The organism is Hymenobacter rigui, assembly GCF_003944715.1.
GTDB classification, from domain to species: domain Bacteria; phylum Bacteroidota; class Bacteroidia; order Cytophagales; family Hymenobacteraceae; genus Hymenobacter; species Hymenobacter rigui.
Genome location: NZ_RWIT01000008.1, coordinates 1 through 57,671, shown reverse-complemented (window position 1 = coordinate 57,671; position 57,671 = coordinate 1). Strand labels below are relative to the sequence as shown.

Sequence of the window (57,671 nt, the reverse complement as noted above, 5' to 3'; positions counted from 1 at the left end):
CCCGAGCACCTGCTTGCGCAGCGCTTCAAACTCCACCTCCCACAGGCCCACATCGTCCCACGATTTAAGCAGCCAGTACAGCCGGTGGGCGTGGGCGGATTTGAGCGTGAGTAGCGACTCCAGTTCCACGTGCGTGTACTGCTCGGCGAGCTGGAGCAGAAACGGCTTGATTTCCGGGGCGAAATTGCCCGTCAGCAACCCCGTACCCTCGTTCAAATCCAGGTAGCTGATGATTGAATAAGCCGTAAAACGCTTCTTGTTGCCCGTCTGCGACTCAATGCTGACTACTTTGGACATGAGGCTTTTACACGCATCCCGAATGGTTTCGTACACGCTGCCGCCCTTCTTCTGGGTCATTACCCGGTTGATGGGAATCGAAATACCGGGCAGTTCCGTCTGGTCCTGATGAATGCAGCCCAGCGCCAGCGCAAAAATCCGCGCTTCCACGTGCGTAAGCTTTAGCGGGGCCCGCACCAGCGCGTTGGCCTGGTAGGCCCGGGGGTAAAGCACGGGAAGGGTGACAGCATGCATAGGCTAAGCGGATACGGCGGGCTAACCCACGAAGTTAAATTAATCAGCGTGAAATCCTACAGCTGTTCACGCAACAGCTACAGGGTGCCGTTTTTCACGCAGTTGCCGCCGCCGGCCGGCTGGTGCCATTTTTCACGCAGATACTTTCGGTGCTGCCCGGGAGTGCCGTTTTTCACGTAGTGGTGCCATTTCTCACGCAGCAGAGTGCCGTTTTTCACGCAGATGGTGCCATTTTTCACGTAGATGGGTGCCGTTTTTCACGCAGCAGAGTGCCATTTTTCACGCAGATATTCGACTTAAAATATTATATTTCAATCAGTTACAGCACCCTGAATATAGAATAGAAAGAATAGCTTAAGAATACAGAAGAGGCTCTGCTTTTTTTTGGTTGTTTTTCTAAAACCAAAAAAAAGCAAAAAAAGCCTGTTTCAAGGCAACCAAGCTAGTTTTTGGGCGAAAATGCAAACCATGTGCCTATTCCACGGGAGTAAAATCTCTCCGGGCACCTGCGTGAAAAATGGCACCCCTCTCCTACCCGGCCTTCGCACGGCATTGCTTTGGAATCAGCGACTTGCCATCTACGTGAAAAATGGCACCCGGAAGCTGTTGCCATCTGCTTAGCCAGCGTATTTTCCCTCCTGCGTTGGTGTGGCCGGCGGTTGAGTACACAGGCATAGACCCGGAGGTTTACCCGGCTGGCAAGGTCCTACGGTTCCGGTCCCCGCAATGGAAGTTCCGTATCCTCGTTCCGGAACGCTGGTTCAGGCAGTGCGGGCACCACGGCAGTTGCCTCCTGTTTTTCCAACACCGCAGTATTCACCATGAACAGCTTCCCAGATACGTTAAGCCTGACTTACTGCGAGTGATTAACCAGACCAGTTAGACTTGTTTTAAAAGCTATAAAAAGGTGTAAAAAAAGGTGTGGATTTACACTCGTTAAAGAGTGTAAATCCACACCTTTTTTTCTGTGACTGGCAAGCAATTTATCTGTATTTCTTCTGCTCCCGCTGAATTTTCTCTTCAATGGCTTCCAGCAGCCAGTCCTGGGTGGAGATACCCAATTTAGGGCTGGTAGGCTTGCGCGGGCGCTTTGCCCGCAGCTCATCAATGACTGCCAGTGTTGCGGCCGGCAGCTTGATGTTGAAGTTTTTGAGCCTGACGTCAGCGGCGGCCGGCACGGCGGCTATGGGTAGCGCGGCGGCTTCGGCAATTGGCGCAGCCGTGAGCGAAGAGCTACCCCGATTGATAACCTCCTCTACCTTCTTCTCGTCGAGGTCGGGTGTGGGTAGTGCTACCGGGGGAGCTTTACGAACGGGGGGTTTGGAGATGGCCATACTACTTGGTAACGTGGCTGAATAAAACATTGAGCTCGGCAACGGCTTTCTCGTCCACCGGCGTGTGCTCGAAAACGGACAAGCCTTTACTGGCGGCCGTCGCAAAGGCTTTGCGGCTGACGATGGGAAAGTCCACGAAGTTTAGCTCTTCGTTTTCCCGCAGCACTTCCATTGCTTCAGCGTTATCTACTCCCCGGGTATCGGCCTTGTTAAGAAAGGAGAATGTCTGCAGCGGGCTGGTGCGCACATCCTGCACCTCGGCCAGCAGCGACAGCACTTTGGAGAGCGTCCAGATTTCATACGAGCGAGGTGCGAAGGGTAGCAGATACCGGTCGGAGACAAACAAGGCTGCCCGTTGGCTGGAAGTATCCCGTCCGCCTGTATCGATGATGATGTGGCTGTATTTGGGCTTGAGTAGTTCCACCTGCCGGCGTACCAAGGCCCCGGTCAACTGTACCAGAGTATAGCCCAGCTCACCGTTACGCGTCTCACCCCGCCATGCCGTAAAATCCGAAGAGCTCTCCTGCTCATCCGCATCTACCAACAAGACATCATGACCCTGGCGTGAAAGCCATACTGCTAAATTGGTAGAAATGGTGGACTTGCCGGTTCCTCCTTTTATTCCGCCTACTGTGATTACCATAGAGTTACAAACTTAATTTAGGTGTTGAAAAAGGTGAGTTATCAGGTGTATAAATCAAAGAGAAATACACCTATTTACAGGTGCAAAAACCAACCTGTATTCGTACCTGCTTCGAAGTGCAAATATAGGTGTCATCCTGAACCTTTATCCGAGTGCAAAATATATTATTATTAAGGTGTGTAACAACTTGTATTTTTGGGTGCCTTTTAAGGTGCCTTTTAAGGTGCAAATTAAGGTTAAGATAAAGGTTGTTTTATAGGTTCTGTTATACACCTCGAATTATATTAAATAAAAGGTGTTGTTATAGGTGTTTTACAAGGTACAAATTATGGTTAAATAACAGGTGTGCTTTAAGGTGTTATTTTAGGTGCATATTGTGCTATTTTATTCATCTGAAGTCGGCAGTAAGGCAGTAGGTAAACACACGTAAATACGCACCCTTTTCATAATGTAAAAGAGAGTGCAGAAACAGGTGTGAAAATACACGTGTTTCTGCACTCTCTTTTAGGTGAGCAATACCGGGTCGCTGAACGTGAAAACATTCCGGGTTAGCCAGCCGGATTTATGGCGGAATCATGGTCGCGTGCACTTGAGAGAATAGGGGAGTAGCAGGAAGATGTATCAGACTGCGCTGCGGACCAGGCCGCCATCTACGCGCAGACTGGCCCCGTTGATGGCCGCCGCCAGCGGACTGGCCAGGAAGGAGGCGAAATCGGCAATTTCCTGGGGCTGAATAAGGCGGCCGATAAGGGAAGTAGGCCGGTTCTCGGCCATGAAGCGCCGCTCGGCAGTCGGGTAGTCCGCTTCATCCGGGAACACCTGGCGGATAAACTCCGCCACGCCCGGGGTGTGGGTGGAGCCGGGCAGCAGCGCATTCACCGTCACGTCTGTGCATTTCGTCAGCTCGGCCAGGCTGCGGGCAATGGAGAGCTGCATCATCTTAGTGGCACTGTAGTGCGCCATTTCCGGGGCCGGATTCAGAGCCGATTCGCTGCTGATGAACAGGATCCGGCCGGTACCGCGCCCGAGCATGCCGCGCAGGTAGTGGCGGCTCAGGCGCACTCCGCTCAGGATGTTTACTTCGAACAGCCGCTGCCAGGCCTCGTCGGTGGTATCGAAGAAGTCGGTGGCTTCATAGATGCCCAGATTGTTGATGAGCACGTCTACCTCGGGGTACTGGGCCCGGGTATGCGCGGTGCCTTCCAGCGTGCCGTTGTCGGCCACCAGGGGCAGCAGCCGGGCCGCCGGAAACTCCTGCTGCAGCTGCCCGATGGCCTGCTCTACGCTGGCTGCCGTGCGGCCGTTCACAATAACGCGGGCGCCTTCGCGGGCGAAGGTGCGGGCCATTTCCAGGCCGATGCCGCCGGTAGAGGCGGTAATGAGAACTGTGTGGGTGCTGAGCTGCAAGTCCATGGGTAAAGCGGTAAAAGAGGTGAGACCGGCCCGCCGGAGCAGGAATGGTTGAACGGCTTTACAACACGGAACGAGTGCCTGGCGGTTGAGCTTACTTTACGGAACTACCAGCACTTTTCACGGATTTTGAGGGCAGCTCGCCCACAATCGGCCCGCTGGCGCGCACGGCTGAGGGACTCTGGCCGGTGTGGCGGCGAAAAAAGCGGGCGAAGTAGGCCGCGCTGGCGAAGCCCAGCAGCCGGGCCACCTCGGCTACCGGCAGGGCCGTTCCGACCAGATAGGCGGTGGCCGTACGCAGCAGCAGCCCCTGCACCACGGCTCCGGCCGAGCGGCCCGTGTGGGCGCGCACCATGTCGTTGAGGTGGTTAGGACTTACGTGCAGGCGGTCGGCGAAGTGAGCCACGGAGGTCTGGCGCACCGGCAGCCGGGCCAGGTCCTCGTCAAGCAACGCCAGAAACGCGTTGGTGAGCGCCACGCCGGCTGAGTGGCGCTGCTCCGCCTGGGGGCTGACTTGCTGATACAGGGCATAGGCACGCTGGAGCAGCAGCTGCAGCTGGGCCCGCAGCAGGGCGGCGTGCGCGGCGGGCCCGGCCAGGTAATCGGCTTCCATGTGCTGCAGCAGATCCAGAAAATAACGGGTCTGCTCGGACGTGAGCGGTAGGGTACTGGCGCCGCCGCCCACGCGGAAAAATGGCAGGCTGCGCAGCAGGCCCTTATCGGCGCGGTCCACGTTGAAGAAGTCTTCCGAAAAAGCGCAGAAATAGCCCTGGTGGTCGGGTACGGTGGTCTGCCAGCTGGTGATGGTGTGGGGCCCGATGAAGCAGAGCATGTTTTCGCGCACGTAGTGGGTTTCGGCCCCGAAGGTGTGCACGCCCTCTCCACCCGTCACGATGAAGATCAGGTAGAAGTCCAGGCGGTTGGCTTCAATGGTATCCTTGCACTTGTAGCGAAAATCGTCGCGCCGGTGAATCTCGAAGTGCTCAATGGTGGTGCTGCCGCTGGGCACGGGGGCCAGGGAGCGGCCCTCGCCCTGGAAGAACAGCTGATGGTAGGCTCGGCCGGACAGCACCGGAACGGCAGGGCGTTTACCTGAGGGCGTTTTCATGGACGATAACAGGTAGGGTAGGGTAGGGTAGGGTAGGGTAGGGTAGGGTAGGGTAGGGTACCGGGCCGAGAGCGGATGTAGTGGATACGGCAAAGCTACCCAGTTTGGGCAGCCCGCACCAGTGCCGCCGGGCAGCACACGCTGTGGTCATTGGTGGAGCTGCGCTCGAAAAGGTCCAGCCGCTTGTATCCGTGCCGATAGTGATGCTACCCTGGCCTGAGTGGAGCAGCGCTATCTATTACAAAAACCACGACAACCTCTGCCGCCGGTTTGCTTTACTTCAGCCGGGGCTGCACGCTGCGAGACGTCTGTTGCTCCGGCTAGGTGGTAACCGAAAGCACGCAGCGGAGTTGTCGTGGTTTTGGTAATAGGTGCCCACCGGCTGCGGGCCGGTGAGGTAGTAGTGGCTGCGTGGTTTTGGTAATAGATAGCGGGCGTAAAACAGGAAGCCCGCTGCCAGAATATCCGGTCGGTAGCGCACTTGTGCAATGCTTATAAATATATTGTAATCAAATATTTACGAATAGTTGATTACAGCTGAAAAGTAAGTATGTGGGGAGCGGGTGTGGGTCGGCATCTATTACAAAAACCACGACGGCCGCGGCCCGCCCCCCGGTGCCTACCACCTTATCCCACGTGGGGGCCGGTTCCGGAGGTTTTTCATTATCCCTTTAAAAGCCTTTTTCAAAAAAACGACCTGTTTAAACCTGGTTGTTTCCTCTGTTTATAAGGTTTATAGGTTTATAGGTAGTGTAACTAACTGATAGTGAGGTTATGCGGAGGGTTATCTATTACAAAAACCACGAACATCTATTACAAAAACCACGTGGACCTATTACAAAAGCACGAAGGATCTATTACAAAAACCACGCAGAAACGGCCGGCATCTATTACAAAAACCACGCAAGCCTATTACAAAAGCACGACGACCTATTACAAAAACCACGCGGGGGGCAAAGTGTCCGCAGTAGCGGGTCGGCGGGAGCCCGCGCATCTATTACAACTCCTCAGGCTTGTAATAGAACCGGGGAAGCCCCATCTTTACTTTCCCCACCGCCGCTATTCACTATGCAAGCCACACTATTTGACCCGCCCCGGCCGGAAGAGCCGATTAGCAAGATTGTTGTGCAGCACAACGCGCTGGTAAATGCGCGGTTTGATTTATCGACGGTGGAGATGCGCCTATTCATGGCTATGCTTTCCCGCATCGGGCGCAATGACAGCGAGTTCCGGGAGATGCGCATTCCGCTCACGGAGATTGTGGCCTTGTCCGGGCGCCGGCCCAGCGGCAAGGACTACCAGCAGGTGGCCGGCATGTGCGACCAGCTGGTGAGCCGGATTCTGCACATTGAGCGGCCCGATACGGCCCGCAAAACCACCCGGCGCACCAACTCCCCGGACTTCGACAAAATACCCCTGATGGCCTACGCCAAGTACCGGGGAGAGGAAGGGGCACTGTACGTGCGCTTCAACGATGAGGTGATGCCCTATCTGCTGCAGCTGCAGCGGAACTTCACCAAAGCCCAGGTAGTGCAGCTGCTCAAGCTGAAAAGTCCGCATTCGTACCGGATTTACTGGCTGCTGAAGGAGTACGCCGCCTTTGGCAGCCGTGCAGTGGAAGTGGAGGAGCTCAAGCGCCTGCTCAGCCTGGAGGGGCAGTACAAGCAGTTTCCGCTGTTCCGGCTGCGCGTGCTGGACCGGGCCCGGCAGGAGCTGGGCGAAACGGACCTGCCGTTCACCTACGAGCTGGTGCGGGAAGGCAAGTCGGTGTCCGTTATCCGGTTTAACTTTCCGCCCGTGGCCGGCCAGCCCGATACGATGCTGCTGGAAGCTTCTGCCGAGGCGGCCGACTGGGAGGCCGCATTGCACCAGGCAGGGCTGGCGGCCAGCAGCCGCACGGCCATTGCCGAGCTGGTAGCGGCGGGGCAGGTGATGCCGGAGTACGTCCGGTTTGTGGTACGCACCCAGCGCGACAAGCACCGTCTGGGCAAGGTCAAGAGCCTGGCCGGATCCATCTTCTCGGCCGTTACGAAGGGACATCTGCTGGGAGAGTTTGAGGAGTTTACCCGCCGGGCTACCCCAGCCCGGCCGCCGGCTGCCAAAGCCAAAAACGCCGCGCAGGAGGCAGTGCGGTTCCGGCTGGAGGAAGTAGAATCCATGTACCGGACCCTGGTGGCTAAAAACCTGCACAAGGGCTGCTCCTTCGACGCGCACTTGCAGCAGGTGTACCTCAGCCAGGGCTTCAAGTTGGTAGAGGATGCCGGGCAGGGCCAGTGGCTGGTCAAAAACCCGGGCTAGCTGCAGTGTCTGCCCATGATGGCATGTTTACTGTCCGCGTCAGTGGGCCATTGGATGGGTAGCTGGTAACCCGGATGCCCGGTCCCCGGCTACGGATAGCGGCGAGGGACGTGCACGGTGCGTCATGGGCTGATCCGCGGCTGGCGGTGGAGAGGGTACACGTGCCGGATTTCTTGCGGAATCTATCGGAAGCGGGCTTGGCTGTGGGCATCGTCCGGCCGTGCACGAGCTGGCCCAGCGCCAGGCACCGAAGACGGAGCAAACCGTATCGGCCGCTACCAAGACAGTGGAGCCCACTCCGGCCAAAGCGCAAACCGCGCAGGCGAAACCGCGGGGTCCGCGCCGCTAGCGGGCTAGCTTCTTGCATACCAATCCTATCTGCCCCCGAGCCCGGAAGCTCGTTTCCTCGCTTCGTTTTTCCGGGCATTTTCCGGCCTAATCCATCCCTAAGCCATGGAACACGAGCTGACCTTTCAGAAAATTAAGGAGCAGGTGGAACTGCCCGAGCTGCTGAGCCACTGTGGCTACACCCTCAAAAAGGGAGAGGATCTGGGCCGGGATAAGATACTCGTATTCGAGGGTAACGATACCCTAGCCGCATACTCGGCCAGCCGGATCCTGTGGCTCCGCACCGGGTCAGATGGGCGACATCACCTACCTGCCGCGCCAGAGCGGCGGCTGGCTCTACTTGGCTGTGTGGCTGGCCCGTTGTTCGCGCAAAATCGCCGGTTTGGGTGCTGCCGCGGCAACTCGTTGGACGTGGGCGACACGATGCCGGCATACATGGTGAGCGAAGCGCTGCGCCGGGCCCTGGTGGTATGTAGGCCCCCGGCGGGTCTCATCGTGCATTCCGCCTTAAGTGACGCTGCGGCGTCATCTTGGGCAGCCCGTACATGACCACCCGATTCAAGGACTTGCTGGCCCGCTATAGGACCGTGCAAAGCATGAGCCGGTGCGGCAACTGCTACGACAACGCCCACGCCGAATTCTTTTGGAGCCGTTTCAAAGCCGGGTGGCCCAACGGCGGCATTTCTCGCGGCTTGGCCGGAAGCCAAGCTCGGAATCAGTCACTACAACGCCTGCTACAATGCCTAACGGTCCATTCATCAATCGGTTATCTGTCTAATAACCACTTATAAACCAGAATTCAAACAACGGTATAGCTCTGCTTAGTTTAGCTAGACCACCACATAACCTGTTGCTCTGTCGCCGGTCCGTCCAAGGCATCAAGCAGCCTGGCTGTTCTCTGCTACAGATCACGCCACACGCGCAGGCGCGGCCCGGTGGCGCGCGGGGCCTGGCCGGGTAGTACAGTTGTCACCACGTCGGCACGCAGGTGCAGGCTCAGCAGGTCGCGCTGCAGGCCGCCGCCTACTTCCAGGTAATGGCCCAGCGCGGCGGTGTGCAGGTAGTGGACCGAGCCGACTTCCTGCAGCTTAAGGGTGCGCAGCAGCGGCACCCGGTTCAGCAGTACGCCCCGGAAAAACTGCTGGTAGTGGCCTTCCAAAAACTGCCGGCGGGTGCTGAAAGCGTAGTAGTCGAGCAGCTGGAAGCGGCCGAAGTTGGTGGGCAGTATCGTCTGGTTGCCAGCAAAGTGGCGGTAGTCCATGAACTCCAGGCGGGGCGAGCCCAGAAAGCCGCCGCCCGTAACCGAAAGCTGCCCTACCCCCAATCGGCCCAGGGCCTGGGTGTGGTCGAGCCCGGCCAGGACCTGCGTGTAGCGCACATCTGCCCCTAGTATCCCGCCCAGGGCCTGCACCGCGCGCAGGCGCAGCAGCGGAAAGCGCGAGCCGAGCATGATGGTTTTGTCGGGCTGGCTGATGTACTGCTGGCCGGGTTTCCAGCTCAGCTCCAGGGCCAGCGTGAGGGCCTGGCTGCGGGAGGCGGCGGGGCCGGATTCCTGGCTCACGGGCTCGTTGGAAGTAAACTCCCGGCCGGGCACGTCGATGATGCGGGCCGCGCTATGGTTCTGCAGGCGCAGGCGGTCGGCCCAGGCCACCTGGGTGTACAGGCGCAGGCCCGCCGTCAGGTCGCGGCCGTACCCAAGGGATATATCCTGCAACTGGTAGAGCTTAGCCAGGTTGCGGCTGCGGTAGAGCGTGTAGTGGGTGTTGACGAGCGGGGTAAGCTGGGTCCGGTCGTTGAAATCGACGATGCGGCGGCCTCCGCCCACTTCCACCACGGCCCGCCGCTGGGGCTGGTACTCGTAGGAGACGGCCAGATAGGGGCTCAGCAGGCGGGCCGCCGCCCCGTAGCGCAGGGCCGGCCGCAGCTGCAGCACGCGCCCGCCACTGAGCTGCTGCTGGTAGGTGCCCAGGGCGTGGATTACGCCGCCTTCCACCGTGTTGTAGGCCAGGCACTCGCCCAGGGGGGCTACCTGCAAGCGGCGCTGCCGGAAGGAGTTGTTCCAGGTGTAACCGGTCAGCAGCAGCCGGCTTATATGAATCCGGTTCTGGCGGCGGTCCACCGAGTCCTGGTAGGCCCGGGAGCTGCGATGGGCTTCCAGACTGTCGCGCAGCCGGTAGTCGCGCTGCTCGTCCAGGGTCAGGGGCACGGGCCGGATCTGGTCCCAGTAGGCGGCGCTGCGGGTGTTGGCCCCGGCCTCCACGCGCTGCACTTCGCCGGGGCGCAGGTCCAGGCTATCGGCCGGCAGGGCCGCCCGCCGGACCTGCTGCCGGGCCCGGCGGGCCAGCCCGCGCAAGGCGGGCCCGGGCAGAGGGGCCTGTGGCTGGATGCTATTCGCGGCCGATTGGGTAGCGACCGGGGCCGTCATCTCATCAGCGGGCCGGCGGGCGAAGGTGGGCACGACCTGGCGGTAGTTCAGGTACACCAGCTGGCTGGTGCCACCCCCCTTTATGCCCAGAAAGGAGAAGCTGAACTGGAATTTCTGCGACTGTAGCACCCACACGTCGGGGCTGCCGGGGGCGGGCATATACTGCTGCTCTACGCGTAGGCTTTCAAACCCATCCTTGAGCAGCTGCGGACTGACCGTCAGCTGTACGCTGTGCAGGCGCCAGGTGCCGTCGACGAGGTAGATCATCCCGCTGTAGGCCGGGGTCTGGGGCCGGCGGGGCGCTACCCGGATCTGATGCAGCGTCAGGCCATCCTGGCGGGTGGTGCCTATCAGCTCGTAGGTATAGTAGTGCAGGGCCCCGTCGGCGATGGGCGACACCAGGGCCTGGGCGGCAATGTTGACGCGCTGCTGGTTCTGGTAGATGGAGAACTGGTTGCTGGCCCGGCCACGGCCAAACTCCTGGCTGCGGCCGCTCACGCGGGTTGACAGCACCCGCTCCTGCACCGGCCCGGGCTGGCGGAAGCCAAGCTCGGTAACGGTTTCCTCCAGGCGCAGCACTTTGGGGTCGGTGCCCGGCTCGGGGGCGGGCAGCCGCATACCCAGCAGCTTGCCGGGAATTTCGCGCAGGCCGAACACGCTTTTGAGGTAGGTGCGGGCCCGGTAGGCGGCCACCTCGCGCTGGTGGTAGGGGCGCCAGCGTATGGCCTGCTGCACTAGGGCGTAGGCCGGGTCACGGTCGGTGGAGCGCACCACCACTTCCCCAAGCTGCACGCTGAGCTGGATCAGGGCCACGTCGAGCACGGCCACTGAGTCGCCGGCTGGCACGCGCACCGAAGCAGTCTGCGTCTGGTATCCCACGTATTGGAATACCAGCTCGTGGCGGCCGGCGGGCAGGCGTAACTGATAAGCACCCTGCTCGTTGGTGGCGGTGCTCAGAGCCGTGCCGCGCACGGCGACGGCGGCAAAGCCCAGGCCGGCCCCGGCCTGGTCGCGCACGTGGCCCCGCGCCAGGCCGGCGCGGGCGGGCAGGCTGAAGACCCAGGCAAAAACGGTTATTAACAGAACAACGCGTACGATAGAGGACATAGGCAACAGGTTAGAGAGGCTCAAACCTATTGCGCCGACCGTGGCCCCGTCCGGTTTTTTCAACGAATACGGGCTGGATAATGGGCAACACACCGGTTGAGCTTACCACCCGGAAGGCGGCGGGGCGAAGCCGCATTGGTTGCCGATGCGGGCAGCTTGGTAGCCGGTTGAAGCCAATTGGTTGAAAAATCTGACCCTGGCCGCCGGGCTTGTTACTTTTAGCGCTTCACTGGCCGCCCGCTGCGGCCCCTTCTCCGCTTCCGGATGCCTTTTTTGCCTGATGTTCTGCCCATACCGCGTTTCCGGCCGCCCTCGTCGGAGCAGCCGCTGCTGCCCCGGGCCGAAGCAGCGCAACCTATTCCGGCATCAGTGCACCTGCTGCTGTGGGGATTGATGCTGCTGTGCAACACCCTGTTCTGGGGGGTGGCCATGCGCCGCCAGTCCTGGTCGTGGCCTTTGGCGGCCGCTGACGTGGCGCTGACCTGCGGGGCTTACGCGGCGCTGTTTTACGGCAACTGGTACGTCATCATTCCCCGGTACCTGTCCCGCACCTCGCTGACCCGGTTTCTGGGGGTACTGCTGCTGGCGCTGTCCCTCACGTTTGCGGTGCGGATTGCCAGCTGCACGGTGCTGAATGTCCGGACCCGCCCACTCAGTGAAAAAATTGTCCGTCAGGTGGCCACGATGACGCCCAGCGGGCGTGTGGGATTTATGCTGGGCGTTAACATGAATGACGCGGGCGGTGGGGTGGCCATTACCTCGCTGCTGGTGCTGCTGCTGAGCTTTTACCTGCGGCTGACGGCCGACTACCAGCACGAGCAAACCCGTCGCCAGCAGGAAAACCAGCGCCGCGAGGCATTGGAAAAGCAGCACCTGGCGGCCGAGCTGAGTTTGCTCAAGGCCCAGATCAACCCGCACTTTCTGTTCAACACGCTCAACAACATCTACTCGCTCACCAGCGAGGAGTCGGCGGAGGCGCCGGCGGCCGTGGCGGTGCTGCAGCTGGCTGAGCTGATGCGCTACCAGCTCTACGAATCGGCGGCCGACCACGTGCCGCTGGAAAAGGAGATTTCGCACATCCAGAGCTTTCTGAGCTTGCAGCGGCTGCGGCTGCCGTCGGCCGCAGCCGGGTGTCTGCGCTTCGACATCCAGGCGCCCGAGGCGGCCCGGTTTCCGGTGGCACCCATGCTGCTGCTGCCGCTGGTGGAAAATGCCTTTAAGCACGGCGACCTGCGCGCCCGCCCCCACGCCGTGGATCTGCGCCTGACGCTGGCCGCCGACCGGCTCACGTTTGCCGTGCGCAACGACGTGCGCCGCACCGCCGAGACTTCGCCCGGCAAGCCCGGCGGCGGGGTCGGCCTGGTCAACCTGCGCCGCCGCCTGCAGCTCCTGTACCCGGACCGGCACCACCTGCACGTGGCCGAAGCCAATGGGCACTACCACATCACCCTTACCCTGGAAGCGGCCAGCGCCTACGCTGCGCCCACTCAGTCCGGTCACACGGCCTCCCACCGGGCCTTTTTGCCCGGCTGAGGGCAGTGGCCTGACGCCGCCGGGCCTTAACCGGGAATGGGCGGCCTGTCGTTGTTTCCCGGTGTCGTCCTTTCCGCGCCTACTCACTACCTTCGGCCTTCTACCGTATACTTCCCACCGGATCCGCGCTATGGATAGCTCTCTGTCTGCCGCCTGCGGGCTCACCTGCCTTATCGTGGATGATGAGCCGCTGGCCACGGCCATGCTGCAGCGCTACTGCGCCCAGATGCCGGGCCTGCAGCTGGCGGGCGTGTTCCACGATGCGCTGGCCGCGCTGGCCTTTCTGCAGACCACGCTCGTTGACCTGGTGTTTCTCGATATTGAGATGCCCGGCCTCACCGGCCTGCAGCTGGCGCGGGTGCTGCCCCCCGGCCCCCGCCTGATCCTGACCACGGCCTACGACCAGTATGCTCTGCAGAGCTACGAGCTGGGCGTGATTGACTATTTGCTCAAGCCTATCGGGTTTCCGCGGTTTGTGCAGGCCGTCACGCGTGCGCAGAGCATGCTGGCCCCGGCTCCGGCCGCGTCAGCCGCCGCGCAGGCCGGAGAGCGGGCGGCGGAAGCCATGTTTGTGAAAAACGAGCAGCGCCTGCAGCGCGTGGCCTTCGACGACATCCTCTACATCGAGGGCATGAAGGAGTACCTGATGCTATACACGGCAGACGGGGGCAAAATTCTGACCCTGCAGTCGTTTAAACGGGTAGAGGAGGTGCTGCCGGCCCAGCGGTTTGTGCGCATCCATAAATCCTTTTTGGTGGCGCTGGACCGCGTCGAGCACCTGGAGCGCAACAAGGTGCAGATCGGGGGGCGCCTGTTGCCTATAGGCGAAACGTACCGGGACGCGCTCATGCAGCAGATCCGGGCCTGCAATCTGCTGTAGTCGATTGTCAATGATAGTTAGCGCAGCCCCGGGGCCAGGCGCCCGATAAAGTTGGGCTGCGGGGCCCTACTGCGCCGGACAGGTAAGGCATTGTGCTGCATTAGGCTCCAGCCAGCCGCTTGTCGCAGTCATTATAGCAGGTTGCTATGCTCAAGCAGTATCATCGTTAATAATCACTGCTGGCCCCAGCCCTGCTAGTACAATCTGGGGACCTCTCAGAAAACGAAATAAATAGCACGTTAAGGAATTTGACCTACGAATAGGCACAAAAATCATTCGGTTACCTTAGCTACTGCCGCTTTTCAGTGACTGTGGATGACGACGCCTTGGTGACGCAGGTATTTATGGAGCGTGACTTTGGCGTTGCGCAATTTCGTTGACGCCTACTTGCTGCTCCTTATATAGTCAGCGGTGGAAATGCGCCGGCTACTCAGCCCATGCTCATTACCCAGCCCCACGTCTACTCTATAATTTATCCTGAGGAGCCGGAGATCTTTCCCCCGAAACCCGTCAAATTCCTCCGGAACCGGCTGAGATGCGACGCACAGTGCTGGAAATGATTCCTGCCGCAAAAGCCAATGACGTGTATACTTCAAGCTCTTGTAAACGTGGGTATTGCCTTCTCAATACCCACGTTTCTCTGCTTTTTACTAGGCTGTGTCTGAAAAGTCATTTGCAACTCGCTGAACGTCATACTGAGCTTGCCAAAGTATCTCTACCGCTTTATCAGACGGTTCACCCGAAGCGGTAGAGATGCTTCGGTAAGCTCAGCATCACTGTTTTGGAGTTTTCAGACACAGCCTAGTGCATCCGAATAGAGAGTGCATGTGCGACGACCGAAGTAAGTTAATCTGCTGGATTTCCTTGTCACTTATGTCGTGCAACTACCGCTGCCAGGGGCCCTGAGGGCCGAACCAGCCGGCGCAGGTCGGCGTAGCTGAGTTCCACGGATTGCGGGCCCATCACGTACGGGGCTATAGTGTACTCGTTCCAGGTGAACTCCAGCCCGGCGGGAGTCAGCACAAACCCCTCTGCCGGCAACGGCACCAGCTGTTGCGGCCGCCCGGCCTCGTCCAGCCACCGCTGCTGGCCCTCCTCCTGCTCCCCCCGGTAAAAGTCGCCGTAGCTGGGATCGGCCAATAGCCGGTTCGTTAGTAGCTGCCGCAGCGGCTGCTCATAGCCGGGGCGCAGCAAATCGGCTAGGCGCAGCTGGCTACCCGTCCGCAGGTCAAAGGTCATCGAGGTGAAGTGGTGGGTGGGGTGTGGGGCGCCGAAGGCAAACACCACTTCCAGCGAAGTCACGGACAGCAGGTGGTCGGCATTGTAGCTTACCCAGGCCGATTTCTCGGTTTCGGTGCAGTCGCCCACGTTGTCGGCCACCTGCCGGGCCACGTAGGCCTCCAGCTGGGCGGGGGGCACCGGCAACAGCTGCTGCTGGATCCGTTGGAGGGCGGGGCTGCTCCCGGTATCGAGCAACTGCACTCCTTGCAGCGAAAATTTCACGGCCCGGCCCGGAATACCGCACACGGCAGAGTCGGCGGGCAGCTGGCCTTCGCGGCTGAAGCCGACCTGCTCGTAGCGCACGGCCCCGGCATACTCCTACCGCAGCGAAAACGGCAACTGCCGTCGGCCATCGGGGCTGCGCCAAGTGCCGCTGAGCACCGGGCCGGCGGGTTGCACCGCCTCCCAGGTGCCGCTGCTGGTTGCAGCGGTTCCTTCGCGCAGCCGCAGTGCCTGTCCTGGCCCCGGAGACTGCGCCCGCAACGGCACTAGCCCGCCATGGCGCGCATAGTAGTATGAGCCGACCGTGGCGGTATCCTCGAAGGTTAGCTCAACTACCACCGGATAAGACCCTACCTGCCCGGTATAGCGCCGCCACCCGCGGAAAGGAGCCGAAGCCGGCTTTTCTGCGGGGAGTTGCCGGGCGGTTGGTGATGCGGACGGTTGTTGGATTGGCTTATCAGGCTGACAGGCCACCAACAGCGGCAGCAGCAACAGGCCGACATACCGGCCGGATAGGGGTAGAGACATGATGGGGGATACGCCTATTGATTACTGCTCCAGTCTATTTGGTGGCGGTGGGGTATATGATCCGATGAAAGATACCGTCACGTTAGCGGAAACTGGTCGTGCGGCTTTTCTCCAGCGTTTTGAGTAAGGTAAGCAGGTCGGGGCCTTCCGGGTAGCGAAAGTTAACAAAGTACCACTGCCGTGCCGTGCCGCCAACCTCTGCCAGCACGGCCCGCTGGCCCGCGGTGCCGGGAACCACGCGGCGAATCTCGACCATGTACGTCTGGCCCTTGCGAACTACTTTCCCTACGCGGTAATAGGGGTCTGGGTCCTGGCTGTTGAGGAACGGATCAAAGTCGAGGCCGACTAGGTCATGCGCTACCTTGGCCTGGGCGGCAGCATCGGCGCGGAGCCGGCGGCGCAACTCCGGGCTGAAGCAATTCGCCTTCTTCTCAAGGGCCGTCTGCCAGGTTCTGCCAGCGCCGCCCGTCGAGGCTTTGGGAAGGTACCAGCCGTAAAAGGCCTGCACGAACGTGCGCACAGAACTGGCAGTTTCGGCTACGCCTGCCTGTTGTGCCTGCCCGGCAAACGGTAGCAGTAGCAGCCAGCTGGACAAGAGTAGACGCCATTTTCTCATGGCCGGCCGCGGAATCTGCTGCTTAGCTTTTGCTGAAGGATGTGTGCGCATCTTCTTGATGAATCGGGGAAAGATAGCAACGGCTTCTGCTTTCTTTGCATGGCCTCATTCGCTGCCTATTTTTATCCCTTCCCTCTGCTCAATAACTTTCCATGACCACGTGTGATCTGCTGACCACCTACGAAAGAACCGGACAGCTAAACGAACAAGCTCTTGCAGTGTTAACGGACGAGGAAGACGAGTCGGAGGCGGGCCTGCGCCTCTATCACTGCTACCGGCAACGCCCTAATATCACGTTTGCCCGCGCCCTGCTCACCACCCTGAGTGCCCGCTACGTGCAGGCTTACACCCAGGGCGGTGGGGCCACGACGGAAGGGCTGCGCCTGGCCGGCTACCTTATCGCCCTGCACGGGGACGTGCGCGACGCCCTGCTGCTCTGGCGCACCAAACAGCTGAGCTTTGACACGGCCTGCGAGTTCGACATTCAACTCGTCGCCTTTGCCGGCATTGAACAGACCTTGGACTACTTGCAGTCTGTGCCCGACCCCGACGCGGCCGCGGCCGTGGACTACTTACAGCGGTGCCAGGCCGCCGGTGATTTTGATGAGCTGGCGGCGTACTTTTCCCCCGACAACCTGCCCTATTGGATATAATGCTCCAGGGTCCTGGCGAGTCACCCGATTGCCAGGCACCACCGTGGCCGCTTCGGGAAAGGCGAGCTAGGGACTTGCTCCAATGGCTGATGCATTGTCCATTACCTTGTCAGAATTCCTGACGGCCATAACTTGCTACATGTGGAAGCCGATTTTCTTAACCGTGGCCGGTGTACTAGCTATTCCTGTCCTGCTGTTGCTGAGCCTGTGGCTGTATCGCGCAGGCGGTGGGCTCGTGGATGATCTTCAACACCGGTTTCTGCCTCCTACCCGGGTAACCGTTACCTGGCCCAGTGAGTGGGGCTGCGACGAGTTCCAAGAAGCCTATCGGGTGGTGAAAATCGAGTACCCCACCAGCGCAGTGCGTCGCCTCTTTTTCGGTACCTCCCTGCTCGTACCCTACCCGCGTGGTAAGGCCGGCGATACGACTGCTTTTTACCGCTACTACCAGCACCGCGTCCGGCACGGAAAGGTTGATACCGTGGTGGTACGCGGCCGTTTTGGCTACGACATTGGGGTAGGAGAACGAGGAATGCTGTATCAATGTGATGACATTCCGTATTTCGATATCAGCGAAGTGTACTCAACGAAGGGTAAAATACTCAAGCGCTTCAACTGATACCCACCAGTTAGTCTGCTCAGTTATGGTAAGTGCTGTAACCGTTAAACCGCGTTTTGCCAGTCTGACAGTTTACACTAAACCTGACATCAAAGCTTATCGTTGTGCTTGTGCAAGCATGCTTAGTACCCCTCGGCCAAGAGCACTGGCATCCTCCGCGGATACCACCAACGGCTGACCGATGTTCATAGAAGAGCCCACGGCGTTAGTCTGGGTAGCCCACAGTTCAAACTGACCGTTGGAATGGTCGATCGCGCATACGGTACAGTCCTTGAAAAAAGCACGCCTGGAACGGGTACCCAAATGCACCAGCCATTGCTGCTCCCATTGTTTCCAGTCGGTGGGGTGAGCCACCCCAGTTCGGGCGTGGAGCACTAGCTGCCGCAAAGAATTGCCCAGTTCAGAGGGCTCCACAGGACACAGGAATTGCTGTACGGGTGTCGCCAAGTCTACCACGAACATGCGTTGGGTAGTGCAGGCATGTACTTCCAAGAGCAGAAAGCCTGGCTTCTGATAAACGAGAACAGACTGATGAGACATTGAAGAGCATCAAAAAGTATGGGGCAATGAGACTAAGCAGTTATTGCCGGGGCTTAGCTGACAGTGGTCAGGAGCTTGTTGACACCTAATGTCCCCCACGTTTTGATGCTCTCCGACTTCTTGTGTTAAAAATAATGCGCTCATGTCCAATCGACTCTTCATCTGCCTGTTTTGGGCCGCCCACCTTTTGATAGCGTTCCTATTACCGGCAGTATTTGCATTCCTGATGTACCAGGGAGGGGATGGAAATTTGCCAATTATCTTGTTCTGGGCCTGGGAATTATTGACCCTGATGCTGCTTTTCTGGGTAGTAGGGCTCTTGGGGTGGCGGCTGTGGCAGCGGCGGTGGGGTCGGTCAATCGGGCTGGCTCTGCTATTGGGAATTGACGTGCTAGTTGTGTTAGGGTATCATTTTTTGTTTGCCGTTGCTGGCATGGCAGCCGGCCCTAACTAAATGAGCAGAAAAAAGTGCGGCTTGTCATTCTAATAGTACCATACTCGTCGCCGCCCATTCCGCGCAACCAAAGTCACCACGATTTCAAAGTGGTAGGTATACCTGAAGTTATGCTCAAAAAGGATTCCGGGGATCAAGAATCGGTGAACCCCAGTCTATGAATTTCATCACGCAGTTTTACCTTCGTCATTATCTTGTTCCTCCAAACTCCTGCCTCTTATCAAATAGTGCTATGAAATCTATTGTTACCCTTGCTATTACCCTCACGCTGGGGACCAGCTGCTCGACTGTCACGGAGCTCGCGCCCGTCATTACTAACCAGCAGCTACAGTGCCTGAATAAGCCAAAGGAATTTGTACAGCAGGCAATTACTGCCAATAAGCAAACCTTCGTGGGGCAAGAGCAAGGTGTGTTTTTGGTCAAAACTACGGACGGCCGCCTACTTGGCTACCTCTTCGAGCAGGGCGAATGCTCGACCGTAATGACGCATATCCCGGCTAATGGGCTCGCGCAAGCCGAGGCATTCATCGCAGCTGAAGTTAAAAAGAACTTTGGTCCGATGTTTCGCACCTCCGACAACGTATCCTACAAGTATTACACGGCCCCTATCGGGCAGAACGCGGACACTTACTTGGTGGCCCAGGCCCTAAACTGATTAGATGCTATTCCTTCCCTGCATGTCGGTAGGTGAAAGAACGGCTTTCGGTTGTAAGCGAGAAAAATTTCCGGAGCGGAGTCTACTTATAGCTTGCCGTGCCGGTACGCCGGGCTCATGATCAGCCCGCGGGGACGAGGCGTTATGGCCTTACGTGCTAGCATGAAGGCGAAAACACCTCATCTTGACCGAAGAGTATTCGTCACGCAGTACATATTCCCGCAGCAAGTTTTAGCTCGTGCCATCCTTCTCAAACCTGTGCGCCGAACTACTCGGTTTTCTGGTGAAACGCTTATACAACCATATGTGTAGGCATATCAAAAACGGCACTGTTAAGAATAAGGGAGCATACTGTACCAGCAACCCTGGCTCATCGGAAAGTGATAATAAGGCCTCGGAATTCCAATCAGCGTGCCTCGATATTTCATAAATACCGTTTCCTATCATATAGTAGGGCACCCAGATGAATGCCCAGAGTATCCGATAACGTATTATACCCCACACCAATCCAACAAGCAGCGCCACTGCGGGAACAATCAACTTTAACAGCAGGATCCACCACAGAAGCACCACGAGCCAGGTTACCCAGCTTGCCGAGGTAGAAGACAGCAACAGGGAGCCGAAAATGGGGAGCATGATAGGCTGCTTATAAAGTAGCTATGCTGTGGGAGCAAGGAAGTAATGGAAGCTATTTATCAGGGATAGTTGCTCCTTGATCGGCCCTAGTTGCCCGCCCGTTACAGGCTGACAATAACGGACCGAACTGCCTATCGTTCACTTCTCTTTGCTACTGGATGCGTTTCAGCCCGGCGCCATGATTTCGGACTTACGCTTTGGCAGCACTGCGGGCTAGATTTAACAACACCCCAGCGAGGGGCAGATACGAGCAGAATGGTACCAGCCAGGCGTACGACATGTAGGCGAAATCTCCGTTGACCCCGTGGCCAAGCCAGGCCGGCAGCACCGCTAGCGCCACGGCCACGACCTTCGCGGGAGGAGAGGCGGTCGGCCGCGAGAGGAATAAGACGGGAAGCAGCAGGGCCAGGGCAAACAACACCGACAACATGGAATAAAACATGCTACTGGCTGTGTTTTCTGACAAGAACAGGGTTAACAGCATTGTTGTAAATGGTTATATGGTACGTGATAGAAGGGCTAGGTCGCGGCTTCTTTTTCGGGGGTACTTCCTAGTGAAACAGAAAGCTACAGGAAGATATATTCTTTGCTCTCCTTGGCGGCAGGAGTAAGTACGAGTACTGCCACGAGCAGCGCTAAAAACAAGAGTCACACCATGAAGCGGGTGGAGTAGCTATACTCCTCGTAGAGCATGCGCTCCGGCCACACATACACGCCTATCCCAGCTAGCACCAGGGCGAGCAGCAGACCTAAGGGCTTCTGCTCGGACGTGCGCCGGTTGTGCAGCAGAAAATAGAAAGAAACGCCGTAGAGCACGACCACGGGCACTGCTCTCATTATTCCCACGGCCAGCGTAATAGCAGAGCCTTCATCGAGGAGCAGCAGGGCGTAAGGCATTGGCATAGTGGGGCTAGAATATGCGCTTAGTAGACCGTTTGTGAGCAGCGAGCAAACAGGCGAGTTGTCGCCCTTAATTGCCCACGCGCTGGTAGCGGCCTTGACGCAGGCGGTAGGTGCCTTCCGCCAGTTCCGTCGACGTGGTATCGGTATCGGTGGCGTCACCGCTTACGGTATAGCCGCCCAAATGCAGGGTGCGTCCCTGGTCGCGCACGCGGTAGCTGCGGGTAACCTCCAGTTCCTGGCTGCCGACTTCCGCGCCGTTTTCGTCTTCGCAGCCACCTAGCATGGTTTCGCTACGCCCCACCCGCTCGTTGAGCAGCCATTGGTCGTGGAGCAGGTCGTACACCTGCAGGTAGGTAGCCGATTCGCCGCTGGCGCAGCGACCGGCTCCCATGTTACCGTGCACGGTGGTGAGCACCAGCAGTTCGGCGTCGGCGTGGGCATACAGCTGGTGTTCGACGCCCCCGAACGGGTTAGCGTGGCCCAGCATCATACACCGAAACGCACCATCGGGCCGGAATTCCAGCAGCGCTACCTGCTGCTCCCCGACCAGATACAGTTTTCGGGCGCTGCGGGTGGGCAGGTGTACCGGCCGCGGATACCCGCGCGGTCGTTCTCCCGCGGATGTGGTCGACAGAACGGAGGCGGAGTCGGCCAGAAACGCGTGCAGCAGGCAGTAATTCGTCAGCCAGGGACTCCACTGGTTGAACACGTACGGCCCTACCTGGTCTACCCGCTCGGCATCCGCGCCGAGCAGCTCATTGAGGGTTTCACCCAAGTCGCAGTACCGCGCGGCCTCATAGTCGGGCTGTAAACGGGCCAACGAATCAATGATGGGTTGGGCCCGCTCGGATGCATTCTCAATGCGCCGGTCGATGACCGGAGTAAACGAAACAAACCGGGCCGGCAAGGCAGCGTTGGCGGGGGATAGGGCCGGCTGCGCTGGGCCGGGCGGCACGGGGAGTGGGGGGCGCTTTTCCGTCTGGGATGGGTTGCAGGCCAGTAGCCCTGCTAGCAGCAGAAAAAGAACTCGGGTTACCCACCTGCTGGAGAAAAATGGCTGTTTACTGCGCATATTCCTTCCCGAAGCAGTCCAGCCATACTTCCTGCCCCCCGGTGGTGGCCAGGGTAATGCCCTGAGAAAAAGGCTGCACGTTGGTATACTTGAAGGGCGTGAGCAGCTTGCCCTGGTAGTCGAGCACCGCATAGGCCGAGCCGTTGGACACCCAGATGACCCCGTTGCTGGCGGGCCCTACCTGCGTTACCTCTGCCGGCAAAATCTGCCGGCCCTGCTCATTAACGAGCAGCAACCCCCGCCCGTAGCCCGTCACTGAGCCAGCAGAAGCAGGCAAGGTGGCTGGCTCACTGAGCCAGTGCAACAGCGACAGGCCCGGCGCCAGGATTTCAAGCTTAAACACTTTCTTGCCCTCCGCCTTATAATCAGGCAGAGTCGTTAGTACGCGACCAGTGCGGCCCAACACCAACTGACCATCCGGTTTGCTACCAATAAAGGTTCGACCTGGGCCATTGTAAATGCGAGTGTAGGCTAGTGGTACTACTACCTGGCCCGTAGCTGTAACGAGGCCCTCGAGTTTATTCTTTCGGACCAGAAACAGCGAATCAGGCTGGTGGGGCAGCACCTCGTCATAGGCGGCATTGGGCGGCACGGCCCAGCGACCGGTCGTGTCCAACAAACCGGCTTTGGTGGCCGTGCGCACCTGGTAGTAGCGCCCCCCGTAGGCCGTGGACACCCCGGTAATCTCCTCGTCGAAGGGTTTCTGCCCACTGGCCAGGATCAACTGCGGCCGGGTCTCGTAGGAGCTCTGGTAGGAGAAGATACCATGGCCTAGGTAGGCGGGCGCTTGCAGGGATACAACGGCCATACCGGTAGGACCCTGCGGCCCGTAGCAGACGTAGCGAAAGACAGTTGTATGCGTGGCCGAGTCGCGGCGGGCCTCCAGCGCCAGGGCGTAGCGCTGATCCCCGGTCGGGTACACCTGCGGACTACGGGCCGGAATAACCAGCCGGCCCTGGTAGAGGGCGCCGCGCTGCGGTACCTGCTGGGGACCCAGTGGGGCATCCTCTACCACTGTCCAGCGTCCGTGTTGCTCGAGCCGTTCGTAGAGCGGGGGCGTGATTTCGCGGAACGTGGTATCGAGCAGGCCCCAGCGCTCCACCCATTTCCCGTTGGGCGCCGCCCCCAGCCGGACGCGCCGCATGACGGCAATGTAGGGGTCCGACTGACCGCGCGTAATCTCTTTGTACTTACCGAAGGGCACGACCACCCGGTCGTGCACGTCCACGGCCGCCGCACTCTGCCGCTCATTCGACCAGCCCGCCCAAAACCCACCGAAATACGCGCGGGCAATCGTGTCGGCGTGGGCCCGGCTAAGCCAAGTCACCCGCCCCGCCCGGTCGATGGCGCCCTTGCGCCGGTCGATCATGGAGACGGGCGCATAGCCCTGCCAGTACCCATCGATGTGGTGAAAGGTGGGGGGCACCACTTCCCGCAGCTGCGCGTCCATCAGGCCCACTAGGCCCGGTAGTATGTACTTATCGTCCTGCGTAGTGTAGGGCCCGGAGGCGGGCTTGCTGGTCCGTACCGAGTCGGGTAGCTTCACGATGGCCAGGCCCTGATGCCACTGCTCCTGAATGGAGGCGTAGGGAGTAGCGCGCAGCAGGTGACCAACAGAATCAAAGAGGGTAATGGTGCGCCGGCCGGTGGCGACCACCATCCCATTGGGGGCCTGCGTGAAGGTTTTAAAGTGGCCGAGTTCCTGACCCTGCTCGTTGAGCAGCACAACCGGTAAAGGTCCCGCCTGATTCGTGTACCAGAGATGGGGCGCGCGGAAATAGCGCTTGATGGGCTTAGCGTAGCGGGGTTCAACCAATACCCTGCCCTGCGGGCTCATCAGGCCCCAGGCGGCCCCGCGCCGGAAGGGAATGCTTGAGGCCGTGACGCGCTGCTCGTGGGTAACCGGCCTGGGCAAGGGCTGCGCCCGGGCAGAGAGGCTCAGGAATGAAATGAATACGCCGCTGAGCAGGGCGGGCAGCTGGGTGCGTTGGGAAGAGGGCATAAACGATACTGCGTCGGCCTACCTTATAGAAGATGAAGGCGCTGGATACGGCAAATAGGGAAGTGAGGAGTGCTTCGAAGGTACACAGCCAGTTGCTGGCTGACAACAGCCTACGCTCCCTCCACTTGCCACTTGCCATTCCGGAAGCGCCAGTGCTCGGCATTGACGTAGTACCGGGGCAGATAGAATACCCGAAGGCTGCGCAACGGGTTAACAGCTACCCGCCCCAACCCTGGTGCTGCAGAAAAGCAGACAAGTAGGGGCTTCAGCGCACCACGCGAATCGTTGCGTTACCTGAGTCGGCAACGTAGACTGCGCCATCCGGGCCCACCGCCACACTCCAGGGCTGGCTTAAGCGGCCGGCAGCTCCCTGACCGTCCGTGCTGCCCGGCTGGCCCGCCTCGCCCACCAGCGTGGTGACCACCCCAGCAGGTGACACCCGCCGCACCGTGCTGTTGAGCTGATCAGCCACGTATAGATTGCCCTGGCGGTCCAGGCTCAGTCCCGCTGGATGCTGAAAGCGCGCACTGCGTGCCAGCCCGTCCGCGTGGCCCGCCTGCCCGGGCTGCCCCGCCCAAACGCTTACCACGCCGGCCGCAGTAATGCGGCGAATCACGTGGCCCGAGCCATCACTCACGTACACGGTGCCGGCCGCATCGACGGCCAGGCCCGTGGGCGTGCCCAGCAGCGGATCCCGCGGCCCCATGTAGGTGGGCAGCTTCCCAACCAGCGTACTCACCTGGCCCTGGGGACTGATGGTACGCACCAAAGCATTAGATTCGTCTACAACGTAGACCGTGCCGCCCGGGCCCACTGCCAGGTGGGAGGGGTGACTGAACCGGGCTTCCGTTGCTTTCCCGTCCACAGCACCCCCGTCGCTGCCGGGGCGGCCCGCCAGCAGGCTGATGCTGCCCTGGGGCGTAATCTGGTAGATGACATTACTGCTGGCCTCCGAGACATACACGATGCCGGAGGGCGCTACTGCTACTCCCGTGGGATGGTGCAGGTACACAGACCGGGCCGGGGCGCTGGAGCGTTCCTGCCCCCCGTACAAGGTACTGACCTGCCCATCGGGGGCAATCTTACGCACGGCCATACCGCCGCCTTCGGCCACGTACACGCTTCCACCCGCATCGACGGCCACGGCCTCAGGGGCTTGAAACTGCGCCGTGGCGCCGGGCCCGTCGTCGCCGCCCAGGCGTACGGGTGCCCCGGCCCAGGTGCTCACCTGCCCCTGGGGCGAAATCCGCCGAATGCAGCTGCCCAGCTCGTCGGCAATGAAGAGGGTGCCGTCGGCTGCCCGGGCTAGGCCGTGCGGTAGCAGGAAGCGCGCCGTTGCCACCGGCCCGTTCCGGGAGCCCGTTTGGTCGCCCTGGCCGGCCAGGGTGGTGACCTGCCCGGCCGGCGACACCCGCCGGATTACGGCGTAGCGCTTATCGGCCACGTAGAGCGTCCCGTCGGGGCCCAGGGCTAGGCCGGTGGGGTTGCCGAGCTGACCGTCGGGGCCAGTACCATCCTCGAAGCCGCCTCTGCCCGCAGTGCCCACCCAGTCGCGTAGCACCCCTTGCGGGGAGATTTTGCGGATGACGCCCTGCCCATCGCCCACGTAGCCCGTGCCGGTGGGGTCGAATGCCAGGCTCACCAGCTCCATGCCCCGGAACCGGGGTGCCTGGCTGGCCACGGCCAGGTACTGCTCAGTGCTGAGCCAGGTGCGCACCGCCCCCGTTGCCGGGTTGATGCGGTAAATACTGCCCTGGTTTTCATCGCTCACGTACAGGTCGCCGCCCGGTCCCCACGCAATGGCCGTTGGCTTGACCAGTTGCAGGGAAGCAGAGTTCTGAAAGGAAGAAGACGGGCTGGTTGGGTGGCCTACCACGGTGCTCACCGTGCCGTCGGGGGTGATCTTGCGCACCGCCTGATTGCCCTGATCCACTACGTACAGTGTGCCGGTCGCATCCACGACCACCCCCACCGGCCGGTTAAACCGGGCCTGTGGTCCGCTGCCCTGCGCAAATCCTGGCCGGCCGGTCTGCCCCGCCAGGGTGCGGACGATGCCCTGGGGGCTGATGGCACGGATGGTTTCATTCTTCGTGTCGGCCACGTAGAGGGTGCCGTCGGCCCCCAGGGCCAATCCCCGGGGCCAGTTAAACCGCGCCTGCAAGGCGGGCCCATCGGTGCTGCCGGGGCTACCGTTTGGGGGCACGCCGGCCAGCGTGCTCATCCGACCGGCATTTGCTGGCTCAGTACCTTTTTGGGCTGTAATTGGCAGCGCAGTCGTGAGCAGAATAAACATAGCCAGCCAGCTGGCCAGCCGTGGAAGAGCGAGAGAATACATGTAGAAGATGGTAGTTGATAGCGGGGAGTTCCTGCAAACTACTTATCCCACACCGTAACACACTGCGCTTGGTGGGTAATAACTGCTTATACCTACCCCCCCGATAACCGGCTGCTTCCCATCATCTCCGCCTTATTTAAAAAATGTGCGTTGAGAGTATTGGCAGCCGTAACACGAAAGAAGGTGCCGTACCTTCAATCTGTGCAGTACACATGAAGAAATCACGCAGCCCTAACGGCCCAGGCTGCGTGATTAACTTTACATTGCTTACGCTGATCCTTATTGCTTCCTACTGCCAATGGTCTTAACCCTACTTCTATCAGAGACTACCTCCATCTCGCTGGCTGGCTTCTTGCTGTTAGCCCTCCTGATACTTGTTCTAAGTTACCCCCTTTTCTGGCTGGCTCGAGCGAAAGCATCAACGGCGGCTAAGACCACTGCCCTGGTGCTGGCCTTGCTTCTGATTTGGTTAGGCAACGCGCTAAGTGATGACCTTGGAGCAGGAGTCATGTTATTTTCGTGTATCCCGTTTGGATTAGTCGTGTTCAATTTATCGCGCACCACAGCCGGAGAGAAGCAGCCGCTGCGCTAAAACGACTCGTTTCCAGCTTTGATTCTCCTGTCTCGCCCATCCAATCCAGTAACTCGTTTACCGCTGACACACACTACCGTTGCGGCCATAATACGTAGCGTTTAGGCAACACATGTGCTGTCTAGCCCACCTTGGTATTGGAAGGCGCCTTTAGTGAGAAGCTGGTACGGGTACTAGAACCAGGATGCGTACCGACACGGGCTGACCGTTCATGCGGCCGGGATGTAGTAGCGGCAACTCTTCCACGGCTTGCAGCACTGCTGCCTCTGCCCGCGTGTGAGCGCCAGTCTCGGGTATCTCTCCGTATTGAATCTGAGCCTGGAAAATACCTCCGTAGGGGCCAACGATGAAGCCGACTGGAATGGTATCTGGCTGTAATTCCGTAGGATCCAAATGGGGTGTTGCCGAGCGGCTGAGTAAGTGGGCCAGCTCGCGGTACGACTCGCGCTGCTCAGGTCGGAACTCCGGTTTGCCGGTGAGGCTGGGCATCTGATCGGCTGTATAATACGGCTGGGTGGAATCCCGGCCCGCGTAAGGATGCGCGCGGGCAATGGCCTGTCGTTGAGCCAATGCAGCGCGGGTGAGGGCTGCTCGCCGGGCCTTTATCCGCGCTTGCTCTTGCTCCTCGGCGGCCTGCTGATCGGCAGGCGATACTGCACGGGTACTATGGCCACTCACTTCGTAGATAAAGAAAGCCAGCACCCCCACCGGGGCCAGGCCCAGTAGGATGGCTAGCACGTGGCCGAATTTGCGGGAGAAGCATCCGGCAACCAGCCCGCAGAAACCCAGGGACAGACTAAAGAAAATCAGCAGGTAAGAGCCCTCCTGGAAGTCGTCCTGGCCTCTGGAGAAGGACATGAACTCGATTAAGATCACGCCCCCCACGACAGCGCAACTCCCCACCAGGCAAAGCGCGAACAGGAGCAGGCTACTCATGCCCGAGGAGCGGGCGGGTAGTGAGTCGACTGGAATAAGCATACGAGGCGGCATCAATGGGGTAAGGTAGTAAGTGAGATGTGTGGTCCTCGAACCGTAAGGATTGAAAAAAAATAAATAGGCTAATCAAAAGCGGTTGAATGTACCCCTAAGGTGGTAATTGCCGGCTCCAATGCCCTGGTGGTAGTTTGGTTCTCCTCACGCGGGGGCGGCGTAAAGACAGCCAAGTCCACGTTAGTGGCGCAACGTGGACTTCTGGATAAAGTATTCCCGTTTTGTCGCAATGGCATGAGCTTCTGAACACCAGAACAACAGAACACTGCACGTACTGTCCAGGTCATCGTGAGTGCAACAGGCAGGAAAAGGTCTACCGAAACACAACGGGGGTTATGGTCTGGTAATCGGGGTGGACGAGAAAGTAACGGAAAGCGGCTTGCCCGAAGGCAGCACACAGCGAAGTGATCCGCTTACGGTTCGGCTACCGGGGTCATACACCGACCGTCCTGTGGCCTGGGTGGCGTCTCCCTGTTCAGTACTTACCCGCACGGTGTTGGTCTCGTTAAGAAACTTTAAGCCCGGGCTAGCGGTGAAGTAGGCGCGTAGCCGGCCCTCGACGACTAAGTCACCGGATACAACCAGCAACGGGTCCTGGGTATAGCGGGCTACCTCGATACGGCCTCGGCCCAGCGGGAACGGCAGCAGGCCGGGTTGGTGGGCTGTGAGGCGAATTGGTGGCAAGTAACGCTCAACTGCCGCCGTCTGCCTCACCTGCCACTGCCGATACCAACTCCAACTCAGGAACCCAAAGAGCAGGAGCACAAGGATTCCTACGGTCCAGGCCACCACTTGCTTGACCACTGGTGGAATCCAGTCGCTGTGAAAAAAAGCGCGGAGCAGTCCCCAGGGAATGACCACAAACTTCATCAGACCCAGCGTCACGATAAAGAGAAAGGCTAAAAACCAGCATAAGACGAAAAATAAGCCTTCCATTCCTAGGGAGTATAGGGGCCACGATCTATTAAAGGCAATGTAAATGCTCTGATAACGTCCTTGCTGAGCCGGGGATCCTACCGATCAGTAGCATGCCGCTTGGCCAAGCGAAGACGATAGCTAGAGGGCTTTCCTGGCAGGTCCGTAGAGGCCTCCAGATAAGGAATAGTAGCTATAGCATCGGTGTACAATGGATAGGCCCTAACGTTACTCCACGAGGGCTCCAACGTAACGATGAGCCGGGGTGAGTGGTCCGTGTTCAGGCTCCAACGCCCGCTGATGAGCGAATCAGATGCAAATTCCGGCAAATCGGCCTGCGCACGAAACGTGCTGTCGGCATACAATGAGAGGGTAAAAGTAGCACGGCGCAGGCAGGAGTCACTCATAGTCGGATCCAATGCATAGTCGCCCACCAGCCGTAGTTGTTGCGCTCGTTGCCTGGCAGAATAAGCCTTGTCGGCACGCCGTGAATACCACTCCGGCCAGAGCCATCCAGTCAGTAGCAACGTAGCCGGCGTCAGCAGTAGCAGGCCGCTCAGCCAACGACCAACATTCGTTCCCCACTCTAGCGACCCGTCGGAGCGGCGGACCGGTCGCCAGAGCAATCGTAGCCCCAGGTAGGTTACTGCAGCCAGCAGCGCGTAGCCAAGGTATTTAAGTGCAGCACCGATGGCTCCGATTCCTCGTAAAACATTCGATTCATCCAGTAACAGCATCGGGAGAGAGCGGCAGAATAAGGTGTAAGTCCGCAAGGCATTGGTCTGCGGGTGCTGGCCGGTAGTACTTACGAGGGCATAGCCGGAAATCACCGTCGTTTTTCGCAAGAAGTCAACCAGGGCGAAGATAGTGGGTCACTGATTCCTGAAGGCAGCAAATGAGGCAATCTTTGGCACCTTCTCGGCCAAGCAGAAAGGTGGAGCAGATGGGTCGCCAAAACGGCCTTATGGGACAGCCGCCCGCCCAGCTTCTCACTGCCCATACTTTCGGTTCCTGCTCTTGTGCTACTTCTTGAAGTACTGAATCAATAGCTTTTTCCATGCATCATCTTTAATACTTGGTCGGTAATTATGCGAGAAACGGGCGGCGCAGCTTGCCGTCGAGGTTGGCGTGCTTGCCTCAGGCGCCGCAAGCCGTGCGGGCCCGGACCGTCGCGCCTGCGGCCGTGATGAGGGTAAACGCATCCTCTACGAAGACGACATCCGTCACTTTGGTGCCCTCCTGAATGCTGGCCCCGTGCGCCGCGGCCAGCCGGCAAATCAAGCTCGTAGCGCGTGATGCCGATGCCGCCGATATCCAGGGGGTGGTGCAAGGCCACCCCGGTAGGGGAGGAGACGGTGAAGCGCGTCATCTTCGGTAGGTTCATCTCGCGCAGCGGCACCCCGATGCGGCATAGAAAGTCGTAGTTCTGGCCTTGGTTAAAAGCTTGGTACAAAAGTTAAACGACCTAGCCTTGAGTCATATGGGTACCGATACGAGAAGCATTTCGATTTTTCATTACATAAAAGCACTTATACGACCGTTTTACTGGACTATTCGGGATCCTCTGCGCCCGATATCAATAAAAAGAGATTCCCTTAGTTGGAACTGTTAGAAAGGCAGCCTGAATATGGACCACTACATGACTGAAATCACAACCAAGCAGTTGCTACTCGAAGCTTATGGCGAAGGACAACGCACATTCGAAGACATTGAACTAACTGACTCGGCGGACCTGAGCAGTGTTGACCTCAGCGAGGCTACGTTCAAGCACTGTTGCTTCAACCTGGCATTTGTCCAGGCTAATCTATCGGGCTGTAGGTTTCTGGAATGCAACTTGAAGACAGCCGACTTCCGCAACACCAATTTGCAGCAAGCAACTATTACGGGCTGTACGGTTGAAAGCACTCGGTTCGAAGGGGCGGAAGTAGAAGGGTTCGTATTCAGCGAAAACTCTGTGTATGGGCAGAACGCTGGGCAGGAGGAGTTCAATACCTTCCACCATTTTACCTGATTGTGCCTGTAATTGGGACCAGTTTCGTGAACACGACAGTGCACACGCTGAAGACATGAGAAAAAGCGCCTTGATTTTGTTTGCATTACCCGCCTTGCTTTTTGCCTGTGGACCAGAACATCAGTCCCCCCCGAAAGAAGTGCGAAGGGCAGAGAAGTGGCCAACGCCACGGGCGGCGTGGAAAGGCCCAGTAGTAGCGCGCTACCCCACGACAGGTACACGGACACCCGGTACGAATACGCGGATGCAAACGGCCAGCCGTTAGTCATCGAAAACAGTCTCCCCAAGGGGGGGCTCACGTATACGACCCCTGTGGGCAAAGCCTATGTTTATGTTATTTTCTGGACGCGCATCGTCAATAAGACCGCGGCGCCTATCCGCTTATCAGTTGCCGTCCCGGTGGATTCCTTCAAACTAGCCGACGAGCCCGCTACTTCCGTTGCGTTGCCGACTACCGCTCCGGTTTCGACAGGTAAGGGTCTGCCGGCACCGGACAACTACTTCAAAATCATTTTCCCCGCCGAGGAAATGACCGAGGAAAAGGCACCTTTGATGAATTACGGGCTAAAAGATGTGTCGGCTGTTGTGGGCCATAAACGTCGGCATTCATCCTCCTTCCAACTGACCGTCCAGCCGAAGGCAACCCGGTTCATTTACGTGGTCGTTCTGGCCAGTCGGGCAAGAAATGGCATCATGCGCGCCGGTTTTAACGTGCGAGGGGACAAACTGTACTATCGGGTCAACGAGCAAGACATTTACTGTGGGCAATCCACCACGATACTGAGGTGGTCTAGCTAAGCCGGACAGAATTGGGACGTTGTTTGCAGATGGGTTTCGAAGTGGTTGGGGGCAAGATAACCAAGGGTGGAGTGGCGTCTTTCGGCATTGTGGTAGGCGGCGTGGTGGCTAATTTCGAGCTTGGCTTCGGCCAGGCCGGGGAAGCTGCCGCCATCGAGCCATCGAGCAGTTCGGCTTTGAAACGGCTCCAAACCGACTCGGTGTGGGCGTTGTCGTAGCAGTTGCCGCGTCGACTCATGCTCTGCACGGCCCCGTGCCGGGTCAGTACGTTCTTGAATCGGGTGGCGGTGTACGGGCTGCCCTGGTCGGAGTGCACGACGAGCCCGGCCGCGGGGCGTCGCCATGCCCGAGGGCCCGGCGCAGCGCTTCGCTGATCAGGTCCTCGGGCATGGCGAGAGCGCACGTCCCAGCCCCCGACTTTACGCGAGCAGCGGTTCAGCCGCACGGCCAGGTACAGCCAGCCCCCGCCCTGGCGGGGCAGGTACGTGATGTCGCTCACCCAGACCCGGTTCAGGGCCGCGGGCGGCGATTGGCCCAGCAGGCGGTTGGCCGAAGATGATCAAGGCTTTTTTTTACATATCGAGCTCCTGCTCGGCCCGCTTGAGGTGGGCGCGCACCGCGTGCACCTCCGGGTCGCGCGCCACTTCCTTACTGCCCACTTCGGCTACGAGCTGCGCTTGCTGCCAGCGGCGCGGCCTGGATGCTGCGGCTCTCGCTGTCCAGGCGCAGGGCCTCGGCCTTGAACGCCTCGTCGTATTTACGCCGTTGGTCGGGCGACGCCCCGTTGGATTTTGTTGCCATGACAGAAGAAATATACGTCCTGCTTCTGTCCGCCTTGCCTAGACCACCTCACCCATTCATACCTTTACCTATCTATTCCTGCTTCCCTGCGAATACCTATCCGTCCTTCTACCAGTATCTATGACCAGACTACTACTCGCCTTCTGTTTGCTGCTTAGTGCCCATGCGGGGTGGGCGCAATCCACATTTGCCAGCTACCGGTTAGATAAGATGATGGGGACGCCCGTGTGGGGGCCCCGCGACGTGGCCGTCGACCAACGGGGCACTATCTACCTGGCCGATGGCGCGGTGAATAAGCTTGATTCGACCGGGCGGTTTATCACAAGCTTCCAGCTTCCGTCGACTGCCAGCGCGGAAGCATTGGCGCTGGATGACGCCGGCAATCTGTATGTGGGCTGTGTCGGTAACAGTGCGCCGGGCGACGTGATCCGCAAGTATAGTCCGGATGGGCAGTTGCTGCTACACTTCGGTACTAACGGCAGCGGGCCCGGGCAACTCGGTATGGTATCGGGTTTGTGCGTGGGCCCCACGGGCATTCTCTACGTGGTGGATTCTAACCGGCAGCTGTGCCGGTTCGACTCTCAGGGAATAGCGCTGCCGGAAATACCTCTGCCAGCTGCCAACGGTATCGACTTGGAGGATGTCGACGTGGACACCGCTGGCAACCTGTATCTGCTCTATGAAAACCTCATGGTGAGCAAGCTCAGTCCCAGCGGGCAGCTACTGGCTCGCATTCCGCTGGGTAGTGCAGCGGGAGGAAACAACTACCCTCGAGCTGAGGTGCTGCTGCTGGATGCAGCAGGCAATATGCTCGTTTCCGTTTCACAGGGCAGCATCTCGCGTTACAGCCCTACCGGAACACTGCTGGGAACGGTAAACCGTGACTTTTCGAGCAGTACCCATACGGCCATGGCCTTTGACCACGCCGGTAACCTGTACGCCACGGATTTCACCCACCAGCAATTTTCCAACCACCTCTACAAGTTCTCGGGCGTGGGCACCTTGCGCCAGCGCTGGGGCAACCTGAACTTCCTGCATTACGTGCGGCAGGATGAGGCGGGCAATACGTACACCTACGATGGGGTAACGGTGCGTAAGTACAACGCCGCGGGGCAGGCTATCCTGGCCTTTGCCGTAGGCATTTCGAATGGCTACGTGGGCGGATTTGCCGTGGACGCACTCGGCAACATCTACGTGCTGAGTACCAGTGATACAGCCTCCGAACTAGTTAAGTATAACGCCCAGGGACAGGTACTGCAGCGCCTCACCTCGTTTGGCTTTCCGCAGAACTACCAGTACTTCAACGGTATGGACGTGGGCCCCACGGGTATTCTCTACCTGTCCGACAAGTATGGGCACCGTATCCGCAAGCTCAGTCCGCAAGGGGCATTGCTGGGAACGATTGGTTCACCAGGTATGGGTTCCGGCCAGTTTCTGCAGCCTCGGGCGGTGGCCGTTGACGTGGCCGGTAACGTGTACGTGGCTGATTTCAACGGCGAGCGGGTACAGAAATTCAACCCTGCCGGGCAGGTCATCCGGCAGTTTGGTCCCTCGCCGCAGTATAGCTCCATCTCGGTGGGCCCGGTGGACCTGGACGTGGACGGGCGGGGCAACGTGTACGTGGCCAGCTACACGCACCTGGGGAGGGTGTACTCCGCCGACGGCAGCGTTCAGACCCCCATGCCTAGCTATGGGACGGCCGTCTCCGTGAACCGCCGGGGCACGCGCCTGCTTAGCCTGAGCAGCGGCAGCGACGTGGTGCGCTGCTACGTACCCAAGCAGCAGCAGCCGGTAAATCTGATCAGCGGACAGCTCTACGATGATGTCAACCAGAACTGTCAGCGCGACAGCAACGAACCGTTGCTTCGTAATATCCCGGTAGTGGCGAAGCCCGGCGACTACTTCGGGATGTCGGATGAAAACGGGAGCTACGTGCTGGCCGTGGACACCGGCAGCTACCAGATAACCCCGCTTCCCGCTCCGGAGGAAGTGGGTCGCCGCCTGCAGCTCACGTGCGTGCCCGGCGCCGTTGTTAACCTGCGGGGCTATAACAACGTGCTGGACAACCTGGACTTTGGCTTTCACGCCAGCACCAGTCCATTCCTGCGGGTAAGTGTGTCATCCAACCGCCGCCGCCGCTGCTTTCGCAACGTCACTACCGTGCACTACGGCAACGATGGATTCGCCGCGGCGGCTAACGTGGCCGTGGCGGTGGCCCTGCCCCCGGAGGTGGTACTGGTGTCCGCCAATGCGCCCTATACCCGCGCCCCCGACGGACGCTACTTGTTCGCGGTCGGCACGCTGCCGGCCGGCGCGGCCGGCACCTTCGTGCTTCAGGATTCGGTGGTATGCGGCAACCCGGACCTGCGCGGCCGTACGGTCTGCACCCAGGCCACCATCACGCCGCTCAACAGCTATCCGCCCCTTCCGGTCTGGAACGGGGCCACCGTCGCAGTGAAAGGCACGCTGCAGCCGGGCAACCAGGTCCGGTTCGTGCTGCGCAACACGGCCACTGCCGCTATGACCGATAGCCTGGCGCTGCGTCTCTACCAAAACAGCGAGCTTGCCCTGCGGCACCGCTACCAGCTGGCGGGCGGGGACAGTCTGGTGCTCCGGGTGCCGGCCACCCGCCCCGTGCTGCGCCTCGAGGCCGATCAGCCCACGGGCCACCCCACGCAGCAGACCGCCAGCCGCACAGTGGAGGTACCGGGCCTGGGCACCCCTGGTCAGGCAAACCCGAATATGCTGGCGATGCCGGCTAATGTTCCCGGCCCGGAAACCGCCGAGGACTGCCAGCCTATTCTGGATTCGTACGACCCAAACGATAAGCTGGTCGTACCCAACGGCGTCACCGCTCAGCACTACACCCCCACCGGCGTACCGTTGCGCTACCAGGTGCGGTTCCAGAACACGGGAACGGACGACGCCTACCGGGTGGAGCTTGTGGACACGCTGAGCGCCGACCTGGACCTGCGCACCCTGCGGGTAGGGGCGGCTTCCCATCCCTACCGGCTCAGCGTGACGGGCCACGGCCGCCCCGTGCTCACCTTCACGTTCGAAAACATCAACCTGCCGCCGATGTCGCGTGACGCGGCGGGCAGCAACGGGTTCGTTTACTTCACGCTCCAACCCAAAGCAGGCCTGGCCCCCCGAGCCCTGATTGCAAACGAAGCGGATATCTTTTTTGACTACAATCCCCCCATCCGCACCAACGCAACGGTGAACCGGATATACGACCTGCCGGTGGTTGTAACTCCCGCCGTGGCCCTGAGCTACCCGGCCATACTGGCCTCCCCCACACTTACCTGGCTCACCCCCGCCCAGGGACGCGCTGGCACGCTCGTCACCCTGACGGGGCAGCGGTTCGGGGCGACGGCTGCCACCAATACGGTGCGTTTTAATGGCGTGCCGGCACCCGTGCTCAGTGCCACGGCCACGACGCTGACAGTGCGAGTGCCGGCCACTGCAACCACTGGCTCCGTTGTCGTGAGCACGACGGACGGCACCAGCCGCAGTCCCAGTGCCTTCACCGTGTACCAGCCCCCTACCGTAACGGCTGTAACGCCCGCAGAAGGCGTACCTGGAAGCCTCGTCACGCTGACCGGGGCAAACTTTGCCCCCCTGGCCGCGCAGGACACCGTGTGGTTTAATACGACCCCGGCGGTGGTCGGACAGGCCTCCGCCACTACGCTGCAGGTAGCGGTGCCTGCCGGCGCTACCACCGGTAAAATCCGGCTTCACACGCTGGGCGGGCAAGTAGAAAGCCTGCAGGACTTCACCGTGTGGTACCCGCCTACGGTCTTGGACTTCACCCCCGCAAAGGGCAAGGCCGGTGACGTGGTCACCATTACCGGCGGCAACTTTGGCCCGGCCGCCCGCAATGTGGTAACCTTTGGCTCGGGCGCGGCGCCTGTGCTGGTCGCGGCCGGCACTACTAGCCTGCAGGTGCGCGTACCACCCACTGCGCAAACCGGGCCTATCCGGGTCCAGACTCCAGGGGGTGCTACGGTTTCCTCCCGTTCGTTTACTTTCCTGCCCGCTCCGCTCATCACGTCGCTGGTTCCTGCGCAGGCCAGCGTAGGGGAAGAGGTGACACTTTCCGGGGCAAACTTCCTAGTTGATGGGTTACCTGACACTATCTCCTTTGGCGGGGTGCGGGCAGCAGTACTGGCAGCCACGGCTACCACGGCCACGGTACGGGTACCCCCGGGTGCCCGGTCGGGCCCCCTCACTATTGGGGGAGCCGGTGGCCGCGCCAGCAGTGCCACTCCCTTTACGCTGCTGGCGTTGGAGGCGGACGAGTCCATCACGGTGTATCCCAACCCCGCCCGGGAAAGGGTGGTACTGGACTGGCAGCGGGCGGACTTTAGTGTGGAGCAGGTACGCGTGTACAATGCCCTGGGCAGCCTCGTAACCAGCCAGGAGTTACGTCAAGCCTCCTCCACCAGCATGCCGTTGTACTTCCCCCCGGGCCGGACGGGCTTATATATACTCCTTATTGAAACCACCCGTGGCCGCGTATTAAAACGCATCATGGTGAATTAATAGGCCTTCTTATAGTAACAGGGATATAAAATTACTGTTAGGGACTTCGGTGCCTAATTGCTTGTTAGTAAGAATTTTAACACGATTAGACAACTCTCATTGGGTCATTTAGTCGAAACGCGCACGTTTACAACCGGCGAGCAATATGCTCGACTAGCTTGGCTGTGGAAAGGGATTTTGATGAACTAAAACAGCCATTTCCACATAAAATTTATTTTGTAGCATGCGCTACACTATGTTACCTTTGCCGCATGGCTGGCCGACAAAAGCAGTACGATGAGCAGCAGGCCCTAGACCGTGCCATCGATGTGTTCTGGGAAAAGGGCTACGAGCACGCCTCGTCGCGCGACTTGCAAGCCGCGATGGGCATTGGCAAGGGCAGCTTCTACCTGGCATTTAAGGACGGCAAGCAGGAGCTGTTTCTCAAATCGATGGAGCGCTTTTTTGTCTTGCACCCCCGGCCGCTGCTCGACGCACTGCGTACCAGCGCGGCCCCGCTCGACATCATTCGGCAGTACTACTACGCGCTGGCCGATGCGCAGGGGCCGTTTCACCGGTTCGGCTGCTACTATGCCAATACGTTAACCCAAACCGAAGACGAGTGCCTGAAAACCGCCGCCCGGCACTACATCCGGCAAGTGGCCGACGCCTTTACCCTGGCCCTGCTGCGGGCTCCCAACGCTGCCGCTAGCCTGGCCCGCCTGGCTCCCGAGCTGTGGCCGGTGTACTTCACCACCCTCTGGACTGGCCTGAACGCCACCCGCCTGCTTGAGCACGACCCGGCTCGACTCCGGCAGCTCATCGATTTTCAGTTGCGGCTGTTCGAGTGATTTTTTTTGCCCCAAATTGTAGCGAGTGCTACAATTTATTTCGCCTGTATTTCAACGCCCTGAGTGGGCATTTCCACTACTTCTCATGAACATCTCACACAAAACCGTCCTCATCACCGGGGGCGGCACCGGCATCGGGCTGGAAACGGCCCGGCTACTGAGCGCCCGCGGCAACACCGTTATTCTGGTGGGCCGCACCATGCACAATCTGCAAGCGGCGGCGGCCGAGCTGCCGGGGGCTGTGGCCATCCGCTGCGACGTTACCGACCCGGCCCAGGTGCAACAGCTCGTGGCCCAGGTGACGGCCGATTACCCCACGCTGAGTGTGCTCATCAACAACGCCGGCCGGGCGTTCAGCTACCGCCACGGCGCGGGCGCGGGGGCCGCCGAAAAGGCCCACGAGGAGTTTGCTACCAACTATTTTGCCCTGCTGCGTATCACCGAGGGCTTTTTGCCGCTGCTCAAAACCCAGCCCGAGGCGGCCGTGGTCAACGTGTCGTCCATTGTGGCCTACGCGCCATCGGTGGCCGCGCCCTCGTACTCCGACAGCAAGGCGGCGGTGCATTCGTACACGCTGGCGCTGCGCCATACCCTGGCCCAGGAGACCAACGTGAAGGTATTTGAGGCCCTGCCGTCGCTGGTGAATACCGCGTTTTCACAGGAAATCGGCGGCGCGCACGGCATGCCCGCCGCCGAGGTAGCCGAGGCCCTGGTGGCCGGCATCGAGCACGACGAATGGGAAATTCCCATCGGCCAGACGGCTGGGTTCCGGGCGTTTTTTCTGTCGGCCCCCCAGCAGGCTTTCGAAATGCTGAATCAGCGCTAGGGTTGCTCGCTGGGCCGCTACTTGCGGGCGGCGGGCGGCACGGGCGTCACCGTGAACTCCTCAAACTCGACCGGAAAGCCTTTGCCATCGGGGGCGGGATTATCGCGGCTATCAAGGCGCGGCCCAAGCCACTGGCTCTGTACCTGTTCACCGCCGACGAGGCGGCCCAGCAACAAGTGCTGTCGGAAGTATCGTTCGGCGGCGGGGCCATCAACGAAGCGATTCTGTACCTGGCCAACGGGGCGCTGCCCTTCGGCGGGGTCGGCGACAGCGGCATTGGCAACTACCACGGCGAGGCCGGTTTCCGGGAGTTTTCGCACTACAAAAGCATTCTCAAAAAACCGGCATCCGCCGCGCCGGATTTCCGTTACTCGCCACAAAACTATGAGAAGCTGGCGATGGCGCTGAGCATGATTTAGCGGCTGAACGTTTAAAACGCCTCCTGACTTACTCGCCTTTATGGCTAGCCTTAATTTATCGTGGCCAGCAGGTGCTTGCGAATCCCTGGAGAGAATGGAGAGCATCCTAGAAGGCTTCACTGCGGGAATGAAGATGTCCCTGCGTAACCTGGAAAACCTCCTGGCGACGTTGTCCGGCAGATAGCTGGGTTTCAGTACGGGGTTATCACGCCCGTTATAAACAGGCCCGGCCCCCTGCAGATCAGCTTGGGGGAACCAAGGGTGGGGGAGCATTCTCCCATCCTTGACAGGAGAGCCATTCTTCTAAAATTTCCTCTGCCGGTCACCAGCCGGTCACCAGCCGGTCAGCACCCGCTGCAGGCGCCGGCAGAACACGGCATGTTCAGCTTCATACCGGGGAAGCATATTTTCCAGGGTTTCGGAGGTGGCATTATCGTATTGCGACACGATGCTCTGAAAATCGAAAAGCCGGTAAGCCAATCCAACTGGGGTGGGCACCAAGTCAACCTGAAACTCCAACCGCCAGATAGTTCGGTCATATACGGAGTCAACCCTACCGGACTGGTCGGATACATATACAACGGAGTCGAGGGACGCCTCACGCGGCAACCCGGCATACGTGGTTTTTCCGGAACTCCAGCGCTTCAGTGGGGTCGGTAATTGATCCGTGAGTTTGGTTGCGTACCATTGCCGCACCAGGGCTTGCCGTTGAGCCATTGTTAGCAGGGGCGTTGGCCAGGGCAGCACCCCGCGGAACTCAATGCGGTCGGTACCCGCCTGCCGGGGCCAGGATGCGCGCTGCGCCGAAGCTTGGATTCCCGGCAGGAGCCCTGACAACAGCAGCAGTGGAAACAGGAACCAGCGGGTGCGCACGACCCAAAATACGGGAAGTTTGGTACAAGCCGGACGAGCTGTGACTCCCAGCAGTAGCAGATAGCCAACCGACCTGCGGCCTAGGTGTGAAATTTCAGAGAGAATGGGTGTAGTCCGTGTGCAGGGCCTTCCAGCTGCCGGCCCTGAGTTTACCTTTACCCTCAAGCTGTGGCGCGATATTGCGCACGCCAAGCCGCTGGCCTATGACCTCTCCGGTATTGTTCGCTTTCTGGAGGCTGCCCGGGAGCTGTGCACCAAAAAGGGATGACTGCTCATTCAGTTCTCGCCCAGCACCACCATTCGCCAACTCCACGCAGTTCGTGCCCTGTTGCAGGCGCTGGCGGCGGCCGACCCCGCGCGCGAGTGGCGCCAGGCGGTGGAGTTTCGCCACCCCAGCTAGTACGACAATGAGGCATTTGACCTGCTGAATCAATATGGCGCCAGCCTGGTGCTGCACGATAAAGGCCCCGCCCGCAAAGCTCGGCTCAAGGTGGTGGCTTACGGCGTTGTGTACCTGCGCTTCCACGGCCCGCAGGGCAACTACCGCTAGTCCTACGAGCGCGACTTTCTGCACGACCAAGCCGAGCAGATACACGATTACATCCAAGAGGGCAAAGACGTATATGCCTATTTCAACAATACCATGGGTGCCGCGTTTGTCAATGCCCAGACTCTGCAGCAACTGGTAGCGGAGCGGTCATGAGTAGTACGACTTGCTTCCAGCGCCCGACGGTGATAAACCACGGAACGAGCCGGTCTGGGTAAATCCTTCTTTACTTACTCGGCGAGCAGTTGTCCCGCACTTGGAACCTGTCAGGCTGCTGTATCCGCCCTAATAGGTTCCGATAACTTTTAATTATCGGAACCTACTCAATTTCAATGCTTCCTACGGCAGTGTCAGGCTTTTCAAGTTTTACCCTGGCCTGATCTCACCTAGTCAGCTCGACTATGAACCGAGGGCTTAGCCTAGTCGTGCGAGGAGTTCAAACAGCGGCTGATTTACGTAGTAATTCGAGTTTACCTGCTTGTGCTTAACCAAGATGCCGTCTTCCGCTAGTTTATTTAAGTAGCTGGCGGCAGTAGGGCGGCTCACATTGAGTTCTTGCTGTAAGAATTCGATGCGGGTATAGGGGTGTCGGTATAGATTATTGAGAAGGTCCTGGCTATAGAATTTGTAGGTGCGCAGTTGTTGTTTGGTTTGCTGCATGAGACTGCGCATTTCAGTGATCAGTATGATACTCTCGCGAGCTGTCTGCTCAATGCCCTCGAGCATATAGAGCAGCCATGGTTCCCAGGCACCGGTATCGCGCACCGCCTGTAGATAGTGGTAGTAATCAGCTTTGTTATGCGTGATGAACCGACTCAGGTAAAGCACTGGAATATCCAGCAGTCCTTTAAGCACCAGGTATAGAATATTGATAATGCGCCCGGTGCGCCCGTTTCCATCATAAAACGGGTGGATGCTCTCAAACTGAAAATGCAGCACGGCCATCTTTATTAATGGGTCGACGTCGTGTAATGAATCATCGTTTAGATACTGCTCTAAATTCCCCATCAGGTCCAGGATGGTTATGGAGTCTTGTGGTGGAGTATACACTACCTCCCCACGTTGATTTTTGAGTGTCGTACCAGGTAGTTTGCGGTAGCCCCCGTTATCACGCTTCAATTCCTCCTGTATTTGGGCAATGTGATTAGCACTCAGAAACCCAAACTGCTGTACTAAGCGTGTGCCCAGGCGTAAAGCCGCCGCGTAGCGTTGCACCTCTTTGGCGGCCTGGGACACTCCTAAATTAAGCTCAGCATTAAAGAGCTCATCGTGCGTAGTGACGATATTTTCAATAGCTGAACTGTCCTTTGCTTCTTGCAACGGCAGTGTATCCAGTAGTATGCTCTCATTGGGAATTGCGGCGACTAAGCCCTTGAGCTCTGCCAAAGCGCGATGAGCAGCCGGTAGTTTTTTTAGTACAGCTCGTGTTTCCAGTTCTATTGCAGGCGGAAGAGCCGATGGTTGCCAGTTTGTCTGCACGTTGGGTGAGAACTAGCCAGGAAGATATGTAAGCTAGCTATGTAAAGAAACTTGATTTTTCTTTACATAGGATTGTGACCTATATAAAATAACTGAGGGTTTTCTTATCATAGGTGATACAAGCGTTCTTGCTCGAGGAATACGCTTACAAGCACAAAGCAAAAACTATAAGGTTTATCTGGTAGTCCCAATAGACTGACACTAGGACCGGAATTAAGCGCATCGGGAGATAAGAAATAATGGACAGCAATAAGGTGATATTTAGTTAAGGTTCGATTCTTTAAATTCCCCATTAACTCCTGTTAAGTGTTCCAGGGCGGCAGCCTGCCAAATTTGTTTAAGCTGTTCAACGCTCAATGCGGGGCGCTTGCTATGGATCATCCGGTGACAATTGGCACACAGCACGGCCACATCTTCCACTGATGTCATTACCCCATCAGTCCACAACTCTTCAGGCCGTTCCGACAAGGGGTTCTTGTGATGGCACTCGGCATAGCCGTTACCTAATTCCCCGTAATGGTGCCGAAAATCAAAGCTGCACACTTCGCAGGTATAGTTACGCAGCCGCTTGGCCTCCGACGCAAGCCGAGGGTTTCGAGTGAAGAAATAGGCTTCTCGCAACCGTCTTTTTCCTTCTTGAAACTCTTGCCCCTTGCGCTCGATATCGCTGGCTGTTGTAGCCCTGACTTCAAGACCTAGGGCATCCAGAAATACGTCGTATAGCAACGCTGTGCAGCGAGTTAGATATTGTCCCTGAGTAATTCTAATACCAGTACCATAAGAAGCAAAAGGATAACGGCCAGGGCGGATGGGTGTCATCTCGCTACGGATGCGTGCCAGATACTCTGGGTGCTTGTTTAGATTTTCGGGAACTAAGCGCTTTTCAAATGCTTGGTAATCTGATAAATCAATGCGGTAATATTCCGGAGCAACCCATCTACCGGGGCTAGGGGGTGGGGTATCGATGACGCGGCAGCTGGACTTAACTCGGGAAAACCCGCACAGTTGTGTATGCGCAGCGCCCCCGTCCCAGTTGTGCTTATAGAAGTGCAATACCAAATCACCTACCTCGGGAAGGAGCATTACCTCATATCGCTTTGCGCCGCTTTCATCCACTCGAGGACTCCACAGACAAGTTCCAAATTCCCACCCCGGACCACCGTGACCATGGTTTGAACTGGTTATCTCAACCCACGTATTCGCGGACATTACAAAGTCTGGCAGCATGCATTTTTTTGAACAAGTTACTGGCAGAACTTTATCGGTTAAGCTTTTTCTTGTTCGAGCACAGAGCTAGTGTAATTGAATTGGTGGGCATACACTAATCTATTGCACGTAGAAAACAGGTTAGCTCAGGTCGGTGCTCAGACGATACTCATCTATCTTGTCAAGATATTCTCAGATCCCAACACCAGAATCAGCTAAACATCCTCACATTTTAGCCTAAATGATTGTCTACCAAAAATCTAAAGCTGAATTCCGCAGCGACGTATTTAGCAACGATATTGAAACGGTAATCCAACAGGCCGTTCTTAAAAAGCTGGGCCACAAGACGGGGCAATCGGAAATCAATTCCTGGCGCAATTCCATGCAATACATGGATCGCGTACTTAGCGATGCGCAAATACCCGACGATAGTGGGATCAGCATCGAGTACCAACTGCCGTATTCCGGCATGCGCATTGATTTCTTAATTACGGGCCAAGACGAAGTTGGCACCGATAAAGCCATCATTATCGAATTAAAGCAATGGTCAGAGGCGGCGGCCACCGACAAGGATGGTATCGTTTCAACCTTTTTAGGTAAAGGCACGCGGGAAGTCAATCACCCTTCTTACCAAGCCTGGTCGTACGCCGCTTACCTGGAAGGATTCAATGAGACCGTTTACAACGAGGCGATTCAGTTGTTGCCATGCGCGTATCTTCATAATCACCCCGACGACGGAGTGCTAACCACCGGCCATTACGCCGATTATGTAGCCAAGGCTCCTCTATTTCTGAAGAGTGACGCGGCCAAATTGCAGGACTTTATACGGCAGCACGTAAAGCAGGGGGACCGCAACCGCGTCATGTACCGAATCGAGGGCGGTCGTATTCGGCCCAGCAAGCAGCTCGCGGACTCGCTGGTCTCCATGATGAAAGGCAATCGCGAATTCATCTTACTGGATGAGCAAAAGGTAGTGTTTGAAACGGCCCGAAAGCTTGCGGCAAAGTCTGCAGATGAACGCAAGCATGTGCTCATAGTTCGAGGTGGCCCTGGCACCGGAAAAACGGTGGTGGCCATCAACCTTTTAGTAGACCTTACCAAGCAGGGGCTCGTTGCCAAGTACGTGACCAAAGCGGCGGCCCCCCGGGACGTGTACAAAAGCAAATTGATCGGCTCCATGCGAAAGTCGCATTTTGATTCGCTTTTCGTGGGCTCCGGTACCTTTACCTCCACTGCTTCCAACACCTTTGACGCCCTCATTGTAGACGAAGCCCATCGGCTAAACGAAAAGTCCGGTTTATTCAGCAAAGGCGAAAACCAAGTCAAAGAGATCATCCAATCGGCTCGCTTTACCATTTTCTTCCTCGACGAAGACCAGCGGGTAACTGTCAAAGACATTGGTAGCGAGCAGGAGATTGAAAAGTGGGCCCACAAGCTAGGCGCTCAAGTCCACAAGCTGGAGTTGGTTTCCCAGTTCCGCTGCAACGGGTCCGATGCCTATATGGCCTGGTTGGATCACGTTCTGGAAGTACGCGAGACAGCAAACCCCACGCTGGACGGTACGGACTACGATTTCCGAGTGGTTGAGACACCCGATGAATTGCAGCAGCTCATTTTAGAAAAGAACCAAGAGCGCAACCGCGCGCGCATGGTAGCGGGTTACTGCTGGGACTGGGAAAGCAAGCGGGACCGGAAGGCCTTTGACATTCGATTAAGCGCGGGCTTTCGCCACCAGTGGAACCTGACAGACGATGGGTTTCTCTGGATTATGAAGGAGGATTCCGTGCAGGAAATTGGGTGTATTCATACCTGTCAGGGGCTGGAGGTCGATTACATAGGCGTAATCATTGGCCCGGACCTAGTAGTGCGTAACGGGAATGTCATTACCAATGCCGGCGCTAGGGCGAGTGCAGATAAAACGGTACACGGGCGCAAGCAGTTATTGAAAACCGCGGAAGGACGAGCCTTGCTTGATCTAGTAATCAAAAATACCTACCGTACGCTAATGACTCGGGCCATGAAGGGATGCTATGTGTATTGCACCGACAAAGAAACCGCCGCTTACTTGCGCCACCGGATTTCTCACCCATCTTGGACTCTATAAGTATCAACTAATGGACAATTCAATTCGGGAGCTGCTTCAGCAACTGCGCCGGTTTCGGGATGAACGCGATTGGGCCCAATTTCACAACCCGAAAGATCTGGCGCTCGCGTTGAGCATCGAGGCCGCCGAATTAAATGAGCAGTTCCTGTGGAAAAAGCCGGAAGAAGCCGATCAGGCCAAGGTCCGGGAGGAGCTGGCGGATGTGCTGCTTTATGCTTTTCAACTAGCGGATAAATACAACTGGGACGTGATTAAGCTTATGCAAGAGAAAATGAAGCGCAACGGCGAAAAATACCCGGTTGCCAAGGCCCGGGGCACGGCTAAAAAGCATGATGAGTTTGACGCAGAGTAATCTAGCAAGCGCAGTGCTAGCATGACAGCGTATCACGGAGAGCAAGTTATCGCCGCTATCCTCAAGCACGATAGCAAGACGACCAGCTACAAAATAGCGCTCCTTCGCTCTATCAACGATGTGGTGCTAATGTACCCTGATATGGCGCGTGGTGACTTGGCTGTAGCTATCCCATTACGTCGGTTAGCAGAATTGTGGGTGGCCTATTATTGGCCTTTCGCGGATGAGTTCGCTCCAATTTACCAAGGAGCTCGCGCTGTTGTTTCCGGCAGTTTGCGCAATGATCTGGCGTTCCGTCCAGCCCTTGCCGCATTGCAGCTTGAGTGGAAACGCACGGTGCAGTTAAGTGTTCAAGCAGGCGATGGATTCTTTTTGCAGGCCGAGATGCGTACTCCGCGTCGGAGAAAATCCTACAGCCAATCGCTTCAATCCGCCTACGATACAGCAGTTGCCGCCGTGGGCAAAGCCTTGCTCATGCCCATCAAGTTTGCCGGGCCGGGGCACTGGTCCATCTTCGCTCAGCCTATCCGCTGTGATCAACTTCCGAGCTCCGTTCGCGCTCTGCCCGGTACCCAGTTGAATGAACTCTGCCTGGTCGTACCAGGCGAATTGTGGGCCGCGTTTCACCGGCTTTCACTTTACGTCGAGGCCCTGTGCATCCACGAATGGTGTTTGTTCACCGAAGGGGTAACGCAAGATCCAGGACGCAATGTTACCCGGGGTGAAGTTTACACGATACTTACGGCTCGTCCCGATAACCGTCGTCCGTTGTCCTGGGAACGCAACCAAATTGACATTTTGCTACACGAAAATGTCCAGTTCACGTGCCCTTGGACGCAAAAGGTCCTTTCCAGCCCCCAACAGTACGATCTCGATCACTTACTGCCGCTTACCATTTACCCCATCAACGAGCTGTGGAATTTATTGCCCGTTGATCGACAATACAATCAGCATACCAAGCGCGACCGTATACCCGATGCACCTAAACTAGCAGCCGCCGAGCCGTGGTTGACGAAAGCTTACGCTAATTACCGGAAGCTAGCTACGCTACACAGCGCGGTGCAGGAGGATGCACTGCTACGCTTTAATGGACTGGAGATGATAGACTTTGAAGCGCAATTGGCTAGGCGCGCAGTTCGCTTTATTGAAGAAGTCGCGACGGCTCGATTTGCTCAGCGGTTTTAATCCAGCAGTCAGCGTGGATCAGTCCACGGCGGTGGCATCGGCAATGGTCATTCCAACGCTTTTGACTTCGCTGGGCGCTTGCGTTTTTAATTTGAAGTGTACCGTACCTTGGGCCGGTAACAACTCATATACAGGATAAGATTTATTAGCTAGCAGGGTGTTGGTTTTGGAATACCATTCCACCATGACCACTGGGTCTTTGAAACGAGCGAGCGTTGCGCGGTTACTTATGTCACCCTCCAAAACCAGCTGATTGATTAGATTACGCCGATGAGCTCCTCTTACTTCCAAGTAATCGCTGGGTGCGCTCTGCTCCAAGGCGAGTAGTTCGGCTCGTAACTCAGCCGCAGACTTAGGTCTATCTTGGAGTTCCATATATGGAGCTCCCGAATATGAATCGGTTTGAGTACAACTGCTCAAGCTGAGTAACAATAAAGGCAGACAGACTGCTACCTGCCGCCGTGTAGCAGCCAGCAGTGGAGAAAGTGTGAGTGGACGCACGGAGAATTAAAGTAAATAAAGAAGCGTCACAATGTAAGGGTTCTCTGCGCCACATCCCACGACAATCTTATCTAACCTAATATTAAGGTGTGATAACTTCCAACGTAAGACAAGTTATCAAGCTTAGATAGTAAGGACTGATAAAATGTTTACTTAGCAGTCATTGCCATTGGCTCTTATCAGACGTGACAGGAATACCTATATGCATAGCTAAATAACTGATGATGTATTTTTTAACAATAGATCTGTGCGTAGCTCACTATGCTTACTGACTGAGGTAAGATGGAACACTCCTCAACATTTGCAGAAAGTTCCTTTCACTTCTAAGACCATGATTTGGACTCCTACAAGTAGTGTAATGCTTCTGGGGATCGTACTTTACTGCTCTTACGATTCTTTCATCAACGTCTTGTAGGCTTGGGTTAGCCTCTCAGTTGAAGCTTGCGCCAAGGCTTGTGCCCAGGCAGGTTAGGGGACAAGTAAGGCGGGGTTAAAATCTAGGCCATATAGAAGAGCTCGAACAATTATACCGAAAGGCACAAACAATGTAATCGTCTTTCCATCAATGCATTAAAGTTAATTTACTAATAGAATTAGAAGCCCTTTAAAGCTCCTCCTATATTTGCCTAACATGGCTGGCAGAACAAGTACTGACCTTAAAACCCAGTAGATTGTTTCCCTAAACCACGGTTGGATTCTCCATTAATCCTCAGCTAAAAACACTAAAGTATGGGCAAACCATTCCGTAGCGAGCTTGACAAGCTACCTAGCACAATTGAACATATCAACTCTCTTGATCTATCAAATCTGATACATGAATTCAAGCCCATGATGAGTGGATCGCTTCTAGCAGTCGGCTCAGGTGGTTCCCTGAGCGCATGTTATTTTGCTGAAATTCTTCACCAAGAAGTAGGCCATTTTGCGAAAGCCTGTACTCCACTGGAGCTCTACAATTCAGGTAACATAATAAGAAATACTAATGCGCTCATAGTGAGCGCAAGCGGAAAAAACAAAGATATCTTAATTGCCTTTGATGTATTAGTCAAAAACGAACCTAACTATATGGTTGGTATTTGCACATCACTTAAAACACCATTGGCTAACAGATCTGAGAAAAACTCCATAACCAGTATTTTTGAATTTCCACTTCCGGCTGGAAAGGACGGATTTCTTGCAACAAACTCTCTAATTGCATTCTTTTTATTACTAGCCAATACTTATGGATACTCGACTAAACATATTGATTTTAAAATCGCAGAATTTGAACAACAAATCAGCGCACTCAACATATTAAATAAATATAGCACATTCAAGGTCTTGAGTAGCGATTGGGCTAAGCCAGTCGCTATTGACATTGAATCAAAATTTACTGAGGCTGCGTTAGGGAACGTATTGATCACAGATTACAGAAATTTCGGCCATGGAAGACATCACTGGTTGGCAAAACATGAAGAAAGCACTTGTGTAATTGCTCTAATTACTCCGCAAAATAGACTTATAGCTGAAAAAACAATTGGCCTTCTACCTGATACTGTTTCTGTGTATAAAATAGAAACAGAACATATTGGCCCATTAGGAACAATAGATTTGCTCATCAAGAGCTTCTATTTTGTACAAGCTGTAGGAAAATTGGTAGGCATTGACCCTGGAAAACCGGGAGTGCCAGATTTTGGAAGTAAGCTTTACAATATGAGCTATGCTTCGCTACTAAAGCAAAGAGAAAATTCGGATAGTTTGACAAATTTATTTATACAGAGAAAAATATATCCTCAGATTTTAAGCACACTTGATGTTAAAAGTAAAAAGTATTGGGATGACAAACAAAGTCAGTTCTACGTGAGGCTGCACAAAACCTCCTATGGAGCAGTTTTACTTGATTATGACAAAACTTTGTGCTCACATAAAAACAGGTTAATAGGGCCAGACATACAGATTATCACTCAGATTGAAAGAATAATTAATAAAGGTTTTATTGTTGGGATAATCACTGGTCGCGGCAAGTCCGTAAAAAACGATTTGAGAAAATTGATCCCCGATAAAAGCATATGGGAATCGGTCATTATTGGTTATTATAATGGAGCATACATTACTTCGCTTTTAGACGAAGAACTGCCAATTATTAATAATAATGGAACGGATGTACTTTCAGAAATCTCATCTAAAATACATGGCAGCTATATAGCTGATAAAGTAGAACAAAGCCTGCGGAATATGCAGCTTACAATAGAAGCAAAGTCTGAAGCTAATTGGCCCATGATCAAAGATGCTGTGAATAACATTGCTTTCAAAGTTAGAAATGCTAATTTTCTTGTTACCGAGTCTTCTCGATCGATTGATATAATAAAAAGACCTGATGTATCAAAATTGAACATAGTGCCATTTGTTCAAGAATTATTGCGAGCAAAAGGTTTATCAGAAAATTGCCTAACAGTTGGGGATAAAGGTAGTTGGCCTGGAAATGACTTTGAATTACTATCTACGCCTTTTTCGCTAAGTGTCAATGATGTAACTAGTGACCCGGAAACGTGTTGGAATCTCGCACCCCCTTCCGTTAGAGATTCTGATGCTTGCCTGTACTATCTACAAGCTTTGCATATTGCACCAAAAGAAATGAAATTCAATTTGCAGTAACCATGAATAATATATTGGCCGAAAGGCTTTTGGTGAAAATAATGAATTGGGAGCCTGAGCAAATAAATACGGAGAGGCCTCTAATTCAAGCGCTAGCGAGCTTAAAATATGACGAGTACCAACAGTATTCGTCTGGGATGCGATTTACTGCGAGTTTGGTAAACTGGTTAAATCAATTTGACTCACCCGCTGAAAGAAATGTTGCATACAACTTCATCAAGGAAAACTTGATTTTTATTTCACATGCACAAGTATCCCATTTAATAAATATATGTTTTCCAGAAATTATTGATCCGGTTCTCACTGAGAAAGCTGCTCGGTCTTTATGTGTACCAAGCTATTTAATTTCAAAAATTAAGAAAAGCGCTACGTATGCAGAAGTAAAAAGAAAGGCTCTATTTCTTGGCCTTAGCGACGGCGCTAAAATTGATCAATTAAGAAGATTTAACCACTTAGATAACGAGCAAATATTTTCATCTTATCATATTTCTGCTGACAAACAGGAAGAAATGATCAAAGAACTTAGTGAAAAGTACAAGGACGAGCCTAAATTTACATCAGTTTTTCTAGTAGATGATTTTACTGCCAGCGGCTTAAGCTACTTTCGTGCTGCAGAGGAAAAGGGCAAGGTTCTTAAATTTCTTAAGCGCCTATTCTCAATCGATGCATTAGTACCACAAACAGGGAGAAACCTTAATGAGCTAATTAATACCGATGAATTGGACCTCCATCTTGTTTTTTATATAGCAAGAAGGCGTGCATTGGATTATCTCAATGACTCGATCAGTGAATGGAAAGCAAAACATTCTCTTTCCTTTGAGCATTCTGTAAAAGCAGTTCAAATCATAGAGGATACTGACTCAATAGACTTAAGCAAGGAACACCAATTCGTAGAATTGTTAAAGAACCCTAAGTATTTTGATGCCTCTATAGTTGACGGTCACTTTAAGAAAGGAAAGCATTCTAAACCATATCTGGGATTTGATGAATGTGGGCTTCCACTTGTGTTGAGTCACAATACCCCTAACAATAGTTTACCTATCCTATGGCTTCCCAACGATAAAGACTTCGTTGGCTTGTTTCCGCGAGTAACCAGACACAAAGATGACGACAAGGCTTAGAAATCCTTTCAAGGTAAGAACATCAGAAAAGATAGATTCTGATGTGAGCTTCTTACGCATCTATAGCCCAAGTATTCTTGATACTCTGATAGAAAAGCAGAGAGAAGAGAAGTTATGGAACAATGTACTTTTCATCCGTAGCTCACCTGGTGCAGGTAAAACATCGCTATTGAGAATTTTTGAGCCCAATACTTTAGTAGCTCTATTCAACAATAGATCTCAAGCTAAACTAAAGGACCTAAAAGAGTACCTAAGAAAGCTAGGCGTTCTCGACAATGATTCAATCAAGTTGTTAGGCATAAGCTTGCAATGCACAAGGAACTATGAAATTCTTGAAGATCTTCCTATTAATGACGTTCAAAAAAAGAGGCTATTTTTCGCATTATTAAATGCCCGCATAGTCACTGCTACTTTACGAGGCATTATTACCCTTCAACAAAAATCATTTCCTAATGACCTCGAAAAAATAACTATCAATTACAAAAACGAGCATGGATACTTTAGAGGCTTACAGTTTCCATGTAATGGCCAAATACTATACAAATGGGCTGAGGATATAGAGGCTAAAGTTTATGCAGCATTGGATAGTTTTTTACCAATTGAAAAAATTCAGCCTGAAGGACATGAAGAGTTATTTGCTTTTAATGCATTCAGCTCAGACAATATTTTTTACTCAGGGAACCTAATAAGTGAAAGAATTTTGTTCATGTTTGATGACACTCACAAACTGTCAGTAAAACAGAGAAAGGTATTGATTACTTATATAATTGAACAAAGAAGAGAGCATACTATTTGGATTTCCGAACGACTAGAAGCACTTAGCCCAAAAGAGAACTTGCGCTCATATCTTAAAAGGGATTATGAAGAGATAAACCTAGAAGAAATATGGCAGAACAAGGAAAGCAAATTTAGAAATATTGTTTCAAACGTAGCTTCTAGAAGAGCAGAAGCTTCATCCGAGGACATAAATTCTTTTGAAGAACATTTAGAAGAATATAATAATGAAGAAGCTTACGATGAGAATTACGAAGCAGCTTACGCTAAAAGCATTGGAACGATTCATAAAATAGCCTCATTTAATCAGACGCATAAATTTGATAATTGGATAACCTATTTAGAAGAATTTGAAGGAACGAAACTTGAGAGAGCATGGATGGCTAGGTCCACCGAGATTGTCGTGCGACGCCATGTTGATAACAGACAGTTATCACTTGATGTACCTTTTACAGTTAACGAGCTAAAATCTTTGATAGCTTCTGACATCAAAAATGCTAGCGAGTACCTAATTTCACATGAAAACAATATACCTTATTATTATGGGTTCGAACGATTAGTAAAACTCTCGTCGTTTAACATCGATCAGTTCTTGCAACTAAGCGCTGACCTTTATGAATCTATGCTTTCCAAGTCAATGCTCTCTAATAAAATTGCTGCGAAATCAATAACACTAACAACATCGGAGCAGGAAAAAATCATACGCAGGGTCGTAAATCAAAGATGGAAGGAGCTAAATATCCTCATTCCTTATGCAGAACCTGTAAAAAAATTTTTAACTAAAGTCCAGGAATTTGCCTTCAAAGAGACGAACCGGACTACTGTTCCGTATGCGCCAGGTGTAACAGGCTTTGCTATCAAAGCGCCAAATAACACTAGGTTAATACCCGATGAGCACTGGTTAGAAAACGAACGCTTCTCAGGACTGATAAACGTACTTTCAACGTGTTTATCTTACAACCTATTAGAAAAAAGAACAATAAAACAAGGTAAGAGAGGTGCTGAAGCAGTGGACGTGTTCTACCTCAATAGATGGCTCTGCATGTACTTCAAGCTTCCATTAGGATATGGGGGGTGGCGCCATATCAAATCTGACGAACTTCTTAAGTGGACAAAATAATGAGCAATCTTCGCTGGAGCCCGTATTTACTTCTCTCCGGAGATAAAGCAACTCATACTCTTTCTTTACACTTCGGCGGAACTGAACACCGCAAGCTCCTTTTGATTCTGGGAAAAGGATTTGACGTACGCATGAATTATGTATTAAATAAAATCAAAGAGTTGCCTGCAGATATAAACTTGGATTGCTTGCTTATTTGTTTCAACGATGGCTCAGATTTAGAAGATTCTAAGCACAAACAATACGTAGATTCGAACATCGAAGAGCTAAGAAGGCTTGTTCCTGAATCTAATATTCGCGAAAAAAATATCAATATTTGGAAAGAAGAAGGAAATAGAAGACGACGAGTAGGCGACAGAGATGCGGCATATCTAATAAAGGACTTTCATGAGCTAGCGGGATATACAGACATAATAATAGATATAAGCGCACTTCCCCGCAGCATATATTTTTCGTTAATTGGCAAGGTTTTGTCAATTATCGACAATAGGCCAGTTGAGTCAAATGCCCCTAATCTAATTGTTTGCGTAGCAGAAAATCCATCTATTGATTCCAATATCAACGATGAGGGTTTAGATAAAGATGTTAGTTTCTTGATGGGCTTTATGGGTGGTATCAAACCCTCACCTGCTGAACGGACTGAGCCGTTAATATGGCTGCCATTGCTAGGGGAAGGCAAGAAGAGCCATATGCAAATTGCAAGCGAAGGTTTAGTGCCAGATGAGATCTGCCCAATATTTCCCTATCCTTCGAAAGTATCCCACAGACCAGACAAACTCCTTATCGATTACAACAAGCTTCTGTTTGATGAATTGAGAATTGAACCCCAGAATATTATGTACGCTCCAGAGCGCAACCCTTTTGAGGTCTATAAAATATTAGTGAATACCATAAAAAATTACAGCAAGTCGCTTAAAGAGTTAAATGGTTGCAGAGTTGCAATTTCCGCTTTTTCAAGTAAGCTACTTTCAATTGGAACTTTGCTAGCTGCATATCAAATCAACAATGTAGAAGGTGACGTAAGGGTCGGGCTTACAACTGTTGATTCTCAAGGCTATAGTCTAGAGAAGGGATTTAACTTTGAGCAGACCAGTCTGTCATCTGAACTTTTTGTAATTTGGCTCACTGGAGAGCCTTACGAAGAGGATGAGCAAACAATTGGAAAACATTAAGCAGCCTGTATGCATTGGCACAGGGCTTGTCGCACTTGATATAGTGCTAAATGGCAACCCTATTACACCACCTGCTTACTACGCAGGTGGATCTTGTGGTAATGTTCTAACCATCCTTTCTTTTTTAGGGTGGAATACTTTCCCAATAGCTCGGCTTTCCACAAGCACCGCGACTGATATACTACTTGAAGACATAAGAATATTTAAAGTCAATGATGAACTTATTTCTACTACTAAAGATGGCAGTACCCCGATTATAATACACCGGATTTTAACAGATAAGTCGGGCCGCCCAAAGCATAAGTTTGAATTCAAAAATCCTTACAACGGCGGTTATTTGCCTTCATATAAACCGTTTCTAGCCAACGCAGTTGAAAGTGTGGTTACTAAGAGAGAAACATGTGATGTATTCTATTTTGATCGTTATAACAGAGCATCAATCAATCTAGCAAAGTTCTATAAGTCGAAGGGTGCATTGGTATTCTTCGAACCCTCTAGCGCTAAAGATATTAAGTTATTCAAAGAATCTGTTGAATTAGCAGATATTATTAAATTCTCACAAGATAGAATACCAGAGTTTGAATCTTTATACCCTCAACCTGTATCTTGTATAGAAATCAAGACTTTAGGAGAAGGTGGTTTATTATTCAGAACACGAGAAAATAGCGATTGGATATTAAGCGAAGCACTAAGTATTGATCATGTTGTAGACACAGCTGGTGCCGGAGACTGGTGCTCTGCTGGGCTTTTATTTTATCTACATAAGATGAATATGTCTGCGAAGCATCAATTTAGCATCGATATAATAAAAAAAGCTCTAAAATTTGGACAAACGCTCAGTGCCTATAACTGCGTTTTCAAAGGCGCAAGGGGGGCCATGTATCATTTTGATATAAATTCTTTAATAAATAGTGCCCAAATGGACGCTGTTAAAGATACAAACAAAATACAATTGCCTCAGCTTGATAAAAATATCAGCTTCAAAAATAACATAGATTATAATCTAGAAAAGGTATTGAGTTAAAATTACAACCCTAGATTTTGTGCTGCATTGAAGCGCTTCACATCATCTAGTCGTGCATAACGCTCAATCATTGCATCTGTCTTTTGCTTGGTTTGATTCTTAATAGCCTTGTTGGATTGACCTGCTTCAACTGCCACTGTCACGAAGGAAGCTCGCAAGGAGTGAGCTGTATAAGCTGGTCCTAAATGAAGCTGCACAAGATCATTGACACTTTGATCACTTAATCGAGCTTTTCCAGGTTGAGCTGGACGTTGCGTATTACCCCGGCTCATTCTAGTAAACAATGGCCCACTAGTGCGATCCAAGCATTCCATCCATTCCTGAACAGCTCTTACTGGACAATAATCAGCACTAGGAGCGTAGAATACGGCCTTATCTTCCTCATAGCCATATTGGTTCGTTTTGCTACGTCGCAAATGAATCACCAATGCTTGCCGTGTCAACTCTATATCCTCAACGTTTAGTGCTACAAGCTCCGACCGGCGAAACGCTCCAGCAAAACCAAGTAATAATAGAGCACGATCTCGGAGCCCAGTAGGTGTTGTTATATCCATCGCCCGGATTGCTTGCTTCAACTCTGCCACCGTAAAAGCTGGCGCTTGTCGTTGACGCTTACCAACCACCCGTGCAACGCCATCCAGAACCACGCTCAGTGCCTCATGATTGGTAGGGGAAGGCTGGCCCGCGAGTTGATGAAGTTTGCTTATAGCTGCGACATGCCTGCGAATGGTCGCCAACTTCAAGCCGCGATCAGCTAACTGCGAAACGTACGCTGCAACCGTCGTCACATCCGCCGGCAAATGCACCAAGTTGTGGTGCTCGCAAAAATCCTGGAAGCTACGTAAGTCGGCCGCGTACCCGCGCTTGGTATTCTCCGCGCCGTGTAAGCCTGCCTCGACGTACTTGGCCACCGAGGGCGGCAGCTCCACCAAGGCGTGATTCCGGGTGGGCACGACCACCGCGAGTTGAGCTGACTTTTCCATGCGCTATATAAATAAGGAGTGCCGACGAGTTTTCACCCCGAAAATAACACTTTTCAACTTAGTACCGATAAGTAAGTATTATCGGTACTAAGTTGGCCGTCGCATGGATGGACTGACGTCGTCTTTTTCTGGCAGCGGCTCGGAGCTTAATTCCTAGACCGGCTCCGGCTTCACCTGATAGGAGTCCCAGATATCCGCATTGGCCCGAGCTTCCTTCATCTGCGCGATGTACAGGCGCTGACCATCGCACCGCAAATTGATCATACCATAAAGTAGCTTCTGGGATTCCAGATTGGTCGAACGCGCCAGTTCCGTGGAAAACACCAGCGGGCGCTTGCTGCGGCTGTATTTACCCGCGCAGCCAATAGCGTCCGCCCGCGGGTGGGCATAGGACTCGTTATCGCCCGAGGAGATCACGGTGGCCAAAGGGTTCATCAGGGCCATAAAGTCTTCCGTAAACTCAGAGGAACCGTGATGGCAGCTTTTGGCTACATCCACCTGAAAGGGATTCTCATTGCTGAAATGTCCCATTAGGTGCCGCTCCGCCTGGGTATTGAGATCGCCCCCGAGCAGCAGGGAGCAGTCTCCGAACTCCACCCGGAGCACTACGCTGTGGCCGTTCACCGTGTGGGATTCGTCTTCCAGCCATGGGTGCTCCCATCGCCCGTGGTTTTCCGTGCAGACCGGCCCGAGTACACGAAGCCGGAAAGGCTGGCCATCGATCTGCTCACTCAATAGCTCAGTATTGTCGAACCGTAGCCGCTTCACGGCCTCCAGCCGCCTCTCTTGATGCGCCTTTTCCAGCGCGGTAATGAAGCGCACGAACATCGCCTGCAGCCCGCCAGCAGCGCGCAGCGCCAGCAGATCATCCAGAGTGTCAAAGTTAGTCTTGAGGTACGTCACCCCATCACCGGCCTGGTAGGTTTCACCCAACCCCGAGTTGTAAGGCGGCTGGTAGGCATTGTTGCGCTTCGCACATTTCCCAATCCCGTTATGGTAGACGGTACCGAACGTGAAGCGGGAGTCGGCTAGCAGGTCCGTAAAACCATTGTAGTGATCTTCATCAAAATGACTGACGAACAGGCCGTCCAAATGCACGGAATGGCCGGCGTTGAGCAGATGCTTGTATTGCCACTTGACCAGATAGGATTTCAGGTGGGCATCTGGTCCGGCATCAATCAAGAAGCGGTAGCGCCCCACTTCCAGTAGGCTCCCATCGCCTTGCCCCACATCCAGAAAGTACATTTTCAAACCCATCCGATCGGTGGTATCCTCTACTTTCATCCACCCCGATTTACCCATCGAGCGTACATGATAATAGCCGTCCACCGCATCCGGGTGCAGCAGTCGCAAATAAGAGCCCATCAATAGGCGATTAATTATGCGACTCAGGCGAGCACCGGTGGCTTCATCAGCAGCATAAAACCGGGCTTCATTGGTTCCAACGTAAAGATGATCAGGCATGGGATGAATAACAGTATAGGTGGACAAAGCAGCAGCGCGTGGGCTGCCGTCCAAAACCACCTGCTCTAAGAGAGCCGGGGCAACTGCCTACCCACTATTTATATTACTTAAATTATATGTAAATCAGAAATTAGTTGACTCTTCGGGCTATAGCGGATTCATGAACGGTGTAGCTGCCGTCGCCTAGCGTACGTAAGCAGGTATATGCAAGCGTATTCGATGGATTTGCGCCAGCGCGTGGCGCAGGCGCTGACTGAGCCCGGAGCCCGGCAGGC

General features: G+C 55.3%; 48 protein-coding genes and 1 pseudogene (1 of these 49 running past the window's edge). 23 read left to right on the top strand and 26 right to left on the bottom strand.

Translation table 11 applies throughout. From position 1 onward, the window contains the following. From EI291_RS14700 to EI291_RS14680, 6 genes are all read right to left on the bottom strand, one after another. Positions 1 to 531, bottom strand: the 5' portion of a protein-coding gene (locus EI291_RS14700; protein ID WP_125421398.1) for a replication initiation protein. It extends 504 nt beyond the left edge of the window; 531 of the gene's 1,035 nt are visible here — the first part of the coding sequence; its start codon is at positions 529 to 531; its stop codon lies beyond the left edge, outside the window. Between the two features lie 77 nt (positions 532 to 608). After that, positions 609 to 749 (bottom strand): hypothetical protein, encoded by a 141-nt coding sequence (locus tag EI291_RS22905; RefSeq protein ID WP_170172655.1) that lies wholly within the window; start codon positions 747 to 749, stop codon positions 609 to 611. A 765-nt stretch (positions 750 to 1,514) separates the two neighbouring features. After that, entirely contained in the window at positions 1,515 to 1,865 is a 351-nt protein-coding gene (locus EI291_RS14695; protein ID WP_125421395.1) for a hypothetical protein, read from the bottom strand. A 1-nt stretch (position 1,866) separates the two neighbouring features. Continuing rightward, the gene (locus EI291_RS14690; protein WP_125421392.1) at positions 1,867 to 2,508 is read right to left on the bottom strand and encodes an AAA family ATPase; all 642 of its coding nucleotides are present in this window, start codon (positions 2,506 to 2,508) and stop codon (positions 1,867 to 1,869) included. Positions 2,509 to 3,129: 621 nt separating this feature from the next. After that, entirely contained in the window at positions 3,130 to 3,921 is a 792-nt protein-coding gene (locus EI291_RS14685) for an SDR family NAD(P)-dependent oxidoreductase (RefSeq protein ID WP_125421389.1), read from the bottom strand. 91 nt (positions 3,922 to 4,012) lie between these two features. Further along, entirely contained in the window at positions 4,013 to 5,026 is a 1,014-nt protein-coding gene (locus EI291_RS14680; RefSeq protein ID WP_125421386.1) for a helix-turn-helix domain-containing protein, read from the bottom strand. A gap of 1,068 nt (positions 5,027 to 6,094) precedes the next feature. On the opposite strand from EI291_RS14680, the gene EI291_RS14675 reads away from it, so the two are divergent. Beyond that, positions 6,095 to 7,324 carry a replication initiation protein gene (locus tag EI291_RS14675; RefSeq protein WP_170172654.1) on the top strand — a complete coding sequence of 410 codons (1,230 nt, stop codon included), beginning with the start codon at positions 6,095 to 6,097 and terminating at the stop codon, positions 7,322 to 7,324. A 453-nt stretch (positions 7,325 to 7,777) separates the two neighbouring features. Next, on the top strand, positions 7,778 to 8,221 hold the full coding sequence (locus EI291_RS22900; RefSeq protein ID WP_125421380.1) for a hypothetical protein: 444 nt from the start codon (positions 7,778 to 7,780) through the stop codon (positions 8,219 to 8,221). 352 nt (positions 8,222 to 8,573) lie between these two features. On the opposite strand, the gene EI291_RS14665 is transcribed toward EI291_RS22900, so the two are convergent. Next, positions 8,574 to 11,204 (bottom strand): DUF5686 and carboxypeptidase regulatory-like domain-containing protein, encoded by a 2,631-nt coding sequence (locus EI291_RS14665; RefSeq protein ID WP_125421377.1) that lies wholly within the window; start codon positions 11,202 to 11,204, stop codon positions 8,574 to 8,576. Positions 11,205 to 11,468: 264 nt separating this feature from the next. Between EI291_RS14665 and EI291_RS14660 the strand changes: the two genes are divergently transcribed. Together EI291_RS14660 and EI291_RS14655 are read left to right on the top strand one after the other, a co-directional pair. After that, a complete protein-coding gene (locus EI291_RS14660) occupies positions 11,469 to 12,737 on the top strand; it encodes a sensor histidine kinase (protein WP_125421374.1) in 1,269 nt (422 codons plus the stop codon). 130 nt (positions 12,738 to 12,867) lie between these two features. After that, positions 12,868 to 13,617, top strand: a complete 750-nt coding sequence (locus EI291_RS14655) for a LytR/AlgR family response regulator transcription factor (protein WP_125421371.1) — start codon at positions 12,868 to 12,870, stop codon at positions 13,615 to 13,617. 867 nt (positions 13,618 to 14,484) lie between these two features. Here EI291_RS14655 and EI291_RS14650 read toward each other — a convergent pair. From EI291_RS14650 to EI291_RS14640, 3 genes are all read right to left on the bottom strand, one after another. After that, positions 14,485 to 15,201, bottom strand: coding sequence for an RsiV family protein (locus tag EI291_RS14650; protein ID WP_125421368.1), 717 nt, complete (start codon positions 15,199 to 15,201; stop codon positions 14,485 to 14,487). Positions 15,202 to 15,216: 15 nt separating this feature from the next. Then, positions 15,217 to 15,648 carry a hypothetical protein gene (locus EI291_RS14645; RefSeq protein ID WP_125421365.1) on the bottom strand — a complete coding sequence of 144 codons (432 nt, stop codon included), beginning with the start codon at positions 15,646 to 15,648 and terminating at the stop codon, positions 15,217 to 15,219. Between the two features lie 82 nt (positions 15,649 to 15,730). Next, positions 15,731 to 16,243: a hypothetical protein gene (locus EI291_RS14640; RefSeq protein ID WP_148103414.1), complete on the bottom strand. Its 513-nt coding sequence runs from the start codon at positions 16,241 to 16,243 to the stop codon at positions 15,731 to 15,733. Positions 16,244 to 16,416: 173 nt separating this feature from the next. Between EI291_RS14640 and EI291_RS14635 the strand changes: the two genes are divergently transcribed. The 3 genes from EI291_RS14635 to EI291_RS14625 all read left to right on the top strand — a co-directional run bounded on the left by EI291_RS14635 (position 16,417) and on the right by EI291_RS14625 (position 19,185). Next, positions 16,417 to 16,917, top strand: coding sequence for a hypothetical protein (locus tag EI291_RS14635; RefSeq protein WP_125421359.1), 501 nt, complete (start codon positions 16,417 to 16,419; stop codon positions 16,915 to 16,917). Positions 16,918 to 17,056: 139 nt separating this feature from the next. After that, positions 17,057 to 17,536 (top strand): hypothetical protein, encoded by a 480-nt coding sequence (locus EI291_RS14630; RefSeq protein ID WP_125421356.1) that lies wholly within the window; start codon positions 17,057 to 17,059, stop codon positions 17,534 to 17,536. Positions 17,537 to 18,762: 1,226 nt separating this feature from the next. Next, positions 18,763 to 19,185: a hypothetical protein gene (locus tag EI291_RS14625; RefSeq protein WP_125421353.1), complete on the top strand. Its 423-nt coding sequence runs from the start codon at positions 18,763 to 18,765 to the stop codon at positions 19,183 to 19,185. A gap of 826 nt (positions 19,186 to 20,011) precedes the next feature. Here EI291_RS14625 and EI291_RS14620 read toward each other — a convergent pair. The 8 genes from EI291_RS14620 to EI291_RS22630 all read right to left on the bottom strand — a co-directional run bounded on the left by EI291_RS14620 (position 20,012) and on the right by EI291_RS22630 (position 29,367). After that, a complete protein-coding gene (locus tag EI291_RS14620; protein WP_125421350.1) occupies positions 20,012 to 20,305 on the bottom strand; it encodes a hypothetical protein in 294 nt (97 codons plus the stop codon). 164 nt (positions 20,306 to 20,469) lie between these two features. After that, a complete protein-coding gene (locus tag EI291_RS14615; RefSeq protein ID WP_125421347.1) occupies positions 20,470 to 20,718 on the bottom strand; it encodes a hypothetical protein in 249 nt (82 codons plus the stop codon). Between the two features lie 73 nt (positions 20,719 to 20,791). Further along, complete coding sequence (locus EI291_RS14610) at positions 20,792 to 21,679, bottom strand: hypothetical protein (RefSeq protein ID WP_125421344.1); 888 nt, start codon at positions 21,677 to 21,679, stop codon at positions 20,792 to 20,794. 106 nt (positions 21,680 to 21,785) lie between these two features. Further along, the gene (locus EI291_RS14605; protein ID WP_125421341.1) at positions 21,786 to 23,798 is read right to left on the bottom strand and encodes a WG repeat-containing protein; all 2,013 of its coding nucleotides are present in this window, start codon (positions 23,796 to 23,798) and stop codon (positions 21,786 to 21,788) included. 265 nt (positions 23,799 to 24,063) lie between these two features. Further along, positions 24,064 to 26,133, bottom strand: coding sequence for an NHL domain-containing protein (locus tag EI291_RS14600; protein ID WP_125421339.1), 2,070 nt, complete (start codon positions 26,131 to 26,133; stop codon positions 24,064 to 24,066). Between the two features lie 742 nt (positions 26,134 to 26,875). Beyond that, positions 26,876 to 27,583 carry a hypothetical protein gene (locus EI291_RS14595; protein ID WP_125421336.1) on the bottom strand — a complete coding sequence of 236 codons (708 nt, stop codon included), beginning with the start codon at positions 27,581 to 27,583 and terminating at the stop codon, positions 26,876 to 26,878. A 465-nt stretch (positions 27,584 to 28,048) separates the two neighbouring features. Further along, positions 28,049 to 28,651 carry a hypothetical protein gene (locus EI291_RS14590; RefSeq protein WP_125421333.1) on the bottom strand — a complete coding sequence of 201 codons (603 nt, stop codon included), beginning with the start codon at positions 28,649 to 28,651 and terminating at the stop codon, positions 28,049 to 28,051. A 77-nt stretch (positions 28,652 to 28,728) separates the two neighbouring features. Continuing rightward, the gene (locus EI291_RS22630) at positions 28,729 to 29,367 is read right to left on the bottom strand and encodes a hypothetical protein (RefSeq protein WP_148103413.1); all 639 of its coding nucleotides are present in this window, start codon (positions 29,365 to 29,367) and stop codon (positions 28,729 to 28,731) included. Positions 29,368 to 30,257: 890 nt separating this feature from the next. On the opposite strand from EI291_RS22630, the gene EI291_RS14585 reads away from it, so the two are divergent. The 3 genes from EI291_RS14585 (at position 30,258) to EI291_RS23210 (ending at position 31,657) form a co-directional block, all read left to right on the top strand. Further along, positions 30,258 to 30,641 (top strand): pentapeptide repeat-containing protein, encoded by a 384-nt coding sequence (locus EI291_RS14585; protein WP_125421330.1) that lies wholly within the window; start codon positions 30,258 to 30,260, stop codon positions 30,639 to 30,641. A gap of 312 nt (positions 30,642 to 30,953) precedes the next feature. Beyond that, complete coding sequence (locus tag EI291_RS14580) at positions 30,954 to 31,439, top strand: hypothetical protein (protein WP_125421327.1); 486 nt, start codon at positions 30,954 to 30,956, stop codon at positions 31,437 to 31,439. Between the two features lie 29 nt (positions 31,440 to 31,468). Next, the gene (locus EI291_RS23210; protein WP_240635560.1) at positions 31,469 to 31,657 is read left to right on the top strand and encodes a hypothetical protein; all 189 of its coding nucleotides are present in this window, start codon (positions 31,469 to 31,471) and stop codon (positions 31,655 to 31,657) included. An 11-nt stretch (positions 31,658 to 31,668) separates the two neighbouring features. On the opposite strand, the pseudogene EI291_RS23535 reads toward EI291_RS23210, so the two are convergent. Then, positions 31,669 to 31,938: pseudogene (locus tag EI291_RS23535) on the bottom strand (DDE-type integrase/transposase/recombinase); the annotation flags it as partial. Positions 31,939 to 32,087: 149 nt separating this feature from the next. Continuing rightward, the gene (locus EI291_RS22895) at positions 32,088 to 32,240 is read right to left on the bottom strand and encodes a hypothetical protein (protein ID WP_170172652.1); all 153 of its coding nucleotides are present in this window, start codon (positions 32,238 to 32,240) and stop codon (positions 32,088 to 32,090) included. 120 nt (positions 32,241 to 32,360) lie between these two features. Here EI291_RS22895 and EI291_RS14570 point away from each other — a divergent pair, with 120 nt between their 5' ends. The 4 genes from EI291_RS14570 to EI291_RS14555 all read left to right on the top strand — a co-directional run bounded on the left by EI291_RS14570 (position 32,361) and on the right by EI291_RS14555 (position 38,860). Beyond that, positions 32,361 to 36,785, top strand: a complete 4,425-nt coding sequence (locus EI291_RS14570) for a DUF7619 domain-containing protein (RefSeq protein ID WP_125421324.1) — start codon at positions 32,361 to 32,363, stop codon at positions 36,783 to 36,785. Between the two features lie 251 nt (positions 36,786 to 37,036). Beyond that, a complete protein-coding gene (locus EI291_RS14565) occupies positions 37,037 to 37,615 on the top strand; it encodes a TetR/AcrR family transcriptional regulator (protein ID WP_125421321.1) in 579 nt (192 codons plus the stop codon). Between the two features lie 85 nt (positions 37,616 to 37,700). After that, positions 37,701 to 38,441 carry an SDR family oxidoreductase gene (locus EI291_RS14560; protein ID WP_125421318.1) on the top strand — a complete coding sequence of 247 codons (741 nt, stop codon included), beginning with the start codon at positions 37,701 to 37,703 and terminating at the stop codon, positions 38,439 to 38,441. Positions 38,442 to 38,443: 2 nt separating this feature from the next. Next, positions 38,444 to 38,860, top strand: coding sequence for an aldehyde dehydrogenase family protein (locus EI291_RS14555; protein WP_205701606.1), 417 nt, complete (start codon positions 38,444 to 38,446; stop codon positions 38,858 to 38,860). Between the two features lie 333 nt (positions 38,861 to 39,193). On the opposite strand, the gene EI291_RS14545 is transcribed toward EI291_RS14555, so the two are convergent. Continuing rightward, on the bottom strand, positions 39,194 to 39,733 hold the full coding sequence (locus EI291_RS14545) for a hypothetical protein (protein WP_125421312.1): 540 nt from the start codon (positions 39,731 to 39,733) through the stop codon (positions 39,194 to 39,196). 568 nt (positions 39,734 to 40,301) lie between these two features. On the opposite strand from EI291_RS14545, the gene EI291_RS23530 reads away from it, so the two are divergent. Further along, a complete protein-coding gene (locus EI291_RS23530; RefSeq protein ID WP_125421687.1) occupies positions 40,302 to 40,436 on the top strand; it encodes a DUF72 domain-containing protein in 135 nt (44 codons plus the stop codon). Positions 40,437 to 40,694: 258 nt separating this feature from the next. On the opposite strand, the gene EI291_RS14535 is transcribed toward EI291_RS23530, so the two are convergent. Together EI291_RS14535 and EI291_RS14530 are read right to left on the bottom strand one after the other, a co-directional pair. After that, positions 40,695 to 41,759, bottom strand: a complete 1,065-nt coding sequence (locus EI291_RS14535) for a Fic family protein (protein WP_125421309.1) — start codon at positions 41,757 to 41,759, stop codon at positions 40,695 to 40,697. A gap of 261 nt (positions 41,760 to 42,020) precedes the next feature. Then, positions 42,021 to 42,842: an HNH endonuclease gene (locus EI291_RS14530; RefSeq protein ID WP_170172651.1), complete on the bottom strand. Its 822-nt coding sequence runs from the start codon at positions 42,840 to 42,842 to the stop codon at positions 42,021 to 42,023. Between the two features lie 364 nt (positions 42,843 to 43,206). On the opposite strand from EI291_RS14530, the gene EI291_RS14525 reads away from it, so the two are divergent. The 3 genes from EI291_RS14525 to EI291_RS14515 are packed head-to-tail and all read left to right on the top strand — an operon-like array spanning position 43,207 to position 46,606. Beyond that, positions 43,207 to 45,069, top strand: coding sequence for a DUF2075 domain-containing protein (locus tag EI291_RS14525; protein ID WP_125421303.1), 1,863 nt, complete (start codon positions 43,207 to 43,209; stop codon positions 45,067 to 45,069). A gap of 10 nt (positions 45,070 to 45,079) precedes the next feature. Further along, entirely contained in the window at positions 45,080 to 45,421 is a 342-nt protein-coding gene (locus EI291_RS14520; RefSeq protein WP_125421300.1) for a nucleotide pyrophosphohydrolase, read from the top strand. A 21-nt stretch (positions 45,422 to 45,442) separates the two neighbouring features. After that, positions 45,443 to 46,606: an HNH endonuclease domain-containing protein gene (locus EI291_RS14515; RefSeq protein ID WP_125421297.1), complete on the top strand. Its 1,164-nt coding sequence runs from the start codon at positions 45,443 to 45,445 to the stop codon at positions 46,604 to 46,606. A gap of 18 nt (positions 46,607 to 46,624) precedes the next feature. On the opposite strand, the gene EI291_RS14510 is transcribed toward EI291_RS14515, so the two are convergent. Then, positions 46,625 to 46,981, bottom strand: a complete 357-nt coding sequence (locus EI291_RS14510; RefSeq protein ID WP_125421294.1) for a hypothetical protein — start codon at positions 46,979 to 46,981, stop codon at positions 46,625 to 46,627. Between the two features lie 855 nt (positions 46,982 to 47,836). Between EI291_RS14510 and EI291_RS14505 the strand changes: the two genes are divergently transcribed. From EI291_RS14505 to EI291_RS14485, 5 genes are read left to right on the top strand one after another with little or no spacing between them, the layout of a single operon-like run. Continuing rightward, positions 47,837 to 49,738, top strand: a complete 1,902-nt coding sequence (locus EI291_RS14505; protein ID WP_125421291.1) for an HAD family hydrolase — start codon at positions 47,837 to 47,839, stop codon at positions 49,736 to 49,738. Between the two features lie 2 nt (positions 49,739 to 49,740). Next, the gene (locus EI291_RS14500; RefSeq protein ID WP_125421288.1) at positions 49,741 to 50,859 is read left to right on the top strand and encodes a phosphoribosyltransferase-like protein; all 1,119 of its coding nucleotides are present in this window, start codon (positions 49,741 to 49,743) and stop codon (positions 50,857 to 50,859) included. Then, the gene (locus EI291_RS14495; protein ID WP_125421285.1) at positions 50,843 to 52,753 is read left to right on the top strand and encodes an ORC-CDC6 family AAA ATPase; all 1,911 of its coding nucleotides are present in this window, start codon (positions 50,843 to 50,845) and stop codon (positions 52,751 to 52,753) included. The genes EI291_RS14500 and EI291_RS14495 overlap by 17 nt, the downstream gene beginning before the upstream one ends. Next, a complete protein-coding gene (locus tag EI291_RS14490) occupies positions 52,753 to 53,925 on the top strand; it encodes a hypothetical protein (protein WP_125421282.1) in 1,173 nt (390 codons plus the stop codon). The genes EI291_RS14495 and EI291_RS14490 overlap by 1 nt, the downstream gene beginning before the upstream one ends. After that, positions 53,900 to 54,949 carry a carbohydrate kinase family protein gene (locus EI291_RS14485; protein ID WP_125421279.1) on the top strand — a complete coding sequence of 350 codons (1,050 nt, stop codon included), beginning with the start codon at positions 53,900 to 53,902 and terminating at the stop codon, positions 54,947 to 54,949. The genes EI291_RS14490 and EI291_RS14485 overlap by 26 nt, the downstream gene beginning before the upstream one ends. A 2-nt stretch (positions 54,950 to 54,951) precedes the next feature. Here the strand turns inward: EI291_RS14485 and EI291_RS14480 are convergent, their stop codons facing one another. Then, the gene (locus tag EI291_RS14480; protein ID WP_125421276.1) at positions 54,952 to 55,932 is read right to left on the bottom strand and encodes a tyrosine-type recombinase/integrase; all 981 of its coding nucleotides are present in this window, start codon (positions 55,930 to 55,932) and stop codon (positions 54,952 to 54,954) included. A gap of 153 nt (positions 55,933 to 56,085) precedes the next feature. Then, positions 56,086 to 57,423, bottom strand: coding sequence for a ComEC/Rec2 family competence protein (locus EI291_RS14475; RefSeq protein WP_148103412.1), 1,338 nt, complete (start codon positions 57,421 to 57,423; stop codon positions 56,086 to 56,088). Between the last annotated feature and the right edge of the window lie 248 nt (positions 57,424 to 57,671).

Bases quoted from the DNA above. Each gene is read 5' to 3' on its own strand.
- EI291_RS14695 (WP_125421395.1), bottom strand. From the start codon at position 1,865: ATGGCCATCTCCAAACCCCCCGTTCGTAAAGCTCCCCCGGTAGCACTA.
- EI291_RS14690 (WP_125421392.1), bottom strand. From the start codon at position 2,508: ATGGTAATCACAGTAGGCGGAATAAAAGGAGGAACCGGCAAGTCCACC.
- EI291_RS14685 (WP_125421389.1), bottom strand. From the start codon at position 3,921: ATGGACTTGCAGCTCAGCACCCACACAGTTCTCATTACCGCCTCTACC.
- EI291_RS14680 (WP_125421386.1), bottom strand. From the start codon at position 5,026: ATGAAAACGCCCTCAGGTAAACGCCCTGCCGTTCCGGTGCTGTCCGGC.
- EI291_RS14675 (WP_170172654.1), top strand. From the start codon at position 6,095: ATGCAAGCCACACTATTTGACCCGCCCCGGCCGGAAGAGCCGATTAGC.
- EI291_RS22900 (WP_125421380.1), top strand. From the start codon at position 7,778: ATGGAACACGAGCTGACCTTTCAGAAAATTAAGGAGCAGGTGGAACTG.
- EI291_RS14665 (WP_125421377.1), bottom strand. From the start codon at position 11,204: ATGTCCTCTATCGTACGCGTTGTTCTGTTAATAACCGTTTTTGCCTGG.
- EI291_RS14660 (WP_125421374.1), top strand. From the start codon at position 11,469: ATGCCTTTTTTGCCTGATGTTCTGCCCATACCGCGTTTCCGGCCGCCC.
- EI291_RS14655 (WP_125421371.1), top strand. From the start codon at position 12,868: ATGGATAGCTCTCTGTCTGCCGCCTGCGGGCTCACCTGCCTTATCGTG.
- EI291_RS14645 (WP_125421365.1), bottom strand. From the start codon at position 15,648: ATGTCTCTACCCCTATCCGGCCGGTATGTCGGCCTGTTGCTGCTGCCG.
- EI291_RS14635 (WP_125421359.1), top strand. From the start codon at position 16,417: ATGACCACGTGTGATCTGCTGACCACCTACGAAAGAACCGGACAGCTA.
- EI291_RS14630 (WP_125421356.1), top strand. From the start codon at position 17,057: ATGTGGAAGCCGATTTTCTTAACCGTGGCCGGTGTACTAGCTATTCCT.
- EI291_RS14625 (WP_125421353.1), top strand. From the start codon at position 18,763: ATGAAATCTATTGTTACCCTTGCTATTACCCTCACGCTGGGGACCAGC.
- EI291_RS14620 (WP_125421350.1), bottom strand. From the start codon at position 20,305: ATGCTGTTAACCCTGTTCTTGTCAGAAAACACAGCCAGTAGCATGTTT.
- EI291_RS14615 (WP_125421347.1), bottom strand. From the start codon at position 20,718: ATGCCTTACGCCCTGCTGCTCCTCGATGAAGGCTCTGCTATTACGCTG.
- EI291_RS14605 (WP_125421341.1), bottom strand. From the start codon at position 23,798: ATGCCCTCTTCCCAACGCACCCAGCTGCCCGCCCTGCTCAGCGGCGTA.
- EI291_RS14600 (WP_125421339.1), bottom strand. From the start codon at position 26,133: ATGTATTCTCTCGCTCTTCCACGGCTGGCCAGCTGGCTGGCTATGTTT.
- EI291_RS14595 (WP_125421336.1), bottom strand. From the start codon at position 27,583: ATGTCCTTCTCCAGAGGCCAGGACGACTTCCAGGAGGGCTCTTACCTG.
- EI291_RS14590 (WP_125421333.1), bottom strand. From the start codon at position 28,651: ATGGAAGGCTTATTTTTCGTCTTATGCTGGTTTTTAGCCTTTCTCTTT.
- EI291_RS22630 (WP_148103413.1), bottom strand. From the start codon at position 29,367: ATGCTGTTACTGGATGAATCGAATGTTTTACGAGGAATCGGAGCCATC.
- EI291_RS14585 (WP_125421330.1), top strand. From the start codon at position 30,258: ATGGACCACTACATGACTGAAATCACAACCAAGCAGTTGCTACTCGAA.
- EI291_RS23210 (WP_240635560.1), top strand. From the start codon at position 31,469: ATGGGTTTCGAAGTGGTTGGGGGCAAGATAACCAAGGGTGGAGTGGCG.
- EI291_RS22895 (WP_170172652.1), bottom strand. From the start codon at position 32,240: ATGGCAACAAAATCCAACGGGGCGTCGCCCGACCAACGGCGTAAATAC.
- EI291_RS14570 (WP_125421324.1), top strand. From the start codon at position 32,361: ATGACCAGACTACTACTCGCCTTCTGTTTGCTGCTTAGTGCCCATGCG.
- EI291_RS14565 (WP_125421321.1), top strand. From the start codon at position 37,037: ATGGCTGGCCGACAAAAGCAGTACGATGAGCAGCAGGCCCTAGACCGT.
- EI291_RS14560 (WP_125421318.1), top strand. From the start codon at position 37,701: ATGAACATCTCACACAAAACCGTCCTCATCACCGGGGGCGGCACCGGC.
- EI291_RS14530 (WP_170172651.1), bottom strand. From the start codon at position 42,842: ATGCTCCTTCCCGAGGTAGGTGATTTGGTATTGCACTTCTATAAGCAC.
- EI291_RS14525 (WP_125421303.1), top strand. From the start codon at position 43,207: ATGATTGTCTACCAAAAATCTAAAGCTGAATTCCGCAGCGACGTATTT.
- EI291_RS14520 (WP_125421300.1), top strand. From the start codon at position 45,080: ATGGACAATTCAATTCGGGAGCTGCTTCAGCAACTGCGCCGGTTTCGG.
- EI291_RS14515 (WP_125421297.1), top strand. From the start codon at position 45,443: ATGACAGCGTATCACGGAGAGCAAGTTATCGCCGCTATCCTCAAGCAC.
- EI291_RS14510 (WP_125421294.1), bottom strand. From the start codon at position 46,981: ATGGAACTCCAAGATAGACCTAAGTCTGCGGCTGAGTTACGAGCCGAA.
- EI291_RS14505 (WP_125421291.1), top strand. From the start codon at position 47,837: ATGGGCAAACCATTCCGTAGCGAGCTTGACAAGCTACCTAGCACAATT.
- EI291_RS14500 (WP_125421288.1), top strand. From the start codon at position 49,741: ATGAATAATATATTGGCCGAAAGGCTTTTGGTGAAAATAATGAATTGG.
- EI291_RS14495 (WP_125421285.1), top strand. From the start codon at position 50,843: ATGACGACAAGGCTTAGAAATCCTTTCAAGGTAAGAACATCAGAAAAG.
- EI291_RS14490 (WP_125421282.1), top strand. From the start codon at position 52,753: ATGAGCAATCTTCGCTGGAGCCCGTATTTACTTCTCTCCGGAGATAAA.
- EI291_RS14485 (WP_125421279.1), top strand. From the start codon at position 53,900: ATGAGCAAACAATTGGAAAACATTAAGCAGCCTGTATGCATTGGCACA.
- EI291_RS14480 (WP_125421276.1), bottom strand. From the start codon at position 55,932: ATGGAAAAGTCAGCTCAACTCGCGGTGGTCGTGCCCACCCGGAATCAC.